At 51.4% G+C, this 57671-nt stretch carries 57 protein-coding genes (1 of these 57 running past the window's edge); 28 read left to right on the top strand and 29 right to left on the bottom strand.

What is annotated here, in order from left to right:
- Together dsbD and ACO0LM_RS20665 are read left to right on the top strand one after the other, a co-directional pair.
- Positions 1-1592, top strand: partial view of a protein-disulfide reductase DsbD gene (dsbD, locus tag ACO0LM_RS20670; protein ID WP_423039487.1) — the 3' portion only. 325 nt of this gene lie to the left of the window's left edge; 1592 of the gene's 1917 nt are visible here — the last part of the coding sequence; its start codon lies beyond the left edge, outside the window; it ends in the stop codon at positions 1590-1592.
- Between the two features lie 26 nt (positions 1593-1618).
- Positions 1619-2518, top strand: coding sequence for an NAD(P)/FAD-dependent oxidoreductase (locus tag ACO0LM_RS20665; RefSeq protein WP_423039485.1), 900 nt, complete (start codon positions 1619-1621; stop codon positions 2516-2518).
- Positions 2519-2682: 164 nt separating this feature from the next.
- Here the strand turns inward: ACO0LM_RS20665 and ACO0LM_RS20660 are convergent, their stop codons facing one another.
- Complete coding sequence (locus ACO0LM_RS20660; protein ID WP_186947439.1) at positions 2683-3351, bottom strand: GntR family transcriptional regulator; 669 nt, start codon at positions 3349-3351, stop codon at positions 2683-2685.
- 445 nt (positions 3352-3796) lie between these two features.
- On the opposite strand from ACO0LM_RS20660, the gene ACO0LM_RS20655 reads away from it, so the two are divergent.
- On the top strand, positions 3797-4564 hold the full coding sequence (locus tag ACO0LM_RS20655) for a helix-turn-helix domain-containing protein (RefSeq protein WP_423039483.1): 768 nt from the start codon (positions 3797-3799) through the stop codon (positions 4562-4564).
- Between the two features lie 23 nt (positions 4565-4587).
- On the opposite strand, the gene ACO0LM_RS20650 is transcribed toward ACO0LM_RS20655, so the two are convergent.
- Positions 4588-5526, bottom strand: a complete 939-nt coding sequence (locus ACO0LM_RS20650) for a 4-hydroxyproline epimerase (protein ID WP_423039481.1) — start codon at positions 5524-5526, stop codon at positions 4588-4590.
- A gap of 149 nt (positions 5527-5675) precedes the next feature.
- Positions 5676-6269 (bottom strand): hypothetical protein, encoded by a 594-nt coding sequence (locus tag ACO0LM_RS20645; protein WP_423039479.1) that lies wholly within the window; start codon positions 6267-6269, stop codon positions 5676-5678.
- Positions 6270-6757: 488 nt separating this feature from the next.
- Here ACO0LM_RS20645 and ACO0LM_RS20640 point away from each other — a divergent pair, with 488 nt between their 5' ends.
- From ACO0LM_RS20640 to ACO0LM_RS20620, 5 genes are all read left to right on the top strand, one after another.
- A complete protein-coding gene (locus ACO0LM_RS20640; RefSeq protein WP_423039477.1) occupies positions 6758-8800 on the top strand; it encodes a TonB family protein in 2043 nt (680 codons plus the stop codon).
- A gap of 162 nt (positions 8801-8962) precedes the next feature.
- Positions 8963-9169, top strand: a complete 207-nt coding sequence (locus tag ACO0LM_RS20635) for a hypothetical protein (protein WP_423039475.1) — start codon at positions 8963-8965, stop codon at positions 9167-9169.
- A gap of 106 nt (positions 9170-9275) precedes the next feature.
- On the top strand, positions 9276-10040 hold the full coding sequence (locus ACO0LM_RS20630; protein ID WP_423039473.1) for a prolipoprotein diacylglyceryl transferase family protein: 765 nt from the start codon (positions 9276-9278) through the stop codon (positions 10038-10040).
- 105 nt (positions 10041-10145) lie between these two features.
- The gene (locus ACO0LM_RS20625) at positions 10146-11624 is read left to right on the top strand and encodes a radical SAM protein (RefSeq protein ID WP_423039471.1); all 1479 of its coding nucleotides are present in this window, start codon (positions 10146-10148) and stop codon (positions 11622-11624) included.
- A 52-nt stretch (positions 11625-11676) separates the two neighbouring features.
- Positions 11677-12732: a rhomboid family intramembrane serine protease gene (locus tag ACO0LM_RS20620; protein ID WP_423039469.1), complete on the top strand. Its 1056-nt coding sequence runs from the start codon at positions 11677-11679 to the stop codon at positions 12730-12732.
- A gap of 15 nt (positions 12733-12747) precedes the next feature.
- Here ACO0LM_RS20620 and ACO0LM_RS20615 read toward each other — a convergent pair whose 3' ends face one another.
- Positions 12748-13992 carry a hypothetical protein gene (locus tag ACO0LM_RS20615; protein WP_423039467.1) on the bottom strand — a complete coding sequence of 415 codons (1245 nt, stop codon included), beginning with the start codon at positions 13990-13992 and terminating at the stop codon, positions 12748-12750.
- Positions 13993-14085: 93 nt separating this feature from the next.
- Here ACO0LM_RS20615 and ACO0LM_RS20610 point away from each other — a divergent pair, with 93 nt between their 5' ends.
- The gene (locus ACO0LM_RS20610) at positions 14086-14718 is read left to right on the top strand and encodes a tRNA-uridine aminocarboxypropyltransferase (protein ID WP_423039465.1); all 633 of its coding nucleotides are present in this window, start codon (positions 14086-14088) and stop codon (positions 14716-14718) included.
- Positions 14719-14763: 45 nt separating this feature from the next.
- Here the strand turns inward: ACO0LM_RS20610 and ACO0LM_RS20605 are convergent, their stop codons facing one another.
- The gene (locus ACO0LM_RS20605) at positions 14764-16746 is read right to left on the bottom strand and encodes an OPT family oligopeptide transporter (protein WP_423039463.1); all 1983 of its coding nucleotides are present in this window, start codon (positions 16744-16746) and stop codon (positions 14764-14766) included.
- On the opposite strand from ACO0LM_RS20605, the gene ACO0LM_RS20600 reads away from it, so the two are divergent.
- The gene (locus tag ACO0LM_RS20600) at positions 16745-16942 is read left to right on the top strand and encodes a hypothetical protein (RefSeq protein WP_423039461.1); all 198 of its coding nucleotides are present in this window, start codon (positions 16745-16747) and stop codon (positions 16940-16942) included. The genes ACO0LM_RS20605 and ACO0LM_RS20600 overlap by 2 nt on opposite strands.
- 134 nt (positions 16943-17076) lie before the next feature.
- Here the strand turns inward: ACO0LM_RS20600 and groL are convergent, their stop codons facing one another.
- Complete coding sequence (gene groL / locus ACO0LM_RS20595) at positions 17077-18729, bottom strand: chaperonin GroEL (protein ID WP_422985774.1); 1653 nt, start codon at positions 18727-18729, stop codon at positions 17077-17079.
- A 41-nt stretch (positions 18730-18770) separates the two neighbouring features.
- Positions 18771-19061, bottom strand: coding sequence for a co-chaperone GroES (gene groES, locus ACO0LM_RS20590; protein WP_110257032.1), 291 nt, complete (start codon positions 19059-19061; stop codon positions 18771-18773).
- Positions 19062-19584: 523 nt separating this feature from the next.
- Here groES and ACO0LM_RS20585 point away from each other — a divergent pair.
- Positions 19585-20628: an ABC transporter substrate-binding protein gene (locus ACO0LM_RS20585; RefSeq protein WP_423039459.1), complete on the top strand. Its 1044-nt coding sequence runs from the start codon at positions 19585-19587 to the stop codon at positions 20626-20628.
- A 9-nt stretch (positions 20629-20637) separates the two neighbouring features.
- A complete protein-coding gene (locus tag ACO0LM_RS20580) occupies positions 20638-21945 on the top strand; it encodes a diguanylate cyclase (protein ID WP_423039457.1) in 1308 nt (435 codons plus the stop codon).
- Here the strand turns inward: ACO0LM_RS20580 and argP are convergent.
- Positions 21931-22833: an HTH-type transcriptional regulator ArgP gene (gene argP / locus ACO0LM_RS20575; RefSeq protein ID WP_423039455.1), complete on the bottom strand. Its 903-nt coding sequence runs from the start codon at positions 22831-22833 to the stop codon at positions 21931-21933. The two genes, ACO0LM_RS20580 and argP, sit on opposite strands and share 15 nt — an antisense overlap.
- 264 nt (positions 22834-23097) lie before the next feature.
- Here argP and ACO0LM_RS20570 point away from each other — a divergent pair, with 264 nt between their 5' ends.
- From ACO0LM_RS20570 to ACO0LM_RS20545, 6 genes are all read left to right on the top strand, one after another.
- Positions 23098-23703, top strand: coding sequence for a LysE/ArgO family amino acid transporter (locus ACO0LM_RS20570; RefSeq protein ID WP_423039453.1), 606 nt, complete (start codon positions 23098-23100; stop codon positions 23701-23703).
- Positions 23704-23792: 89 nt separating this feature from the next.
- Entirely contained in the window at positions 23793-24188 is a 396-nt protein-coding gene (locus ACO0LM_RS20565; RefSeq protein WP_423039451.1) for a hypothetical protein, read from the top strand.
- A 125-nt stretch (positions 24189-24313) separates the two neighbouring features.
- Entirely contained in the window at positions 24314-25744 is a 1431-nt protein-coding gene (locus tag ACO0LM_RS20560) for a TolC family protein (RefSeq protein ID WP_423039449.1), read from the top strand.
- A gap of 23 nt (positions 25745-25767) precedes the next feature.
- Positions 25768-27180: a multicopper oxidase family protein gene (locus ACO0LM_RS20555; RefSeq protein WP_423039447.1), complete on the top strand. Its 1413-nt coding sequence runs from the start codon at positions 25768-25770 to the stop codon at positions 27178-27180.
- A gap of 105 nt (positions 27181-27285) precedes the next feature.
- Entirely contained in the window at positions 27286-27963 is a 678-nt protein-coding gene (locus ACO0LM_RS20550; protein ID WP_423039445.1) for a hypothetical protein, read from the top strand.
- 287 nt (positions 27964-28250) lie between these two features.
- Positions 28251-28763, top strand: a complete 513-nt coding sequence (locus ACO0LM_RS20545) for a hypothetical protein (protein ID WP_423039443.1) — start codon at positions 28251-28253, stop codon at positions 28761-28763.
- 111 nt (positions 28764-28874) lie between these two features.
- On the opposite strand, the gene gluQRS is transcribed toward ACO0LM_RS20545, so the two are convergent.
- Complete coding sequence (gene gluQRS, locus ACO0LM_RS20540; RefSeq protein WP_423039441.1) at positions 28875-29759, bottom strand: tRNA glutamyl-Q(34) synthetase GluQRS; 885 nt, start codon at positions 29757-29759, stop codon at positions 28875-28877.
- Between the two features lie 9 nt (positions 29760-29768).
- Complete coding sequence (locus ACO0LM_RS20535) at positions 29769-30686, bottom strand: LysR family transcriptional regulator (protein ID WP_423039439.1); 918 nt, start codon at positions 30684-30686, stop codon at positions 29769-29771.
- 118 nt (positions 30687-30804) lie between these two features.
- Between ACO0LM_RS20535 and ACO0LM_RS20530 the strand changes: the two genes are divergently transcribed.
- Both ACO0LM_RS20530 and ACO0LM_RS20525 read left to right on the top strand, forming a co-directional pair.
- On the top strand, positions 30805-31506 hold the full coding sequence (locus tag ACO0LM_RS20530) for a pirin family protein (protein ID WP_422985800.1): 702 nt from the start codon (positions 30805-30807) through the stop codon (positions 31504-31506).
- Positions 31507-31583: 77 nt separating this feature from the next.
- Positions 31584-32153, top strand: a complete 570-nt coding sequence (locus ACO0LM_RS20525) for an NAD(P)H-dependent oxidoreductase (protein WP_423039437.1) — start codon at positions 31584-31586, stop codon at positions 32151-32153.
- A 71-nt stretch (positions 32154-32224) separates the two neighbouring features.
- Here ACO0LM_RS20525 and ACO0LM_RS20520 read toward each other — a convergent pair whose 3' ends face one another.
- From ACO0LM_RS20520 to ACO0LM_RS20465, 12 genes are all read right to left on the bottom strand, one after another.
- Positions 32225-32629 carry a VOC family protein gene (locus ACO0LM_RS20520; RefSeq protein ID WP_423039435.1) on the bottom strand — a complete coding sequence of 135 codons (405 nt, stop codon included), beginning with the start codon at positions 32627-32629 and terminating at the stop codon, positions 32225-32227.
- Positions 32630-32640: 11 nt separating this feature from the next.
- A complete protein-coding gene (locus ACO0LM_RS20515; protein WP_423039433.1) occupies positions 32641-32985 on the bottom strand; it encodes a YciI family protein in 345 nt (114 codons plus the stop codon).
- A 27-nt stretch (positions 32986-33012) separates the two neighbouring features.
- Complete coding sequence (locus ACO0LM_RS20510) at positions 33013-33435, bottom strand: VOC family protein (protein ID WP_423039431.1); 423 nt, start codon at positions 33433-33435, stop codon at positions 33013-33015.
- A 103-nt stretch (positions 33436-33538) separates the two neighbouring features.
- Complete coding sequence (locus ACO0LM_RS20505; protein WP_423039429.1) at positions 33539-34810, bottom strand: RNA polymerase sigma factor; 1272 nt, start codon at positions 34808-34810, stop codon at positions 33539-33541.
- A gap of 151 nt (positions 34811-34961) precedes the next feature.
- On the bottom strand, positions 34962-35789 hold the full coding sequence (locus tag ACO0LM_RS20500; protein WP_423039427.1) for a DUF2145 domain-containing protein: 828 nt from the start codon (positions 35787-35789) through the stop codon (positions 34962-34964).
- The gene (locus tag ACO0LM_RS20495) at positions 35786-36229 is read right to left on the bottom strand and encodes a hypothetical protein (protein WP_423039425.1); all 444 of its coding nucleotides are present in this window, start codon (positions 36227-36229) and stop codon (positions 35786-35788) included. The genes ACO0LM_RS20500 and ACO0LM_RS20495 overlap by 4 nt, the downstream gene beginning before the upstream one ends.
- Before the next feature lie 192 nt (positions 36230-36421).
- Positions 36422-38482 carry a M13 family metallopeptidase gene (locus tag ACO0LM_RS20490; protein ID WP_423039423.1) on the bottom strand — a complete coding sequence of 687 codons (2061 nt, stop codon included), beginning with the start codon at positions 38480-38482 and terminating at the stop codon, positions 36422-36424.
- Positions 38483-38794: 312 nt separating this feature from the next.
- On the bottom strand, positions 38795-39700 hold the full coding sequence (locus tag ACO0LM_RS20485; RefSeq protein WP_422985818.1) for a sulfurtransferase: 906 nt from the start codon (positions 39698-39700) through the stop codon (positions 38795-38797).
- A gap of 48 nt (positions 39701-39748) precedes the next feature.
- A complete protein-coding gene (locus ACO0LM_RS20480) occupies positions 39749-40228 on the bottom strand; it encodes a GNAT family N-acetyltransferase (protein WP_423039421.1) in 480 nt (159 codons plus the stop codon).
- A gap of 408 nt (positions 40229-40636) precedes the next feature.
- Complete coding sequence (locus ACO0LM_RS20475) at positions 40637-41464, bottom strand: LytR/AlgR family response regulator transcription factor (protein ID WP_423039419.1); 828 nt, start codon at positions 41462-41464, stop codon at positions 40637-40639.
- Positions 41465-41488: 24 nt separating this feature from the next.
- On the bottom strand, positions 41489-42613 hold the full coding sequence (locus tag ACO0LM_RS20470; RefSeq protein WP_423039417.1) for a sensor histidine kinase: 1125 nt from the start codon (positions 42611-42613) through the stop codon (positions 41489-41491).
- 171 nt (positions 42614-42784) lie between these two features.
- Complete coding sequence (locus ACO0LM_RS20465; protein ID WP_423039415.1) at positions 42785-44026, bottom strand: CaiB/BaiF CoA transferase family protein; 1242 nt, start codon at positions 44024-44026, stop codon at positions 42785-42787.
- A 45-nt stretch (positions 44027-44071) separates the two neighbouring features.
- Here ACO0LM_RS20465 and ugpQ point away from each other — a divergent pair, with 45 nt between their 5' ends.
- Both ugpQ and ACO0LM_RS20455 read left to right on the top strand, forming a co-directional pair.
- Positions 44072-44818 (top strand): glycerophosphodiester phosphodiesterase, encoded by a 747-nt coding sequence (ugpQ, locus tag ACO0LM_RS20460; protein ID WP_423039413.1) that lies wholly within the window; start codon positions 44072-44074, stop codon positions 44816-44818.
- Positions 44819-44968: 150 nt separating this feature from the next.
- A complete protein-coding gene (locus ACO0LM_RS20455) occupies positions 44969-45292 on the top strand; it encodes a hypothetical protein (protein ID WP_423039411.1) in 324 nt (107 codons plus the stop codon).
- Positions 45293-45495: 203 nt separating this feature from the next.
- Here the strand turns inward: ACO0LM_RS20455 and ACO0LM_RS20450 are convergent, their stop codons facing one another.
- From ACO0LM_RS20450 to ACO0LM_RS20435, 4 genes are all read right to left on the bottom strand, one after another.
- Positions 45496-45837, bottom strand: coding sequence for a hypothetical protein (locus ACO0LM_RS20450; RefSeq protein ID WP_423039409.1), 342 nt, complete (start codon positions 45835-45837; stop codon positions 45496-45498).
- A 209-nt stretch (positions 45838-46046) separates the two neighbouring features.
- The gene (locus ACO0LM_RS20445; protein ID WP_423039407.1) at positions 46047-46754 is read right to left on the bottom strand and encodes a hypothetical protein; all 708 of its coding nucleotides are present in this window, start codon (positions 46752-46754) and stop codon (positions 46047-46049) included.
- A 356-nt stretch (positions 46755-47110) separates the two neighbouring features.
- Positions 47111-47752, bottom strand: coding sequence for a hypothetical protein (locus tag ACO0LM_RS20440; protein ID WP_423039405.1), 642 nt, complete (start codon positions 47750-47752; stop codon positions 47111-47113).
- 336 nt (positions 47753-48088) lie between these two features.
- The gene (locus ACO0LM_RS20435) at positions 48089-48868 is read right to left on the bottom strand and encodes a YrhB domain-containing protein (protein ID WP_423039403.1); all 780 of its coding nucleotides are present in this window, start codon (positions 48866-48868) and stop codon (positions 48089-48091) included.
- Between the two features lie 236 nt (positions 48869-49104).
- On the opposite strand from ACO0LM_RS20435, the gene ACO0LM_RS20430 reads away from it, so the two are divergent.
- Positions 49105-49275, top strand: coding sequence for a hypothetical protein (locus tag ACO0LM_RS20430; protein ID WP_423039401.1), 171 nt, complete (start codon positions 49105-49107; stop codon positions 49273-49275).
- A 143-nt stretch (positions 49276-49418) separates the two neighbouring features.
- Here the strand turns inward: ACO0LM_RS20430 and ACO0LM_RS20425 are convergent, their stop codons facing one another.
- On the bottom strand, positions 49419-49787 hold the full coding sequence (locus ACO0LM_RS20425; RefSeq protein ID WP_423039399.1) for a VOC family protein: 369 nt from the start codon (positions 49785-49787) through the stop codon (positions 49419-49421).
- 1126 nt (positions 49788-50913) lie between these two features.
- On the opposite strand from ACO0LM_RS20425, the gene alaS reads away from it, so the two are divergent.
- From alaS to ACO0LM_RS20405, 4 genes are all read left to right on the top strand, one after another.
- A complete protein-coding gene (alaS, locus tag ACO0LM_RS20420) occupies positions 50914-53526 on the top strand; it encodes an alanine--tRNA ligase (protein WP_423039397.1) in 2613 nt (870 codons plus the stop codon).
- The gene (locus tag ACO0LM_RS20415; protein WP_423039395.1) at positions 53505-54041 is read left to right on the top strand and encodes a GNAT family N-acetyltransferase; all 537 of its coding nucleotides are present in this window, start codon (positions 53505-53507) and stop codon (positions 54039-54041) included. Before alaS ends, ACO0LM_RS20415 begins: the two co-directional genes overlap by 22 nt.
- Before the next feature lie 101 nt (positions 54042-54142).
- Positions 54143-54658: an NUDIX domain-containing protein gene (locus ACO0LM_RS20410; RefSeq protein ID WP_423039393.1), complete on the top strand. Its 516-nt coding sequence runs from the start codon at positions 54143-54145 to the stop codon at positions 54656-54658.
- 397 nt (positions 54659-55055) lie between these two features.
- The gene (locus ACO0LM_RS20405; RefSeq protein ID WP_186947484.1) at positions 55056-55283 is read left to right on the top strand and encodes a sulfurtransferase TusA family protein; all 228 of its coding nucleotides are present in this window, start codon (positions 55056-55058) and stop codon (positions 55281-55283) included.
- A 425-nt stretch (positions 55284-55708) separates the two neighbouring features.
- Here the strand turns inward: ACO0LM_RS20405 and ACO0LM_RS20400 are convergent, their stop codons facing one another.
- The gene (locus ACO0LM_RS20400; RefSeq protein ID WP_423039391.1) at positions 55709-56602 is read right to left on the bottom strand and encodes a LysR family transcriptional regulator; all 894 of its coding nucleotides are present in this window, start codon (positions 56600-56602) and stop codon (positions 55709-55711) included.
- 52 nt (positions 56603-56654) lie between these two features.
- Here ACO0LM_RS20400 and ACO0LM_RS20395 point away from each other — a divergent pair, with 52 nt between their 5' ends.
- Entirely contained in the window at positions 56655-57377 is a 723-nt protein-coding gene (locus ACO0LM_RS20395; RefSeq protein ID WP_423039389.1) for an RraA family protein, read from the top strand.
- 58 nt (positions 57378-57435) lie between these two features.
- On the opposite strand, the gene ACO0LM_RS20390 is transcribed toward ACO0LM_RS20395, so the two are convergent.
- Positions 57436-57671, bottom strand: a 236-nt coding sequence (locus ACO0LM_RS20390; protein WP_423039387.1) for a hypothetical protein, incomplete at its 5' end; no start/stop codon positions are given.

The raw sequence follows: 57671 nt of genomic DNA, 5'->3' as shown, positions 1-57671 counted from the left end.
TACCCATCACCAAAGCGGCACAGGTGTTTACGCTGAAGGTAGGTTATCAGGGTTGTGCCGATGCCGGCCTGTGCTATCCGCCGGCAGAACAACACTATCGGGTTGATACCTCGGTTCCCGGTAAATTATTGCTCCAGCCTGTAGAGCAGGCCGCACCTGTGGTAGCAGCTACGCCAGCAGCTATGCCAGCAGCGTCGTCAACATCAGTTGCGCCAATTGCAGCCGCTGCCCCAGCCCCAGCCCCAGCCGCCAGCGAATCTGGCCACAAGGAAGACGATAGCTCACTGGCTCAGCGCACCTTGCAAAGTGGCAGCCTGTGGCGCATAGGCATGGCATTCCTGGTATTTGGTTTGCTGCTGTCATTTACTCCTTGTGTACTGCCCATGGTGCCGATTTTGTCATCGATTATTGTGGGTGAAGGCAATGTCTCGCGTGGCCGTGGTTTTGTGCTGGCGCTGGCGTATTGCCTGGGCATGGCGCTGGTGTATACCTTGCTGGGCGTGGCTGCCGGCCTGGCTGGTGAAGGCCTGGCAGGGGCTTTGCAAAAGCCCTGGGTATTGCTGACCTTTGGTGCCTTACTACTTGGTCTGGCGCTGTCCATGTTTGATGTCTATCAATTGCAATTGCCTGGTGGCCTGCAAAGCCGTTTGAGCCAGGCCAGTGGTAATTTCAGCGGCGGCAAGTTCCTTGGCGTGTTTGTGATGGGCGCATTGTCGGCATTGATTGTTGGCCCTTGCGTGGCCGGGCCGCTGGCCGGGGCCTTGCTGTACATCAGCCAGACCCGTAATGTATTGATCGGTGCCTGGGCGCTGTTTTCCATGGCGGTTGGCATGAGCGTGCCATTGCTGTTGACAGGTATCTCTGCCGGCAGCCTGTTGCCACGTGCCGGTGCCTGGATGAACCAGGTCAAGAAACTGTTCGGTCTGTTGTTGATTGCCGTTGCTATCTGGATGGTCAGCCCGGTTTTCCCGGTGAAGATCATGATGGCGGTGTGGGGTGGCTTTGCCATTCTGTGCGCAGTTTTTTTGCATGTGTTTGACGCATTGCCTGCGGGCGCAGCATTGCGTGCGTATGTCGCAAAGGCATTGGGCATTACTTTCCTGTTCCTGGGTTTGTTTGAACTGATCGGTGCCGCCAGCGATGGCAAGGATGTATTGCAACCTTTGGCCCATTTGCGCGGAGTAGCGAATGCTGCGCAGATGGCGGATGCGGGTTCATCGGGAAATCATGCGGAAAATAAATTTACCCGCATCAAAAGCATTGCAGAACTGGACGCCGCTTTGGCTGCAACCAAGACACCTGTGATACTGGATTTTTATGCCGACTGGTGTGTGTCCTGCAAAGAGATGGAACGTTTCACCTTCTCTGAACCCAAGGTCAGCGAACAACTGAAACAGGTACGCCTGCTGCAAGTGGATGTGACTGCCAACAGCGATATGGAAAAAGCGCTGATGAAACGTTTTTCCTTGTTTGGCCCGCCAGGCATCATCCTGTTTGACCGCAGCGGCAAGGAAGTGCCTGACAGTCGCATCATCGGCTACCTGGAACCTGAACGCTTCGTGCAACATTTGTCGCGCCATTTTGCGCTGTAAAATTATCTCATTCCAGATTGCGTAGCATGACCACTACATCTATACCAAAGCACGCTCATGTATTAATTCTTGGCTCTGGCCCCGCAGGCTATTCTGCTGCCGTGTATGCAGCCCGTGCCAACCTGAAACCGGTGCTGATCACCGGTGTCGAGCAAGGCGGCCAACTGATGACGACCACGGACGTGGAAAACTGGCCTGCCGATCCCATGGGCGTGCAAGGCCCGGAACTGATGCAGCGTTTTCTGCAACATGCAGAACGCTTCAATACCGAAATCATTTTTGATTACATCCACACTGCCAAGCTGGATGAAAAACCGATACGCCTGATTGGTGACCAGGCCCAATACACCTGTGATTCACTGATTATCGCCACCGGCGCATCTGCCTGTGCTACCTGTGATGGTTTTTTCTATCGCGGTAAAGAAGTGGCCGTCGTTGGTGGTGGCAATACGGCGGTGGAAGAAGCCCTGTACCTGTCGAACATCGCCAGCAAGGTGACGGTGATTCATCGTCGTGACAAGTTCCGTGCTGAAGCCATCCTGATCGACCGTCTGATGGCTAAAGTGGCCGAAGGCAAGATTGAAGTCAAATGGAACCACACACTGGATGAAGTGGTAGGTGATGAATCTGGTGTGACCGGTATCAAGGTCAAGGCAGCCGATGGCACGGTGACACCCATCACCGTGCATGGCGTTTTCATCGCGATTGGTCACAAGCCCAACACCAGCATTTTTGAAGGCCAGCTGGAAATGCATAACGGCTACATCAAGACACGCACCGGTACCGAAGGCATGGCAACCGCCACCAATGTGCCTGGTGTGTTTGCTGCCGGTGATGTGCAGGATCATGTATATCGCCAGGCGATCACCAGCGCCGGCACAGGTTGCATGGCAGCGCTGGATGCGCAACGCTTTTTGGAATCTTAGAACCTGTTCACGATCTGTAGCGAGCGGGCGTCAGCGGGAGTAAGGGTAACAAAAACGCAGCGCAAAAAGCGGAATGTACTCTAAAGTACATGAGCATTTTGAGCAGCGCATGAGCCCCGCGTGGTCTCTGATTGCGCACGCGCAGTAAGATCGTGAACAGGTTCTTAACCGATGACCTTGCGGGCGAAGGATTCCAGATAATCCATCAGGCCGTCAGCCGCCTTGGCTGACTGTTCCTCATTGCCTTTTGCAATCGCTTTGGCGACCAGCATATGGCAGCGCGCGCCTTCTTCGATATCGCCTTCGTGCTGGAAGGCATACCAGAAGCGGCGGCACTTGATGATCAACGGGACCACCGCAGACACTGCAGACGGGTTGCGGCAGGCTTCATGCACCACATGGTCCAGTGCTTGGTCAGCGGCCATGTAGTCATTCAAGTCATTGCGCTTGGCGGCAACCAGCATTTTGTCGGCGCATTCTATGATGTCTTTGCGATGTTGCGGCGTGGCGCGACGGGCGGCGCTGGCGGCGATCAGGCGTTCGATGACGCGGCGGGTTTCTATCAGCGTCATATGCTCGGCCGCCTCAATATCACTGATGATCAAGCCACGGCGCGGCATTTGCAAAATCAGGCCATTCGATGACATGCGCATCAGGGCTTCGCGCAATGGCGTGCGCCCCAGGCCGGTTCTTTCCACCAGTTCGGATTCCACCACCGGTGACCCCGGTTTCAGTTGCAGCGTGACGATCATACTTTCGATGGCGTCATAAGCCACGTCGGCTGCGCGCAGCTTGGGAGTGAAAGTCAGAATTTTTTCAGAAGTAGCAAGCATCAGATATCCATGTTCTGTATTTTGTATGGATTTTACCTATTTGAATACGAATTTTACCTTGTAAAAAAGGGTTGTTATCAAATTCTGCGTGTTTTCCTGTGTGAATTAACGATTTTTATCATATTGGAATATATCCATTTGCACGAATTTGCCATGCGTTGTGGAGATTTTCCCATAAATTATGTAGAAATCAGCATAATTATGCCTGGTGAGCCTGGCTGTAAGCTATGCTTCATTTTTTAAATATAATATTAATATATTTATGATTGAGGTGTTTCAAGTAGGTGTCAAATACCTTGGCAGCACTGCCAGGCTTTATAGTGGACGTCTTTTCTATTTTGGATTACACAAAACACATCATGGTGCCGGCCTTGCTGGTTAGTGTTGCTGGCAGTGCCAGCCAGGTGATTTTGGGTACATCCTGCTTTACTTGTGGAGTGATCAATTGACACTGCATGCATCTGCTTTTCCTGCACAGGAAAAACGCCAGCAATTGGCCAGCCAGTTGGCGAATGTATTTTTTTCTGAAGCCTTGTTCGATGTGCTGTCCGACATCGTGTTTTTTGTCAAAGACCTGGAAGGGCGCTATCTGGTGGTGAACCATACTCTGGTGCGGCGTTGCGGTATGCGTGACAAGCAAGCCTTGTTAGGCAAACGGGCAGAGCAACTGTTTCCCGCTTCACTGGCCGCCAGCTATGCAGCGCAAGATGCGCTGGTATTGGGCGGCAAAAAAGAAATTCATGACCAGTTGGAACTGCATTTGTATCCAAACCGTTCACCCGGCTGGTGCCTGACCCAAAAAATCCCGCTACGCGATGCACGTCACCAGATCGTTGGCATGACCGGCATTTCACGCGACCTGGCCATGCCGGATCAGCGCCACCCTGTTTATGCCAAAATTGCCGCCGCAGTCAAACATTTACATCAAAATTATACGCAGACGGTTGCCATGGCAGACCTGGTGCAGTTGACCGATTTGTCAGTGGCCCAGCTGGAACGTAATTTCCACAAGATATTTTCACTGACGCCACGCCAGATGATGGTCAAGATACGCCTGGATGCGGCATCCAGCATGTTGGCAGAATCAACGCTGAGCATCACCGATGTCGCCGTTGCTTGCGGCTATCAGGATCACAGCGCGTTTTCGCGTATCTTCAAGGCGACGGTAGGGATGACTCCCAGTGATTACCGGGATGTGGTGCATAGGGACTGATCAATTCAGCAGGTAGCATTGATTTAGCGTATGCCCCACACAAAAGGATCGCGTTCATCCAGCAGCAGGCTGGCTTCGGCATTGACAAAGGCACTGCCGCGCAGACTGGGTAACAGCTTGCCGTCAGACGCAATACGGTAAGACGCTTCAAACACGCTGCCGATGATGCTTTCCTGACGCCAGACCTGGCCCTCTGCCAGTTTGCCGTCCGCCGCCAGACAGGCCAGTTTGGCACTGGTGCCTGTGCCGCAAGGTGAACGGTCATAGGCCTTGCCGGGGCAAAGTACAAAGTTGCGGCTGTGATTTTCTGCAGAGGCAGGTGCGCCGAACAATTCTATGTGATCTATCAGCGCGCCACCGTCGCCGGTGATGTGATTGGCTTCCAGCGCCGTCCTGACACGCCAGCTAAAGTCGGTCAGCACATCGACATTGTCCAGCCGCAGGTCTTGTCCATGCTGATTGATGAGGAAAAACCAGTTACCGCCCCAGGCGATATCACCTGTGACCAGGCCATGGCCGGCCACATCCACCTGTACGGCTTGACGATAGCGATAGGCCGCTACATTGTGTACTGTCACGCTGTGGTCTGCATGCAGTTCTGCCTCGACAATGCCCACCGGTGTTTCTATGCGGTGCTTGCCTGTGTCTATCCTGCCCTGATGTGCCAGTGTGACAATGAAACCTATCATGCCGTGACCGCACATGCCAAGGTAAGCGACGTTATTGAAGAAGATGACCGCCGCAGTGCAGGAAGGGTCTTGCGGCGTGCAGGCCAGTGCGCCGACGATGACATCCGAACCGCGTGGTTCACACACAGTCGCCCGGCGATAATGATCAAACTGCTCGCGAAAGACCTGTAGACGTTCGGCCATGCTGCCTAGCCCCAGATCCGGTCCACCATCGACGATGATGCGGGTAGGTTCGCCGCCGGTATGAGAATCTATGACTATTATTTTCTTCATGTCGTTTTGCTGGGATAGTGGCGTAATAGTACCGAAATAGAGGATAAGCAGCCTTCAGCATAGTGTATGCAGGTCGCCATTGTCTTGACATGAAATCAAACCGGCTGTGACGAAATCAGCACAATACAAACACTGCAAACACTGGCGAATTAATCCGGCTTACCTGTATTCACCAGGTTTTTATAACGACCCACCTGCTCAGCCAGCATGCCATCGGCACCCGGTGCCATTTTGTCAAAGCCACCTGACATGTAACCGCCGACGCTATACGTCAGCACCAGCTTGCTGACGGCTTTGCTGGCATCTGCTGGCGCTTCTGTTGCGGCTCCTGCGATCGCTTTTGCGGGTTTAATGGCACTGAAATCCCAGGTCATGCTGCCCGCCAGGCCGGACCCTTGCATCGGGCCCAAAGCACCTGTCATGCGCAGGGTTTTGCCGGGGGCGACAAACACCACGCTCAAATGCTGCACACCGCCACCATTTGGCAGTTTTTCGCAAAAGCAGCCACCGGGACGCGCATCGATGCTCAGGTTTTTCGCATTCTGTGAATAAGTGTGAGATGGGTTCCACCACAGGCTTACCTGGTTTACCATCAGCTCATAGGCTTGTTCAGCGGGAACATTCAACTGTACTTCATGTCGTATCAGAAAGCCGTTGGGACTGACATTGACCACTTCTGCCTGGATAGGGGCTGTGACAAAAAATAATGCACAAAAAGCAAATATGACGGATTTGAAGTTCATAGCGGTTTCCTTTTGCGTATTTTGAATTTCTTGTTGAGTTTATTCTTGCGCTACTTCTGGCGCTTTTTCTTGATCACGGTGTTTTCGAACCAGTTCTGTAAGCATTGACGAAACGATAGCAACTTCAGCCATCCTAGTGGACTGTAACAATTGAAAACAGAGTGCCTTCCGCTTGCGCGACGACCATGGCTGCGTTGCAAATGCTCGCGATAGTTCACTATCGCTGTGCATAAGTGTTAACCTTGCCTTGCCCTGATCGCCGGGCAAGCGTCTTTCACTTCTGTTTCAAAGTTACAGTCCACTAGTGTGTAAAGAAGCCGTGTTTACCAGATGTGCATGCTAGCGTTGGTCAAAGAATATATCATCCTCAGCCCGGCTGACAGATGGTAAAGTAGGGGTCGTAAATTTGCCGTGCGATAATCCCGGCAGACTGAAGGAATTTTTATACTTGTTGCATGAATCTGTTTCCAAACAAAAATGAGCACACGATGCCTGAGGAGATCAAAAAACGCCTGACCGGCGGTTTGATCATCTCGCTATTGATACATGCATTTGTGCTCTCACTCCAATTTGGTTTGCCTGGCCTTGGCTTGCCCGAGCTGGAAGCCCCATGGAACAAGCGCAGGGCAGAAACGCCTGCCATCAGCATACAAATTGCCAATCCGGTAGCACCATCGGCCCCGGCCCCGGCTGACAAGCCGCCAGCCAGTCCGGTCAATCCTGTCAGTTCGCCTGCTGCTCCGGCATCGGTCGCACCGCCTTTACCTACGGTTCCATCAGTGACTCCACCGGTACCTGTGCCGCCAGTGACAGCGACCGAGCGCAATGAAAGCAAGCAGGCAGTCGCCGGCATACAACTGGTGGCACCGCAAAAAGCTGCACCAGTGCCAGCCCTTGTGCCGGCCAAAGCGGCTAACAAGCAGCGTGCCAGCAAGAAAAACACCACAGATGCAGCACCACCCATTGCAAAAACCCGCAAGGTACAGGCACCAGATGTACCGCGCCTGATCACCCAGGATGCCTTTCATGACGACAGCTTTGTCGTGGCCGTGCCCAATCCGGATGAAATCCCCAAAAAAGCGGAAGCTGAAACCGAACCCAAAAAACAGTTCGATGACATGACGCAGGAAGGCATAGACCAGGAGCAGGAACAGGAAAAAATTGCGCGGGCAGCCGAGCAAGAAAAGAAACGCAAACTGCGTGAAGAAAAAATGCGCAAGCAAGTTGAAGAACTGGCCCAGCAAAATGCAGCCGATGCGACCAGGCAGAACCAGCAACTGGCCAAACAACTGGATGAAGACAATCGCAAGCAGGCCGATGAAGCAACGCGTCAACAGGCTGCTGCACTGGCTTTGCAAAAACAGCTGGAAGCAGAAGAACAGAACCGCCGTGCGCAACAAGACGCTGCCCGTGCTGAAGAAGTAAAACTGGCAGAACAAAAACGCCAGGTCGAACAAAAGCAACAGGAAGAGCAGCGCCAGCAAATACAACTGGCCCAGGCCACGCAGGCAGATCAAGCAGCTAAGGCAGCCCAGCAGTTGCAAGCGCAAAAAGAACAACAACTGCGAGAACAGCAGCAGCGCGAACAGCAAGCCCGTGAACAACAACTGGCAATGGAAGCGCGCAAGCAGGAAGAACAGCGCCAGCAAGCAGCAGTGGCCAGACAAAAACAGGCGGATGAACAGCTAGCCAAAACCAAGGCCGAAGAACAACTGGCAAAACAGAGAACAGAAGAACTGGCCGCCCGTCAAAAAACCGAAGAACAGGCCCGCCAGCGTGCCGAACAGGTCGCCGCCGAACAGCGCGAGCGTGAACTGGCGCAAGCCGCCGCTGCCAAGCTGGCCGCTGCTAACGCTGCCGCAGCAGCAACTGCAGCCGCCAATGCCGCCGCCAATGCAGCCAACGCCGCAGCCGCGAATGCTGCCGCTACTGCCGCCGCCAATGCTGCCGCAGCCAACCAGAACCAGGGACAAAGCACAGGCCCCAACGCCAATGCCAGTGGCAGCAATCCTGGCGGCAGCACATCGAACGGTGACAAGGCTGGTGCCTTTGTCTTGCCGAAGAGCCTGCTTGGTAGTGACCTGGCCAACCGCGCCCGCGAACAGGCACGCGGCCTGGATCTGTTACGTGGATCACCACCCGCAGCCAGCAGCAATAGCGAAGACAAACCACGCCGCCGCAGCGTCTTTGGCAGCATGGACAAAGACGTGCCGGTGCAGCTGTACATCGATAGCTGGAAACAGAAAATCGAGCGCAATGGCAATTTAAACTATTCACAAGTATCCAAAGACCGTGCCCGTGGCGACCCGGTGGTAACGGTTTCCATACGCAGCGACGGCAGCATTGAAGACATCACCATCAACCGCTCCAGCGGACGTGCTGATATCGACGAGGCCGCCCGCAGAATCATCCGCCTGAACGCCAAATACGCCGCCTTCCCGCCCAATATCGCGGCCCGCTACGACGTCATAGAAATTCGTCGTATCTGGAATTTTGATGAGAAGTTGAGGATTATTGAAGAGTTGCGTTAGGCGCAGATAACAGCACATTTATCATCTATAAAGCGCTGACGTACTTGTCGGTATGCATGTCGAAATACCGGCACGCAGTGCCGTGCCATGTGTTTTCGTAGGTATTGGCAAGAAAATACGTTATGATGTAATTTTGGAAATGCTTCTGGTGTGAAGGTGGCAATGATGAAAAACATCTTTCGTGTTCTACTTATTCTTGTCTGTTTCGTACTTGTGGTCGGTTTTGGTGCCTGTGGCTTAATTGGCGTCACGGTGGGCTTGATTTCTATTAATTTGATGGCACTTGGCTTGGGTGTCGTCGGCTTGGCCATCTGCATTCTTTTATACAAATTGGCCGAGAAAATTTCTTCTTCAATGAAAAAAGACTAGGAATCAAATTAAGGTTTGGCATTTTTCTTTTCTCTGCTCACTCATTAATTCCTATGCAGATAAGCCTGCTAAGGTTTCCAGACATCTCGTCTGATTGATACGCACAATGAAGTTTTACGTATTTTCTGCGGACACCGCCCATGCAATCCATTTTGTTTTTGAATGGCTTGCCATCGCCATCGGTGTACAAGTTTATCGCCAGCAAAGGGTGGGGCAGCGGCAATCGGGTATGCTCTCTCCCGGACATTATGGAGTCATTATTGGCTGTATATCAGGTGCGGCAATTGGCAACAAGGCCGCATTCTGGATGGAATATCCGCAGCTTCTGAACGATGTTTCTTCCAACCTCAATAGCCTGGTTTCAGGGCAGTCTATCGTCGGTGGTTTGCTAGGTGGCTTGTTGGGCGTCGAAATTGCAAAAGCCATCCTCAGTCAAACGCAGTCGACAGGCGATAATTTTGTATTACCTTTGATGATTGGTACAGTCATTGGCCGTGTCGGTTGTTTGCTTGCAGGCCTGAATGATGGTACTTACGGAAATGCGACTTCGCTACCATGGGGTATAGATTTTGGTGACGGCATTGAACGACATCCAACTCAAATTTATGACATGCTTTTTGTCTTGGTATGGGGGGCTTATTTATTGCGATGTCGTCCGATTCTGCAAGCGCAGGCTGGACTTATGTTCAAGTTGTATTTAGCTGGTTATCTGATGTGGCGCTTGTTCGCCGACAGCATAAAGCCTGCGCCCTACTATTACTTTGCCTACCTTAGCGGCATACAACTATTGTGTGCCTTGGCACTGGTTATTTACCTGCCTTTGCTTGTGCGTCAGTTATCCAAGTTGAAGTTGATAAAAACAGCAGAGTAAGCATTGGACCAAATTTTTCGAATACAAACGCAGATATTGACAAGTATGGTCCAGTGTGAAGATTAAAAATCAACCAGGTACTGAATAATAAAGGAAGAAAACAAGATGTCCCGGAAAAGTCGACCTTACCTTTTTTATGACACGACAAGCTCTGTTTGTTCTACCTGTTTGCATCCGGTAGAAGCAAAAATTATCTTCAAGGACGCTAAGGTCTTTATGGATAAATGGTGTAGCGCACATGGAACTGAACGTGTCCTTGTCAGTGATGACGTTGAATACTACAGATTGTGTCGCGAAGTATTTGTGAAGCATCCCGAGATGCCAAAAATATTTAATACAAGCATGGAATATGGCTGCCCATACGATTGTGGCTTATGCCCCGATCACATGCAGCATTCTTGCCTGTCCGTAGTCGAAATCACAGACAATTGCAATTTGAATTGCCCTGTCTGTTATGCCGAGAGTGGTACACATCGCGAACAGCACAAAACGCTTGCTGAAATTGTTCTTATGCTGGATGCGGTCGTCGCCAACGAAGGCGAAGCAGACGTCATGCAATTGTCAGGTGGTGAGCCAACTTTGCATCCACAATTTTGGGAAATTCTTGACGAGGTAAAGAAGCGCCCGATCAAGCATGTAATGATCAACACCAATGGCATAGTTTTGGCACAAGATACGGCTTTTGTCGAAAGGCTTGCTACATATGCACCGGGTATTGAAGTGTACTTACAGTTTGATTCCTTTCGCGCAGAAGTGCATAAGGCACTTCGGGGTGCCGACTTGCGTCGCATACGGCAGCAGGCGTTAGAGAATTTAAATGCCTTAAACCTGTCGACCACCCTGGTCGTGACCTTAAAAAAAGGTTTAAATGATGACGAGATAGGTGACATCATCAACTTCGCCCTTACGCAGAAATGTGTACGCGGTGTCACCTTGCAACCGATACAGGATGCAGGACGTGTTGAGAACTATGATGCACGTCTGCATCGATTAACAGTATCGGAAATCCGTAGAAAAATATCAGAGCAATGCAGTGTATTTAGTCTGAAAGATATTGTGCCGGTACCCTGCAACCCGGACACTCTGGCAATGGCATATGCACTGAAAACTGAAGAGAAGACGGTCCCGTTGACGCGCTATCTTGATCCGCAGTCATTGGTTGAAGGGAGCGGAAATACTATCGTCTTTGAGCGGGATGAAAATTTAAAGAATGGAATGAAGGATCAGATATTTAAACTTTTCTCCACAAATCATTCTCCTGAGTCGCAGGCAAATTGCCTGTCTGAGTTGATGTGTTGCCTGCCATTGATTTCTGCGCCACAAAACCTCAGATATGACAACGTGTTCCGCGTATTGATAGTTCAATTCATGGATGCTTATTCACTTGATGTCCGCGCACTGAAAAAGTCATGCATACATTTTGCTCTACCCGATGGAAGGATGATTCCATTTGAGAGTTATAACTTACTATACAGAGAACCGAGCCACCTGCAAGAAATACGCAGCAGCATTAAACGGCAAAGTCTTGACAGGTTGCCTGGAAAATTGAAATTTAAGGTTATTCCGGTCGCAGATATAAGTTGAGCACATATTGCTTGTGGCCTGACAATAATTTCCGTTTTTTTGAAAATACACGATGCAAAAATTAAAACCGTATTCTTATACTTCAATCGCATTGATCGGCATCTGTGTTGTGGTTGCCCTGTTATCCAATCTGGGTGAGTCGGAAGAATTTTTGCGAACACTGTTTATTGCCGACCCTGATCATCCTGGTTTGTCTGACGTGTTGTCGGGACAGATTTGGCGCCTGATTACTCCCATATTTATCCACTTCAACGTGATGCATATTATTTTCAATATGTTGTGGGTGTGGGATTTGGGGCGTCGGATTGACAGGGAAAAAGGCGCAAGATTTTATATAGGCTTTGTAGCTGCTACGGCAGTGGTGTCCAATATCGCGCAGTATGTTGTTTCGCAAAGCCCGTTTTTTGGTGGCATGTCTGGTGTTGTGTATGGCTTGTTTGGCTATATGTGGATACGTGGGCGATTCGATAAAAGTTTTAATTCCGGCATGCGCAAGGAAACCGTGCACATGATGCTGGCCTGGCTGGTCCTGTGCTGGACCGGGTTATTAGGCCCCATTGCAAACTGGGCGCACCTGGCGGGCCTTCTGGTGGGGGTAGTCTGGGCTTATCTTGAAACCCGGTTGATTGATACGACGAAAGTGGCGAACGCGCCAGAGAATATCAATTTATCCAAAAAACAAAATCTGGTCTATCTGTCGTCTGCAGATATCTTAAAAATTGAAGCGCAAAGATCGTGGGTGAGAGAACACTATTTGCCTGATGCCAGGCAAAAATTTGATACCGTTGCCGGTAAGCTCAACATCATCGACGCGATATTGAATCAAAAGCCACTTGCTGCGCGGCCACAGCAGGAACAAGATTCGCTGGAAATTGTCTTTGCTGACGCACTGGTGCAAGAGACTGGTCTGGGATGGGCAACCATCGACGATGGAGATAGTCGAACGTTGGTGCTGGTGACTGCCGACGCACCCCTGATGATTTTCGGGCTGGTTCCTGCCGCCAGATTATTATCAGATAATGCAAAACCTGAGGTTGCAGGAGCATTTGCTATGACGCTTGAGTCCATACGCAAGATGATACAGGAGAGGGCAACACCAGTGCCCTGACTCCCACATCGTTGATCAGGGCAGGGCAGTTGGTTTTGCCAGATAGCTGGATGAATAAGTCTTGAACTGACCACCATCGGTATTGATATTGGTCTGGTTGACTTCACCGGGGCTGAACACGGCACCGATGCCGCCCACCGCCACCATCTCGCTGGTGTGCGTGAGGAAATAGCGCACGCGGTTATCTCGCCATTTCAAGGCTGATCCAAACTGGCTGGAGGGTGCGCCCAGTGGTGTCTGCCACCACAAGACCGGCAATTGCAGCCCCTGGTAATAGGTTTTGGCCAGCGCAAAATGTTCCTTGAAATTGGGTGAAGTGATATTTGCTTCATCCCAGTACCAGGGGGTATCCAGGCGTGTGCAATACGAAACCTGTGGGGTATTTTCAAAACAGCCGGCGTCCCGGTCCAGGGTTTGCATGACGATAAAATCAGCTTTGTCTGCCCCCAGTTTCTGCATATACGACAAGGCCGTGGTGTGCAGGTCACCAAACAGCGCGGGCGGGAAACCGACATAGGCATTCGGCGCATATTTCCTGGCGATTTGCATCAGGCACTGGGCGATGCCGGTCACGCTGTTTTGCAGCGTGCTGCAATCAGCATCAATATTCACCAGCGCAAATACGGTCGATGGGTCCGCATTATTGGATGCCCTTTGGGTATAACCCCAGAAATCAGGCTCAAAATTCACCAGCGCGGGTTTGCCATAAGTCTTCAATTGCTGGAATAGCAGGCGCACATTGTTCCAGTAATTTTTCATGAAGGTGGTATTGCTCAGGCCGCTCAGGTTACCGTCCCCATTGCTGGCCATCTGATACAGCGTGAACATGGGCACTGCCCCCAAGGCATCGGCATTTTTGGCGACGATCTGCACGTAGGCACCGGAAGGGCTGTTCCAGGTCGGCCAGGAACCGTCGCCCACGCCCACCAGGTATTGATCATAAATGTCGGGGGTAATGGCCTGTTTCTGGATATCGGCCAGCTCTGTCGTACCTAGCCCCACCAGGAAGCGTGAAGGCTTGCCCAGTTTGACTACCAGGGCTGCTGCTTTTTTCTCTAGCGTGACGACAGTAGTGCCAGTCGTTGTGCCAGTGGTGGTACCAGTCGTCGTACCCGTGGTCGTGCCTGTCGTTGTTCCTGTAGTGGTGGTAGTGCTTGTCGTTGCTGCCGTGGAACCACCGCCACCGCCGCAGGCACTGGTCACAAGCAGCAGGCCGGTGGCCAGTAAAAGAGGAATTTTCATAAAGAGGGTAGAAAGCATCAAGGTATCCGTTCATGATAGACGAAGCCATCACTGCCGGGCTTAAACCGCCCTGGGCTTGCCGATAAAATAACAATCCTTCACAATGTTGACATGCTGAATCCACCCACCAAACGTAGCCTCTGCCCGCAGTGCCGCAGACCTGTCACTGCCTGTATTTGCCAATGGGTAACAAGTATTGCCAATGTTCCAGGTGTGCTGATCTTGCAGCATCCTCTGGAAGTGAACAACGCCAAGGGCAGCGCTCGCCTGCTGCATCTTTGCTTGCAGATGGCTAATCTGGTGGAAGGGGAACAATTTGAAGAAACACATCTGCGATCCCTGCTGCATGCAGATAATAAACAGCCCATCCTGCTGTACCCATCGACCATGCAAAATGATGCCGATGACTTGCAATATGAAGCGCCAGAATTTTTATTGGATGGGCAGACGTTGGCGAATCTGAGGCTGGTGATACTCGACGCCACCTGGCGTAAAAGCCGCAAGATGCTGTACCTGAATCCACTACTGCAACAACTGCCACGCCTGAGCCTGCAAGACATGTCCGCCTCCCACTACCGCATACGCAAGGCGCATGCGCCAGATCAGTTATCGACGTTGGAGGCAGCCTGCTATGCTTTGATGCAGCTTGAGCAGGATGAAGAAAAATATCAGCCCTTGTTGCAGACCTTTGACGGGTTTGTGGGGCAGCAGATGGGGTTCAGACCGCTGCAGATAAATCCTTAAAGGTGGAGCCCCGCGAAAAACGGGGCCCAAAGTTTCAGGGCCGCATCAGATCAGCACATTGATAATCGCATTCCCTATACCTATCAATGCCGCACCAGAAATCAAACCAGCGCAGATGGGTTCACATCCCTCTACCCAGAAATCATGTCCCTTGGTACCGGCTTGCGTATGGCGGCGGCCCATCCACCAGAAGACGGCGGCACCTATCCACATGGCCAGGCAGGATTCTGGTGGCAGGATGACACCCAGGCCGATGGAGACGGCGGACAGCGGGAAGCGGCCCTTGGTGAAGATGCGCGCGACTTCGATGATGGTGGCAGCGACTGCCGCTACGATAATGGCAGTAATGGCAGAGGAAGGCAGGCTGCTGAAGCCTTTGGCGATCAGTTCTGCCACGCCTTTCCATTGCATCGCACCAGGGAAGGCAAATTTGTCGGACACGATGGTGGCGGTGGAGCGTATGCCATTTGCATCAGGCGGCAAGAACAGCAGGAAGTACAAGGGTACGCAAGCCAGCCCGCCAGAGAAGATACCGATGATATGGCCTATGGCTTGCTGTCTTGGTTTGGCACCCAGCATGTAACCGGGTTTGATGTCAGACAGCAGGTTGGATGCATTCGACGCTACTTCTGCCGTCATGCCGGCAGGGATCAGGTTGTTGGCCGGGTTGGCACTGTCAATCGCGCCCATGCTGAACTGGGTGATTTTTGACAGGGTGCTGGTGGGTGTCCAGGATGTCAGTGCCATTGCATTGGCGCAGATGATGGTGAGGATGAATACCAGCGGCAGGGTGATGATGGACATAAACCATGGCACGCCAAAGAAGGCATGCGTGGTCCAGGCCGCCAGTACACTGAAAATGGGGATGCCGATATAGGAAATGATGAGCGGTACTTCGATATGGTCCAGGATGTTGCTGCCCTTGTCGGCGACTTTATTCTTGTCTGCCTTTTTGAATATGCTGGTGAACAGTTCGGGCTTGGCAGCCAGGCTGATGAAGGATGCCACCACCATCATCGACACCGCCCACCACAAACCCCACTGGTTGACGATTTCGGTACGCGAGATAGGTACGATCTTGCCACTGGGTGCTATCCGTTCAATGATGTCGCCGCGCTGTATCATCCATGGCGCCAGGAACACGAAGTTGATGATGGTACCCAGCAAGACGCTGCTGGCGACACGTATGCCCATCAGGCCACCGACGCCCAGCATGGCGGCATCGAGGGTCAGGCGCAGGCCAAGTGCACGGAAATCGGTGCCAAGGATTTTGGGGATCAGCAAATCATATTTGACGGCGGCGGTGTAATAGTAGTGATCGATGCGTTCCTGGAAATGCCAGGCTTCGGTCATGCTGGTCCATTTATCCATGCGCAGGATTTTGAACTGGATCAGCTTCATCCAGCCATCGCTGGTGAGCATCTGGTATATCGCTGTCCACATGGCGGTAAAGGCCATCAGGCGTGCCTTGTACATGCCGCTGGCAGCTTCGCCGGTGTACACGGCATCCAACACCACGCCGCAGGCACGGCCTTCGGGGAAGGGCAGTTGGTCTTCATTGATGAAGCGACGCTTCATCGGGAAGGCAACCAGTACACCCAGGATGGAGCAGACGCTCATCCACACCACCAGGTGCCACCAGGTGACCACGGTACCGCTGATCAGCATATAGGCGGACAGCACGGTATTGAGCGGCATGGTCATGTAACCGGCCGCAGTGGCGATGGATTGCGTGCAGTTGTTTTCAAGGATGGTGAAATCCTTGGCGATACCCAGGTTGGCGAGTATCTTGAAAATCGCAAAGGCCAGAATGACGGATGTCAGGCCGACACCGATGGTGATACCGGTTTTGGCACCAATATATAAAGCGGTGGCCGACAAGATGCCACCCAGCAGAAAACCGGTGAATGCCGAGCGTATGGTTAGTTGTGCCATATCGCCACGGTAAATATTGGTGAACCACCACTCGTCCTTTTGGGCGCGAGTCCAGGTCCGGATCTGCTCGTCGCTTAATTGTTGCAGCGCCATGTTGTCTCCAAAACGGGTTGTCGGAATTGATATGCTTGAATATCAGCCGCTGGCAAGTGCTGCTTATTCACAAGATCATTGCAAATTTGAAACACTGGCTCTTCAATATGAAAATTTTCTTTCAGGTGCGGCAGTATCCAAGCCGCAGATGTTTTCTGTCAAGCGCCGAAAGAAAAAGTTTGTTGAATTGTTTTGAAGGGGGAAATTTGTTTGCCATTCAATCTACATCGTGGCGCTGGATAGGTAGATCAAAACTAATAACAAAAAGCCCCGCAACTTTCGTTGCGGGGCTTTTGAGCAATGCGACTCTGTGTGAGCAGCTAGCAGCTATTACATCATGCCGCCCATACCACCCATACCGCCCATGCCACCCATATCACCACCCATGCCGCCGCCTGCTTTGTCGTCAGGCAATTCAGCAACCAGTGCATCGGTAGTCAGGATCAGGCCGGCAACAGATGCTGCATTTTGCAATGCAGAGCGTGTTACTTTGGCTGGGTCCAGGATACCCATTTCTATCATGTCACCGTAGGTGTCATTGGCAGCGTTGAAGCCGTAGTTGCCTTTGCCATTGATGATGGCGTTCACAACAACGCTAGGTTCGCCACCGGCGTTAGCTACGATTTCACGCAAAGGTGCTTCGATTGCTTTCAGAACCAGTTTGATACCGGCTTCTTGATCCGCATTGTCACCTTTGATGTCGCCAGCAGCTTGACGTGCGCGCAGCAGGGCAACGCCACCGCCAGGAACAACGCCTTCTTCAACAGCAGCGCGAGTTGCATGCAGAGCATCTTCAACGCGGGCTTTTTTCTCTTTCATTTCAACTTCAGTTGCAGCACCAACCTTGATTACAGCAACGCCGCCTGCCAGTTTGGCAACGCGTTCTTGCAGTTTTTCACGGTCGTAGTCAGAAGTTGCTTCTTCGATTTGCGCGCGGATTTGTTTAACGCGTGCTTCGATACCAACAGCCTGGCCAGCGCCATCGATCACGGTCGTGTTTTCTTTACCGATTTCGATACGTTTAGCTTGGCCCAGATCAGCCAGCGTTGCTTTTTCCAGAGTCAGGCCAACTTCTTCAGCAATCACTTGACCACCGGTCAGGATAGCGATGTCTTCCAGCATGGCTTTGCGACGGTCGCCGAAGCCTGGTGCTTTAACAGCAGCAGTTTTCAGGATGCCACGGATGTTGTTGACAACCAGAGTTGCCAGCGCTTCGCCGTCTACATCTTCAGCGATGATCAGCAGTGGGCGACCGGATTTTGCAACTTGTTCCAGTATTGGCAGCAAGTCACGGATGTTCGAGATTTTTTTGTCGAACAACAGGACGAACGGGTTTTCCAGGATAACGGATTGTTTTTCTGGATTGTTGATGAAGTAGGGTGACAGATAGCCACGGTCAAACTGCATACCTTCAACGATGTCGAGTTCGTTGTCCAGGGATTTGCCGTCTTCAACAGTAATCACGCCTTCTTTGCCGACTTTGTCCATTGCTTTGGCAATGATGTCGCCGATGTTGGCATCAGAATTGGCAGAGATGGAACCAACTTGAGCGATTTCTTTGTTGGTTGTTGTTGGCTTGGACAGTGTTTTGATTTCAGCAACGATGGCTGTAACCGCTTTGTCGATACCGCGTTTCAAGTCAGTTGGGTTGAAGCCAGCTGCTACATATTTGAAACCTTCGCGAACGATGGCTTGTGCCAGAACAGTCGCAGTGGTTGTACCGTCACCAGCGTTGTCAGAAGTGCGGGAAGCCACTTCTTTCACCAGTTGTGCACCCATGTTTTCCAGCCTGTCTTTCAGTTCGATTTCTTTAGCAACCGAGACACCGTCTTTAGTTACTGTAGGTGCGCCGAAAGAGCGTTCCAGAACCACGTTACGGCCTTTAGGGCCCAGGGTGACTTTAACTGCGTTGGCCAGGATGTTGACACCATTGACGATTTTCGCACGGGCGTCATCACCAAAAATTACTTGTTTAGCTGCCATATTAATTCTCCGAATTCTTTAATTGATATCGTGGATGCCGATTACTTCTGTACGACCGCGAAGATATCTTCTTCACGCATCACCAGAACTTCGTTGCCGTCAACTTTGACAGCCTGACCAGAATATTTACCGAACAAAACGCGGTCGCCAACTTTAACGTCCAGGGCGCGCACAGTACCGTTGTCCAGCAATTTGCCAGGACCAACAGCCAGTACTTCACCTTGATCTGGCTTTTCAGCAGCAGCGTCAGGCAGAACGATACCGGATGCGGTTTTTGTTTCTTGATCCAGGCGTTTCACGATCAGGCGATCGTGCAGGGGACGAAGGTTCATACAAGCTCCTTTAAATTTGCGAGTAATTACTATTGGAATTCAATTAAGCTGGGGAGAGACTTGTTAGCACTCTCTCCCAACGAGTGCTAAGTATATGGGCGAGCTCCATGCTTTTCAAGACAGGAAAATGGACTAAATTAAAATTTCCTTAGAAATCATGCATTTATGATGTCAAAACCATGACTTTAGTTGCATTAAAGATAATTAATTTAATTCCATTATTGAAAATATTGCCACATGTGAAATGTGAGTTTTTGTAATACTGGTGCTTTTGTTGCAGTAAATCATCGAAAATACTGCCTATAAATTAAGCGAAATGTTTAGGCTACCGGTGCATGTGGCGGGCAAATCGCCTGGATAACTAAAACCGGTGCACATGCTTGATGCCTGTGGGGCAAATGAGCAGTGCGGCTGAATAAGCCTGGCAGACCGGGTGCGCGGAGGCAGTGAGATGTGGTGGTTACGGTTTTGTGCAGCGTTCTGCTGTGTCGTTGGGATGGGGTTGCCTGCTTCAGCATTGGCTATGTCGGTCACTTTCCTGAACCCCGGAAAATCAGATGAAATCTATTGGGTCACTGCGGCCAACAGTATGACTGCAGCCGCCGGTAGCCTGGGCATCAAGCTGGAAGTCTTGTATGCCGAGCGTGATCACCTTAAACCTTTGGAATTTGCAAGGCAGATTGCGGCCCGTCCGGCTGCAACACGTCCCGATTATGTGGTGCTGACGAATGATTATGGCATGGGGCCAGAAGTAGTGCGTATACTGGATGCAGCCAGTATCAAGACTTTCTTTGCCTATAGTGGTATTACCAAGCCGAGCGAACGGGACATAGTTGGACACCCGCGCCAGATCCATAAACACTGGTTAGGTAGCCTGGAACCTATGGCCGAAGAGGCCGGGTATGTTACCGCAGGCAAACTGATAGAACGCGGGCGTGCTGAAAAATGGATGGCCGCTGACGGCAAGTTGCATTTGCTGGCAATTGCCGGTGACCGTTCCACCACTACTTCATATAAACGTACTGAGGGCATGCGCCGGGCGGTGGCAGAAGCCAAAGATGTGGTGCTGGATCAGGTGGTGTATGGTGAATGGAGCAGGGTCAAGGCGCAGGAGCAAAGTGTGTGGCTGTACCAGCGTTATCCGCAGACGCGGCTGGTCTGGACGGGCAGCGACCTGATGGCATTTGGTGCGATGGAAAGCTGGCGTGCGCGTGGCGGCAAGCCGGGGTATGACGCCAGTTTCAGCGCCATCAATACCTCATCCGAGGCACTGGCGGCAGTGGAATCAGGGTCGCTGACAGCCTTGTCCGGCGGCCACTTCATTGCCGGGGCTTTTAGTCTGGTGATGTTGTATGACTATCATCATGGCAAGGATTTTATCAAGGAAGGACTGGAACTGGAACGTTCCATGTTTATTTTATTTACGCCAGAAGAGGCGCGCCGTTTCGAGGGCATGTTTGGCGACATGAATTTCTCACGTGTTGATTTCAAAAAATTCAGCAAGGTCTTAAACCCTGCGGTGAAAAAATATAACTTCAGTTTTCGCCAGTTATTGGAAAATAAGTAGCACATTCAAATGAACATCACACCCTTACAATCCATCGCCAGCTTGTTGATACGCCGTGTCTTCAAGTGGGTGATTTTGTGCGTGGTGGCGATCAGCGGCTTGCAGGCCTGGCTGAATTATCGGGCGATAGAACACAATTTCAACATGACGGTGAATGATGTCGCGCATGCGCATCTACCTTTGCTGTCAGTTGCCATCTGGGATATTGAGCCACAGACCATACAAAAACAGATCAAGCTGATACTCAAAAATACCTCGATCGCGTATGTGGTGATACGCGCCAATACCGGTCAGGAATTTATCGGTGGTGATGCCAGTCGCACGCCAAATGGCGAGCATATTATGTTTGATATTCCGTCACCTATGGACGCTGCAAAACCGGTTGGCACCGCCGAGTTTGTGGTTGACAGAAGCATGCTGAAAAATGAGCTGTGGCGCAGCCTGATTATCGTGGTACTGGGTGTGCTGGTGTTGTCGATTTTTATTTTTTTGGCGGTCGCTGCGATTTTACGGCGCGACCTGGAACGCCCCATGCGTCAACTGGCTGATTTCGTCAAAAACCTGCAGGCGAATAAAATTTCCACCAGGTTGGAATTAGAGCTTGAACCTGGCCATGTGTACAACGAAATTGATCTGGTCGTGGATGGCTTCCATACCATGCAGAGCAGCATAGAAAAGCACATCGCCAACCAGGATGCGCTGGTATCAGAGCGCACCAGGCAACTGGAAACTGCCATACAGACGCTGAAGCAATTATCCATCACCGATGGCCTGACAGGGTGTTATAACCGTCTGCTGTTCAATGAACGCATGCCGGCTGAAATACAAAGGGCAGTGCGTTATGGCCGTGATTTGTGTGTGGTGTTTTGCGACATTGATTTTTTCAAGAATGTGAATGACCAGTATGGCCATGCGGTCGGCGACAAGGTTCTGGTGAGCTTTGCGCAAAGTCTTGAAAAGGAATTGCGGGCCGAGGTGGACTGGGTAGTCCGTTATGGTGGCGAAGAATTCATGATCATATTGCCAGAAACCGGGTTGAAAGCCGCTATCGACGCCGCCACCCGCATTCGCGAACAGGTAGAACTGATGGTGATCAGCTTGGCCGATGGCTACAGCCTGCACATCACAGCCAGTTTTGGGGTGGCCGAACTGCGCGCGGGGGATACCGTTGAAACCCTGGTTCACCGTGCTGATCAATGGCTGTATTTTTCCAAATCACATGGGCGCAATCAGGTCCAGCCCAGGGATGGCAGGGATGACCGGGATGATCAGGGCATCGTTCCAGAAATCAATCCTGCTACCCTAAGCGAGCTGTAACAGTACGGTTCTTGCCTGCCGTATCAACAGTTCAGACATGCGCGTCAACCTGGGTGTCTGCACCTTCCAGCTGTGCCAGTACAGATTGACATCGACCGGATGTTCCGCCATCAGCCGGACCAGATTTTCCTGCCCCGGCAGGGTACGCAGCAGTATCTCCGGAATGACACCCCAGGCCAGCCCTAACAGAATGCCACGGTTGTATGGTGTGGTGGCAGGTAAAAAATGGGTGGGGCAGGCATTTTCTTGCAGGCCGAAATGTTCCAGCAATATTTGTGACTGCAATTTGTCTTTGCGATTGAAGGTCAGCACCGGTGCATGGCGCATGGCTTCACGCGTCATCCCATGTGGAAACCAGCGTTCACAATACGCCTGGCTGGCAACCGGCAGATAGCGCATGATGCCCAGTGGCGTCGCCTGGCAACCACGCATGGCTTGCGCTTCGGCAGAGATACAGCCGAGTACCATGCCGCTTTCCAGCAGATCGTGGGTATGGTCCTGATCATCGATCAGCACTTCGAGCAGGATGTTTTCTGCGATCAAAAATTCTGACATGGCAGGCAGAAACCAGCTGTCCAGGCTATCTGCATTGACGGCAATCGCAATGCTGATGGCAGCGCTTTGCTGCCCGGCGAATTCTGTTTGCAAATCCTGTTCGAGCTCGGCCACCCGGCGCAAGTGTTGCACCAGCCTTTGTCCGGCATGGGTGGCACGGCAGGGGCGGCTGCGCACCAACAAGGTGTTCCCCAATTCCATTTCCAATGCCTTGATGCGCTGGGAAATGGCCGAACTGGTCAGGTTCAGGGCTTGCGCCGCCTGTTCCAGACTGCCGTGGTCAATCACGCTGAGGAAGGCTTCGCATTGGCGGCTGTCGAGTCGGGGTTGCATTGGCTGTACTTTATTTACGGATTTTGGTGATTTTGACTAAAGACCTCTCAACACAGAGGCACAGAGGCACAGAGGTAAAGAGAAGGAAATCATTGTATTTGATGCCAATGCGTTAATTTTATTCAAGGAGTTTCAAATCAAGTTTTTAATTGAAGTTAAGAAATTTTAATGAATTCGTAAATATTTTAAATTTGCTTCATTTTAATGCCTTTCTTGCCCAAAATTCCAGCATGGAACAAACATGGAACAAACTGGAGCGAGAAAATGTTGACTTTTATACTCAAGGGCATGGGCATGAGTGCCGGGCTGATCATGGCAATTGGTTCACAAAATGCGCATGTCTTGCGCATGGGGCTGCGTCGTCAGCATGTGGGCTTGACGGTGATGATTTGTATTGCCTGTGAAATAGTGCTGATACTGGCAGGTGTGGCGGGCATAGGTGGCATGATCAATAGCCAGCCCTTCTTGCTGGCGCTGGCGCGCTGGGGTGGGGCGGCGTTTCTGGTCTGGTATGGCGTGCGTTCCCTGCGCGCAGCATTCCGTCAGCAAAGCCTGGTGACTGCAACTGGCGATATAAGTTTGACTGCAGGCAAGGCAGCCCTGGCTGTGTTGGGGGCGACCTTGCTCAATCCGCATACCTATCTGGATACGGTGGTCTTGCTGGGTGCCATCGGTGGGCAGCAGCCAGGTGATGGCAAATACTGGTTTGCCCTGGGCGCGGTCCTGAATGCCACGCTCTGGTTCGCTGCCCTGGGCTTTGGCGCACGCTTGCTGGCCCCGCTGTTTGCCCGTCCCCTTGCCTGGCAGGTGATGGATACCTTGATTGGTGTCATCATGCTCTTGCTGGCAGCGAATCTGGCGCTGGCCTGATGCTGTTTGGTGTCAGCTTGGGGTCAACTTGGTGTTCAACTTTGTAGGGCCCATTTGTTGAACACGCAGATTTGTGATAACTTCCGTGCATGAAATCCACCTGGCGTTATTTGATTGCATGCATGTTGCTGGTCTTGCTGCCCCTGCAAGGGTTTGCGGTCGCCAGCAGGATGGCGTGCGCCATGGATATGCCGGTCAGCCAGGCCCTGGCCAGCACCAGCACGGCTGACAATGAACATTGCCAGCCTCAGATAGCCAAACAGGCAGATGCCAAATCTGTCCATGACGGCGTTGGCAAGACCACCTCGGCCCACGGCAATTGCAAATCGTCTGCACCTTGTTGCATGGGCATTGCCCTGATGCCTGCTGCGCAGGGCATGGTTTTTACTCCCTTTCATAGCGATGCACAATCGCTGCCGGTATCCCTGCCTGCTTCCGTATCACCAGCCTTGCTGGAACGCCCTCCCAGGTTGACCCTGATCTGAACTTTGCTGACCGGCGCATCTGCGTGCCAGCGTCAGCCAGTGGGCTGTAACAGTTCACTATTGCTATCTACACCATCTCATACCACCCGTCATGACGGGTGAAACACGTTTTCTGCGAGGACTTCATGTCTCAATTTCATTGTCGCTATCGTATTCCAGTTCTGAGCGCGGCCATCTTGCTGCTTGGTGGCTGTGCCAGTTTTGATATCGACCAAAGTACACAACAAATCAACCAGCGCTATCCCGCTTATACCCAGGGGCAACTGGCGCTGGCCAGTAAGCCGGAACAGCAAAAAGACCGGCAAGACAAGGCTGCAATCCTCTTGCGTGATCCATTGTCACAAGACGCTGCCGTGCAAATCGCACTGTTGAACAGCCCGGCCCTGCAAGCCTTACTGGCGCAACACCAGGCCAATGGGGCGAATGTGGTACAGAGCGCACGTATTGCCAATCCCGTGTTCAATTTCGAGCGTAACCGGCAAGCTGGTGAGCTGGAAATTGGCCGCCTGCTCAGTGTCGGCCTGCTTGATCTGCTCAGCCTGCCGCAAAGACAGAGCATGGCCCGACACAGTCTGTGGCAGGCGCAAACGCGCTTAAGCCTGGATGTGATAGACCGTGTCAGCGAAGTGCGGGTCGCCTGGGTCAAGGCGGTGGCGGCACAGCAAAGCCTGGACTATGCCAGGCAGGTAGTGGATGCCGCCGATGCCAGTGCCGAACTGGCCGGGCGCATGCACAAGGCTGGCAATTTCAATACCCTGCAGGCCGCGCGTCAGCAGGCGTTTCAGGCAGATGCCGTGGCTCAGTTCAGCTTTGCCAGCCATAACAGCCTGGCCACGCGTGAAGAACTGGTACGCCTGCTGGGCTTGAATGACGCCCAGGGAAAAGCCCTCAAGCTGCCACAGCGCTTGCCCGATCTACCAGCCACACCGCTGGCAGCAGAAGCGATAGGCCCGCAAGCCACCAAAAACCGTCTCGACATCCAACTGGCCAGACAGGAACTGGATGCCGCCGCAGCCCGCCAGGGCCTGAACCTGGTCAATAGCTTTACTGATATAGAACTGGGTGTCAGGCGCAATACTGTCTTTGATGCAGCCGGGCATAGCGAGATCAAGCGCGGTGTCGAAGTCAGCCTCAGTCTGCCCTTATTTGATTGGGGCGACGCCCAAAGAACGGCAATGAATGCGAATACCCTGGCGGCCAGTTATCGCCTGCAAGATACGGTCAACAATGCGGGTTCACATTTGCGTGTCAGTTATTCTGCCTATCGCAGCCTGTACGATATCGCCCGACAATACCGGGACGACATTCTGCCACTGCGCAAGCGCATTTCTGCAGAAAACCAGTTGCGCTACAACGGCATGTTCATCAGCGTTTTTGAATTGCTGGCCGATACCCGTGAGCAGATCAATAGCGTGCTGGCGGCCATCAACGCGGAACAACAATTCTGGCTGGCAGATGCCGCCTTGCAGGCAGAACTGCTGGGCCGCCCCTCTACCCCCTCAACTGGCACACTGAACCCCATATCATCATCTGCCCCGCCAGACGCTGCGCATTGATGCCCCGGCGAGAAGGAAATAAAATGAATTCAAGAAGAGATTTTTTCAAATTCGCTGGCATCGCCGGTGGTGCTTTGGCGGCGACAGCCGTCAGCAAGGTGGCGCTGGCAAGCTTGCCTGAAGCCGTTACCCAAACCAGCGCGGACACCATGCCGCCGCTGCAACCAAAAAATGGCCGCCCCTATAATCCGGTGGTGACCCTGAATGGGTGGACCCTGCCGTGGCGCATGAACCATGGCGTCAAGGAATTCCATCTGGTGGCCGAAGCTGTCGTGCGTGAAATGGCACCCGGCATGATCGCCAATCTGTGGGGGTATAACGGCCAAAGCCCTGGCCCGACGATAGAAGTGGTGGAGGGTGATCGCGTACGTATTTTTGTCACCAACCGTTTGCCAGAACATACCAGCATGCACTGGCACGGCCAGCGCCTGCCGAATGGCATGGATGGCGTATCCGGCCTGACCCAGCCATCAATACAACCTGGCAAGACTTTTGTGTATGAATTTGTGGCACGTCGTCCCGGCACTTTCATGTATCACCCGCACGCCGACGAAATGACGCAAATGGCCATGGGCATGATGGGTTCATGGATCACCCATCCCAAAGGCAAGCATCCGCAGATTGACGAAGTTGACCGGGACTTCATCTTTTTGCTGAGCGCCTATGACATAGAACCCGGCGCATTCAAACCAAATATCGTGACCATGACAGACTTCAATTTATGGTCGTGGAATAGCCGCATCTTCCCTGGCATTGATACCCTGAATGTACGCAAGAACGACAGGGTCAGAATACGTGTCGGCAACCTGACCATGACCAATCACCCCATCCATATTCATGGCCATGAATTCACGGTGACGGGCACGGATGGCGGCCCGGTACCCAGGACAGCACGCTGGCCAGAAGTGACGACCGATATTGCCGTCGGCCAGATGCGTCAGCTTGAATTTATTGCAGATGAAGAAGGTGACTGGTCCCTGCATTGCCACAAGAGCCATCACACCATGAATGCCATGGGGCATACCGTACCGACAATGATAGGTATCGATCATAAAGACGTGGCCGACAAGATCAACAAGCTCATTCCAGCGTATATGACCATGGGGGACAAGGGCATGGCTGACATGGGCACAATGGAAATGCCATTGCCGGATAACACGATCCCCATGATGACAGGTGAGGGACCATTTGGTGGCCTGGAAATGGGCGGCATGTTCAGCGTGGTCAAGGTGCGCAAAGACCAGAAGCCGGGCGATTATAAAGACCCGGGGTGGTACCGGCATCCCAAAGGCACGGTGGCTTATGAATATGCGGGCCCCGTTGCAGAAGCCCCGCGCCAGCCGGCAGATGCACACGCCGGGATGAAACATGGCAAATCTGCCACGCCAGAAGTGGAAGTGCAGGTCAGGAAGCCGCAAGGCCATGGCGGACATTGAGGAAATGTGTTTTTCTGTCTGATTTGTGACGAAAAGTAAAAGAATGATAAAGCCGTTAGTCCCGGCTTTATTATTTTTGATGATACGTCCACCTGAGAAGAAAAAATGAAAACAATCCCCGCATTGTACAAAATCTGCTTGCTTCTTTTCTTTCCTCTTTTTCTGATGCTGTGCAGTCAGGCACATGCTGAACAAATTGACCTGGATGATTGCAGTTTATTGATAGCCCAACCCCTGCGTGCCGACTTTCAGGATTGGATAAACAAAAACCGTAAACAGGCATCCAGCGGCAATGTCGACGCATTGAAAATGCTGGCGGAAGAAGCGAATAACCGCCTTGCCTGTTTTGAAGATCTGCTGATGGATAATTCAGAATGGACAATGACGTTCACCAGAAAAAATGGTAGTAGTGAAACCAGGTCGAATACCGGTATTGCCGATATTAAAAAATATGACTATGCCTATGCAGCACTCAAGGACGCTATCAACTACATGCATCAAGCAGGCAAGAAAGACCCGGCTTATCGTGGCTTGTCGGCGCAACTGGTACTGCGTTATGTGACTGCCTTGCCAGAACGTGTGGAAAGCGCCTATGAAGATGTCAGTGGCGCCAATCAGCTTGAATGTGTCATGAAGCGAAAATTTGCCAATCGTGATGCGCGCTACGTCTGTTCATCACATCGCACGACGATGGCCCAACTGGGCGTGAAATTACCGGCAGGCCGTCGTCCTGTACTGGATGCCAAAGGGCAGCAATGGGCGGAAGATTTCCCAGTAAAATAAATGCTGCGGACACAAGATAAATTCATTTTAATTTCGTTTTAATTTCATTTGTTAGCTAGCGTACAGACCAGAAAACTTATTCAGTGCAGGCTTTTTTATGCATGCAATGTTTGCGTGATGCGGTCAACAGATTGCGACTTCAAACGTTATAGGCATTAGTAGGCTGTAACAGTCCACTGAGTATCAACAAGTCAGTTTGCCTTGATGCTGCTGTCGCTTTAGCAAACTTATACAGAACTTATTTGATCAATAGAAATGAGTTCTTGTTTGACGAAATGGAAGACATCATGAAAAATACTTCAATAAAAAAGGCGCTGTTTTTTGCTGCTGCCAGTGCCGCATTATTGATGAGCAGTCATTCCCAGGCGCAGAACGTTGGTGTGTCTGTTCAATTTGGACAGCCCGGGTTTTACGGCCACGTTGATATCGGCAATTTCCCCCAGCCACAAGTGTATTATCGTGAACCCCGTATAGTGCGCAGGGTCGATGTGGTGCAGCCTCCGATGTATCTGGTTGTGCCACCTGGTCATAGAAATAAATGGGACAAGAACTGCTATCGCTACAATGCCTGCGATCGTCAGGTGTATTTCGTACAGGAAAATTGGTACAACACCCAGGTTGTGCCACGCTATCGCGATGGTTATTATCGCGAATATGACGACAGGCGTAATGACAGGCATGGCGACTACAGACGTGACGAAAGGCGCGACGACAGACGCGGCGACCGCCGTGATGAAGGCCGTCGTGGTGACGACCATGGACGTGGCTATGAACATGGCCGCGGGCATGACAGGGATTAAGCGTTAATTCAGTGTTGAATTCTGCGTTTAATTTCGGATTGAATTAAGCGCTGATCAGGTAAGCTAATCAAGGGCCGCGTTGCGGCCCTTGTCATTGACGGTAATCAGCATTTATTTCATCACTATTTTTTCTTTCCACGCCTGAATCGCTGCTTGCCAGAAAGTGGGAATATCCTCAACTGCCGAAGTCAGTTTCAAGCCCAGAAATTGCGCTGCCGGTAGCAGGGCTTCGTGCAAGACATCGTTGTCGCCACGATCAAACGCCAGCGCACCGGTTTGTTTCGACAGCTTTTCACCCAGGGCATTGGTGACTACTGGCACATGCAGATAAGCCGGGGTCGGCAAGTTCAGCAGGCCTTGCAAATAAATTTGCCTGGCAGTCGAATCAATCAGATCGGCACCGCGTACCACATGGGTAATCTGCTGGGCGGCGTCATCCACCACCACCGCTAGTTGGTAGGCCCAGAAACCGTCCGCCCGCTTCAGCACAAAATCACCAACTTCGTGACCCAGGTCTTGTGTCTGTGTTCCGCACAGGCGGTCTTCAAAGCCAATGATGTCATCCGGCACGCGCAGACGCCAGGCTCGGGCAATTTTTCCGGCAGCCAGGCCATGACGGCAGGTGCCGGGATAAATCTGGCTGGCAGCTTCGCCGAGACGCAGGCGCGAGTCGGCGATTTCCTTGCGGGAGCAGGCGCAGGGGTAGACCGCGTCGCCCAACTGTTGCAAGGCCGCTTCATACAGCGGCTGGCGCTGACTTTGCCAGGTGATCTCTCCATCCCACTGCATGCCGCTGCGTTGCAGCGACGTGATGATTTGCTGATCTGCAGCTTTGACGTTGCGGTCAAAATCCAGGTCTTCTATGCGCAGCAGCCACTGGCCATCGTGGGCTTTGGCATCCAGGTAACTGGCCATGGCGGCAACCAGGGAACCCATGTGCAGCGGGCCGGTGGGTGAAGGGGCAAATCGCCCTGTGTACACTTGTTTTGCTTGCATGAATGTTCTTCAATTACCGATCAACATGCGTTGCGCGATAGGGTCTTGCAACTTTTGTAAAAACCATCCTAGAGCCTTGCCTTTGTTGGCGCTGCGCCAGACCAGGCAATTTTCTTCCGGCGGACGGATGGCCTCGGTCTTTTTTTCTATCAGGGCACCGCTGCGCAAATGGGGCAAAGCCAGCCTGCGCGGCAAGTGCCCGCAACCCAGCCCTGCCAGTTGGGCCGCCAGTTTGGCTTGCAGGGTGGGGACGGTCAGCGTATCTTGTCCGCTTAACAAACCGGCCGTCATGGAAGGCAGGGTCAGGCCGGTGTCACCAACGGCAATCGCCCGGTGTGCCTGCAAAATGGCTGGCGTTAACAATCCTTCTGCCAGCGCCAGCGGATGTTGCGGGGCCACCGCAAATACCCAGTCCATACTACCCAGCGGGCGGGTTTGAAATTCACCACGCATGCGTATGGCATCTGGCCCATAGTAGGCGGCCCCTATGGCCAGGTCGGCGCGGCCAGATACCATGGCTTCCCAGACGCCGGACAAAATCTCATGACTGATACGGATGCGTGTGCCACAGTTTTGTTGTTCAAATTCCTTGATCAAGGGGATCATGTCATCGAATTGTATGATGCCATCAATGACGATGCGCAGTTCCGCCTCCCAGCCACTGGCGGCGCGTTTTACACGATTTTCCAGTTCTTGTGCGCTGTTCAGCAGGTGCCGCCCTTGTAATAGCAATTCTTCGCCTGCAATGGTCAATTTGGCACGATGGCCGCGCCTGTCAAAGAGCAGGACATCCAGGTCTTCTTCCAGCTTGCGTATGCTGTAGGTGATGGCGGACGGTACCTTGTCCAGTGCGGCAGCTGCCGCCGCAAAGCTGCCTTTACGATCTATCGCATCGAGGATTTGCAGGGCTTCCAGAGTGAGGTTCATGATTGTTCAAAAAATTTGAATGAGATGTAGAAAATTCTACCCTTATCTGATTGTTTTTGTTTGTATATAGTACGTTCATCGCCTGAAAACAATATTCAGGAATTTTGAAAGGACTTATATGATTACGCTTAGATCGTCACAAGAACGCGGCCATGCCGAGCACGGTTGGCTCAAATCGCATCACAGTTTTTCATTTGCTGAATATTATGACCCACAGCATATGGGTTTTGGTCCACTACGTGTCATCAATGATGACTGGATCGCCCCGGCGATGGGTTTTGGTACGCATCCACACCAGAACATGGAAATCATTACCTATGTGCTGGAAGGTGCGATTGCCCACAAAGACAGTATGGGTAATGGCAGTACGATACGTCCGGGTAATGTGCAATACATGAGTGCAGGTACCGGCGTGCGTCATTCGGAATTTAATCCGGCCAATACCGAACATACGCGTCTGCTGCAAATCTGGATACAGCCAGATCAAGTGGGCGGTGAACCACTGTACGGCGAAAAAGAATTCAGCCGTGAAGAAAAACAGGGCCGCTTGCGCCTGGTGGCATCGGGTGACGGTGCGGATGGCTCCATCAAAATCCGCCAGAACGCCAGTCTGCAGATAGGTTTGTTCGATGCAGGGCAAAGACAGGAAGTGGCACTGGCAGCAGACCGCCTGACCTATGTGCATGTGGCACGCGGTGAGTTGACCGTCAACGGTTTGAGCCTGAAGGAAGGCGACGCCGTAAAAATCCAGGATGAAGAAAAACTCATCCTGGAGCAGGGCAAGCAGGCAGAAGTGCTGGTATTTGATTTACCTCACTGATTGACAGCGGACACAGGCGCTACTCCAGCAGTAGCGCCTGTGTTCGCCTATTATTTTCCAACATTAGGAGTAAGAACATGACTAAAGTCGCCATTATTTATCATTCAGGTTACGGCCACACCACCAAGGCTGCTGAAGCGGTGCATGCGGGTGCTGCGGCAGCGGGTGCCGATGCAGAACTGATCAAGATTGATGCCGAAGGTAATATCACTGACGCGCAATGGGCCAGCCTGGCGGCAGCGAATGCCATCGTGTTTGGTTCACCTACCTACATGGGTAGCGTATCCTGGCAGTTCAAGAAATTTGCCGATGCGTCTTCCAAGCCCTGGTATAGCCAGGTCTGGAAAGACAAGATCGCTGCCGGCTTTACCAATTCTGCGTCGATGAATGGTGACAAACTGTCGACCCTGCATTACCTGTTCACGCTGTCGCAACAACATGCCATGATCTGGGTAGGCACAGGCCTGATGCCAGCAAACAGCAAGGCGGCACAGCGCAATGACATCAATTTCCTTGCCAGCTCCAGTGGTTTGATGACGCAATCCCCATCCGATTCTTCACCGGAAGAAGGCCCATTGCCTGGTGACCTGGAAACAGCGAAACTGTTTGGCAAGCGTATTGCTGAAGTGGCGAAGAAATTGGCTTAAGTCAATTTTAGCTTTTGTAGTGGCAATGAAAAAACCGGCTGCGTGCCGGTTTTTTTTGTTGTGGTGTACTGTTATTTGCATTCGCCTTCAGGCACCATATAAAACAATCCCCAACCGTGACCATCGAGGTCGTGAAAGCCACAGTCATACATGAAACCCTGGTCTTGCGGTTCTGTCGGGACGGTCGCACCGGCAGCTTTGGCCTTGGCGATCAAGCTGTCTACGTGTTCACGGCTGTCGCAAGGCAGGGCAATCAGGACTTCAGTTTTCTCTCTGGCGTCACTGACAGGTTTGGTGGTGAAGCTGGCAAAGAATTCTTCCACCAATAGCATGGCGTACAGGTTTTCACCCAATATCATGCAGACCCCCTTGTCATTGCTGAATTTCGGTTCAAAACTGTAACCCAGGCTGCTAAAGAATGCTTTGGAACGTGGCAAGTCCTTGACCGACATGTTGATATAGATTTGCTTATGCATACTCTTTTCCTTTAAATGGTTGCTGGCAAGTTCAAAGTCCGCACCGGGCGCACTTCTATGCTGCCATGCTGGGCCGGTGGGATTTTTGACGCCAGTTGTATGGCTTCATTCAGATCCCTGGCATCGATGAGATAGAAGCCGGCCAGCATTTCCTTGGTTTCGGCAAACGGGCCATCAGTCACAGACAATTGCCCGTTTCTTACCCTGACCGTGGTTGCTGTATGCACAGGGTGCAGGGGTTCGGCAGCCAGCATGTGGCCACTGTCCATCAAGTCCTGTGCATACCCCCCACATTTTTCATCTGGGCAGGCATTCCAATGCTCATTGTCGAGATAAACCAGACATAGGTATTTCATACGGTCTCCAGCAAGGATGAAACAAAATCAGATAGGCAGCAAAACGCCGTTGATATTCCAGGGTGTGCCATATTTATCCTCCAGCATGCCCCAGGATTTTGCCCAGAATGCGGGTTGTACAGGCATGGTGATTTTGCCGCCTTCTGCCAGCGCATTGAAGATCCGTGTGGCTTCTTCAGTCGTATCGTAATTCAGGCAGAACGTCACACCTTTGATACCTTCATATGGTATATGCTGCGGGCAATCACCAGCGTACAGCATTCCACCATCCGGCAATTCAAGCCGTGCATGCAAGATGCGGTGCGCGGATTCTGGCGGCATCATGGCTGCCATGGGGGATTCTGCGCCACTCATCATGACGGTGATTTTACCGCCCAGGGTTTGTTCGTAAAAATACATGGCTTCCTTGCAGTTGCCGTTAAAACTCAGATAAGCGATAGGATGTGGCATGATTATTAATTCCTTAATTAGTTGATTTCAAAAAGGGGCGTGAAAGCGTCTCCACATCAGATAGTCGATTGGCGAGACAGCAAATCGACATCAATCCAAAAAATTAATTTTTATTTTTTATTTCAGCCAGCTTGTTTTGCAAAAAACGACGCTCTGGTTCTTGCTTGCACAGGGTCAGGGCCTGCGCATAGGATAATCTTGCCTGCTGTAAATTACCGCTGCGTCGCTGCAAATCTGCCCTGGCGGCGTGGGCCAGGTGGTAGTTTTGCATTTCATTATTTTGTAGCAGACTTTCCACCAGTTGCAAGCCTGTTTTCAATCCGGCGCTGCACATGGACAGGGCAATCGCACGATTCAATTCGATGATGGGGCTGGCTTCGACACGCAGCAGGGCATCATATAAGCCGACTATCTGCGGCCAATCAGTATCGGCATAGCTGGCTGCTTCTGCATGCACGGCAGAAATGGCAGCCTGCAGGCTGTAAGCACCAAAGCGGCCTGAGCGCAAAGCCTGTTCCACCAGCACCGATCCTTCGGCGATCAAAGCCTGGTTCCACAATTGCCGGTCTTGCTGTTCCAGCGCGATCAGCTCACCCTGGGTATCGGTACGGGCAGGGCGGCGGGATTCATGCAAGAGCATCAGTGCCAGCAAGCCGCTGACTTCTGGTTCGGGCAATAATTCTTCCAGCAGTCTTGCCAGACGTATCGCTTCTGCGGCCAGGTCAGGACGCAGGGCCGATGCACCGGCAGAGCTGGAGTAAGCTTCATTGAAGACCAGGTAAATCACCCGCAACACGCTGTGCAGGCGCGCTGGCAAGTCGGCTTTTTCTGGCACCTGGTAGGGAATATTCGCATCACGGATTTTTGCCTTGGCGCGCACGATGCGTTGCGCCAGCGTCGGTGCCGGGGTCAGGAAGGCGTGGGCGATTTCTTCGGTCGTCAGGCCGCACACTTCACGCAATGTCAGGGCGACCTGGGCATCTGCTGCCAGTGCCGGGTGGCAGCAGGTAAAGATCAGGCGCAGCCTGTCGTCTTCCATGATTTCTGCTTCACCGGGCAGGGTGCTTTCATCCGCCAGTGCTTCTACCGTATTGATATGCTGGTCCAGCGGATCAAAACGTCTTTGCCGCCGAATACTGTCGATAGCCTTGTAGCGTCCTGCCGATACCAGCCAGGTGTGCGGGTGATCGGGCATACCTTTTTGTGGCCATTGTTCCAGTGCGGCCTTGAAGGCTTCATGCAGGGCTTCTTCTGCCAGGTCGAAATCACCCAGCAAATGCACCAGCGTCGCGAAGACGCGCCGGCTGTCGCGCCGGTATATATCCTGAACGCGTTGTTTGAACTGTTCGTGCTGGGGATTGCTGCTTGCCGTCATCACCTGGATCACCCATGGCTGTGAGTATCAAGCCAGACCGAGGCAAGCACAGGGCTATGCGACAGTGGTGGAATGCACTCGTCCGGGTGGTCAGAAGTGTAACACTATCGGAAGGGAGCATGTCACCTGACACGCTCCCATGAGATGACTGCTACAAACCAAATACCAGTTTTTCTGTTTTCGGGTCTTTGGCCATCATGAATCTGACGATAGATTCAACGGTCACGGTATCGATCTGACCCGCCATGCGACGATCGAAGGGGTGATCGTCAAAGCTCACATTGGCCCTGAACAGGCGTGCCCCCAGCCGGGTGGCGGCGGAGATTTGCAAGGTATCTGGCTGGTAGGCTGCTGCTTTCAGCCAGGCCTGGGCCTGACTGCGGGTTTCTATCTGCATGTCCGTGGCCTGGGCCGCAGCAATAACTTCCAGCGCCCATTGATTGGAATTCTGGTAAGTCGTTGAAAACGGATAAGACAACATATTGTAGCGGGCCGCGTGCAAGCCCTTGGCACGACCATTGGCCATGACAAGTTTGAGGCTTTGCTGCAGTTCCGGGCCAGGGATGAGAATCAGGGTTTCAAAGGCGAACATGTCGTCCAGGAAGAAATTGCCCAGGCCTTCACGAAACAGGTCAGAATTGGCGGTGCCACACTGGTTCAGTTCATGCATGACTGACCAGGTGCCATCGGGCATATGCTGTATCAGCCCCAGATGGGAATAGCGCAGCTTGTATTTGGATAAATCTTGGCCAACCCGGGCGATGATGGCGATTTCTGCCTTGCTGTCATCCAGCCTGAGTTTGGTCTTTTGCGCCAGTTCCAGTGCCTTCATGGCCTTTCTGGGGTCAAGCGCACTGTCTTCACAAGGGCGTCCGGCAAAGGACGGCAGGCTGAATGCCAGGCAGGCCAGCAGCAGGCAAACCCTGATCCAGGTGCTGCCACCTGTCTGTAGCCGTCTCAGTACCGGGCGCTGCATCATTGCACCTTGTTGTGATGCATGAGCGCACTGCCGACTTCATTCGGTATGAATGCCAGGGCCTGACCGGCGCTGACCAGCAGATAGCCGGTAGTGGTGGCGCTGACTTCTATCACTGCACCACTCACCAGGGCGGCTTTTTCTATGCCCTTGCCAGACAGCTTGACGGTCGCGCTGGCTGCTTGGGTTGAACCTTTCAATACCACGGTGACACCATCGGCAGCTGCTTTTACGCTATCAACGACCACCACGCCAGAACCCACCACCATCGACATGCTGCCCAGCATGACGATGCCAACGCCTGCGGACAGGGCTTCGGAACCATTCGATGGGCCACATGACAGGCAATCACCGGCCTGCGCCTGGGTGACAAACAGGCTGGATGTCACCAGGGAAGTAATCAGGACTGTAGTGCGGGCAAATCTTTGCAATCGTGTTGACACGGTATCTCCTTCGTTGATGTAAGACCTCACTGTATGATGAGACCATAAAAGTGCAAGAAATTTGTCATTAGTAGCAAATAGTTACAGAAAAGGTAGCGAAATACGATGCCTTTTCGAGTGCCGACATGGCAAATGCACAAAGGGCCGGAAAACGCCGGCCCTTTGCTTGTGTCATCAGGACACCTGGTTGATTTACCAGATGGCGACGCGTTTTTCTGGTGTCAGGTACATCTTGTCACCAGGCTTGACATCAAAGGATGTATAGAAATCAGGGTGATTGACCATGCTGCCGTTGACGCGGAATTCTCCAGGTGAATGGGGATCGGTCTTGACCAGGGTAACCGCACGCTGTTCGCTTGATTTGTTGCGTCTGGCCTGTGCCAGGCCCATGAACAGGCGCTGTTCTGCCGTCCAGCCATCGATCACCGGTGCCGGTTTGCCTTCCAGCGACAGTTTATAGGCACGCAGGGCCATGACAATACCGGCATTGTCGGCAATGTTTTCACCCAGCGTCAGCTCACCATTGAGGAAATAGCCAGACACCGGGCTGTAGCCATTGTATTGATTGACCAGCGCCCTGGTTTTGTTCTTGAATTTTTCCTTGTCTTCGGCGGTCCACCAGTTACGCAGATTGCCATCGCCATCGTACTGTGAACCCTGGTCATCAAAGGCATGGCTGATTTCATGGCCAATGGAAATACCCAGTGCGCCATAATTGAAGGCATCTTCGGCATTCACATCAAACAGCGGCGATTGCAGGCGCGCCGCCGGGAACACGATTTCATTCATCTCCGGACTGTAATAGGCATTTACTGTTTGTGGCGTCATATGCCATTCTTCGCGGTCGATCGGTTTGCCCAGCTTTGCCACTTCTCTTTCGTGGGCGAAGGCACGCGCACGCATCAGGTTACCAACCAGGTCATCGCTGCGGATAGTCAGTTTGGAATAATCCAGCCATTTGTTGGGGTAGCCGATCTTGACACTGATCTTGGATAATTTGATCTGTGCCTGCTTTTTGGTTTCCTCGCTCATCCAGTCCAGCGTACCTATGCTTTGTTTAAACGCCGCCAGGAAATAGCGCACCATTTTTTCAGTACGTTGTTTGACTTCAGGAGAAGAGTATTTTTCTACATAGGCCTTGCCCACTGCTTCGCCCAGCACCTGGTCGACCAATGCCACACCGCGTTTGTCGCGGGTACGGTTTTCCTGGATACCAGCAATCAGTGCACCTTTGAAGGCAAAATCTGAATTCACAAAATCGGATGACAGGAAAGGTGCGTACCCGTTGACCAGATGCCAGGTGAAATACGATTTCCAGGCGTCGAGCGTGTTCGTGTTCAAACTCTCATTCAAGCCTTTGATATAACTTGGTTGTTGAACGATCAGCTCATTGATTTTGCCTGCCATGCCGGCCGCTTGCAGATAGGTTTGCCAGTCGTAAGCGGGCGTCAGCGCTGGCAAGTCATTGATGGCAAACTTGTTGTAGCTTTTGACCGGGTCACGGTTTTCGACTGCCGTCCACTGCGCTTTGGCAATTTCAGTTTCCAGCGCGACGATGTTTTTGGCCTGCTCGGCCGCATTTTTTTCACCCGCCAGTGTCAGCATTTTTTCTATATGCGCCTGGTATTTGTTGCGGATATCCGTCATTTTGGGATCATCCAGCTTCAGGTAATAATCACGGTTTGGCAAGCCAAGTCCACTCTGAGAAACGCCCACCACATATTGACTGGAATTTTTATTGTCCTGATGAATGCCAACGCGCAGCGGCGTCGTCACACCGATTTGGTGGAAGTGAGCGATCAGTGTCGGTATCGATTTTTTGTCTGACAGCGTGGCGATGTTGACCAATTCGGTTTTCAGTGACTGTATGCCGAGTGCATTCAGTTTTTTCTCATCCATGAAACTGTTATACAGGTCACCGATTTTCTGCTGGTCGGTGCCAGGCGCTGTATTGCCGTCTTTTGCCGCACCTTCGACAATGCTGCGCAATTGCTGCTGTACATCTTCACGAGCCTGCATGAAGGTGCCCCAGTCTGATTTGTCGGACGGTATTTCATTCGCCTTCAGCCAGCCGCCTTGTGCATAGCGGTAAAAATCATCCTGTGCGCGCGTCGCTTTGTCCATGTTTTCTGGCTTGATGCCAGAGCCCAGGGCGGCGGTCTTGATTACCGCACTGCCAGGCGCCGAATCGGCAGCCTGGCAGATGGGTGCCAGCAAGGCAAGTGTGAGGGTGCTGAGAAGAAGACGTTTCATATTGTTCCCTGTATATCGGACTTACGAAAAAATGCCCCAGCTGCGTTGCAGCTCCTCGCCGTACTAAAGTACTGTCTTCGTCGCTGGCGCCTTGCTGGGACAATTTTTCGTAAGTCCTATTTATGTTCTATGTAGACCGTAAGCGGCTAGTTATGCCGGGTGAGAAGCCATTGTTTCTGGCAACAGGTCTTTGACCTGTCAGCAGAACCTTAGTTCCAGCTTGGTTTTAATATGCAAAGCAAAAAGCGCATTGCTGAATTGATCAGAAACGCGCTTTCTATTGTAGAGGCTAGCTGGTCGTTGCTGGCGGGATTATCCGGCAGTGGCTTCTGCTGAAATGGTCGGGTCACTGGCACCAGTCGATTCTTTCTTGCAATGCGGGCAAGATTTGCCAGATATATACCACGGGGACAATTGCTCACGCGGCGTGACGACGGCGCGACAGGCAAAGCATTGTTTGGTATCGGTGGCTTCCAGTTGTGGATTGAGTGCAGTGCGGTAGTCAAACACAAAGCAATCGCCATGGTAATGATCACCACCGACTTCTTCAAAGTACTTGAGTATGCCGCCTTCCAACTGATACACGCTGTCAAAGCCAACATTCTGCATATGGATGGCGGCTTTTTCACAGCGTATGCCCCCGGTACAGAAAGTCACCACAGTCTTGTCGTTCAGGGCATCGCGGTTGGCTTCGATGACAGCCGGGAATTCGGTGAACTTGGCAATGCGGTAATCGATCGTATTGTCAAAGCTGCCAACGTCCACTTCAAAATCATTGCGGGTATCGACCATCACCACGGGTTTGCCATGGTCGTCATGGCCCTGGTCCAGCCAGCGTTTCAGCGTGTGGGCATCGACGGCGGGCGCGCGGCCTTCTTCCGGCTTGATCAACGGCATACGCATGGTGATAATTTCTGCCTTCAGCTTGACCAGTATCTTGGTGAAAGGCTGGTGGTCAGAAAAACTTTCCTTGGCAACCACGTCTGCAAAACGCGGGTCTTGGTGCAGCCAATCCATATACGCATCAATTTCATGGCGCAAACCGGCCAGGAACATATTGATGCCCTCTGGCGTCAGCAGTATCGTGCCCTTCAGATTGAGTTCCTTGCATTTGTCCAGAAACACCTGGCGTTTTTCAGCGGTGTCATTGAAAGTGATGAACTTGTAGGCAGAAATATTGACGTAAGGTTTATCGGGTGTTTGTATTACAGCGGGCATGATGAAATTCAGTAAGTCATTGATTTGGCAGCATTATAAGCGATTTAATCAGGCTTTTGCGGTCCACAGCATCTCGACATGGGGAATATCGTCTTCCAGATAGATGTCGGAAACCGTCTCAAAACCAAAGCTGCCATAGAATTTTTCCAGGTAAGCCTGGGCACCTATGCGGATGCTGGCTGCCGGGTAAAGCCTATGCAAAGCCTTGATGCCATTTGCAATTAAAGCTTTGCCAACACCGGTGCCGCGCCAGTCCTTGGTGCTGATGACGCGTCCCAGCGAGGTTTCGGTAAAGGCAATGCCGGCGGGCACGATGCGCAAGTAAGCGGCTACTTCGTCTTCTGGTGTCCAGGCAGTCAGGTGATGCGATAGTGGGTCCTTGCCATCCACATCCTGATACACGCAGTTTTGTTCAATGATAAACACGCCAGCGCGCGCCTGATAAATTGCATGCAATTGCAGATTGCTTAATTCGGCAAAGCTGACACATTGCCATTGCAAATCGTTTAAGTCTTTAGTCATACTCATCAATATTTTTTCTGGGGTTCTTTCACTGCTGTCTGGAATAATGTCCTTGACAAACAATAACGAGTAAATTCCCTCCCTTTCAAGGGGATGGTTAGGGTGGGGATGGGTTTCGGTTGATTAACTACAAAATGTAATTACGTCGGAAACCCATCCCCATCCCAACCATTCCACCGCGCAGCTTGCAGGCTGCTTAGAAATTTGCGGCACAAAGCTGCGCTTTGCGAATTCCCACAAATTTCCCCTTGAAGGGGACGGAGCTTTAAGCACGACCATTGGCAAATAATATTCAATTGCAGAATTAAGTCTCCGACCTAGAAAAATCATTAAGACACGGTTCGTACTTGCTGTTCAAAACGAGTCAAGCACATTATTCCGGACAACATTGGGGGTTCTTTGAAAGTCGCTAGCTTACATCTGTCTGAACAAATGTGCATAGACTCTACTCACCTGTAGTTTGTCATCACTACCTTTGAGCTTCAGACTGATCTTGCCTGTTTCATCCTTGGTGGCGATCTGTATGTGCAAGGTATTGACCACGGTGCTGCGGTGGATTTGCCAAAAGATGCTGCTGTCCAGTTGCGGCAATAATTCGCGCAGGCTGCTGCGTATCAGGGATGAATGTTCTTTGGTGACGACATTGATGTATTTGTCCGTGGCTTCAAAATACAGTACGTCATCGACCGGTATCATGCGGATCTGGTTGCCGACGGCAGCGCGGATAATGCGCAGGCGTTCTGGTGTTGCCTGGTTGCCAGTGTTAGTACCAACTGACAGTGCCTGTCCTGGCACCAGGTGGCGTAATTGTTCCAGCACCCGTTCCAGCTCATTCGGCCTTTGTGCCCCGTCATCCAGTCTGGCTTGCAATCTTTGTACGGTCTTTGCCAGGCGTTCTTCGCTGACTGGTTTCAGGACGTAATCGGATGCCGAATGTTCAAAGGCTTGTATCGCATATTCATCATAGGCCGTCACATACACGATCAGGGGGAAGGCTTTGTTATCTGGCCATTCTTCGGCCAGCTCCTGCGCCACTTCCAGCCCGGTCTTGCCAGGCATCTTGATGTCCAGGAACAGGATGTCAGGCTGTTTGTCCAGGGCTTCCTGCACAGCATGTACGCCATTCTCGACGAGTGCACACAATTCCAGTTCAGGCCAGAGTTTTTCCAGCATCTTTTGCAGGGTCAGCGAAAGTATCGGTTCGTCTTCGGCGATCAGGGCGCGTTTGGCTGTTGTCGTCATTGGTAGGTACTCACATTCAATCAGTTAAAGAGGTATGGTGAGATGGGCAATTGCGCCCTCGGGTTGATTGGCTTGCAGGCTGAGGCTGGCTTGTGGCCCATACAGGGCTTGCAGGCGATCGCGGATATTGGCATTGCCGATATGCTGGTCTGCATTGCTGGTGTTCTTATTGTCATCATAATTAAAGGGCAGACCCAGGCCGGTATCAATGATTTTCAGATGTAACTGCATGCCCTGTTTTTCGGCGACGACGTGGATGCTGCCGCCTTCCATTTTAGGTTCCAGACCATGCTTGATGGCGTTTTCCACCAGGGGTTGCAGCAGCATGGGGGCGATGGCGGTCTGCTGCAAATCATCGGGCAAATCCAGGGTGTAATGCAGGCGCTTGCCCATGCGTATGGCCAGCAATTCCAGATAGGCTTGCATGAGGGTAAATTCATGCTTCAGCGTGGTTTGTTCTGCCCGCGAAGAACTCAGGGTGGTACGCAAATACACGATCAGTTGCGCCAGCATGTGTTGCGCGCGTGGCGGGTCGATAGCGATCAAGCCCTGCAGATTGGCCAGAGTGTTGAACAGCATATGCGGCTCTATCTGGGCTTGCAGCAATTGCAGTTGTGCCTGCATGGCCTGTTTTTCTGTGGCGGCGTTCTTGGCTTTTTCTGCTTCGGCAGCAGCCACCAGTTCCGACATCCTGATGCGGCTCCAGAATGACCAGGCCGCCACGATGCTGACAATACTGGTCAGGGTGAAAAAACTGCTGACATACGACCATTCGAAATGCATGACATGCTTGATCGGGTAGCTGAAAACCAAGGCAGCCAGGCTGGTGCCAGCGACGAAAGCGATCGGTGCCACCACCAGGCACATGACATAGAAGCCTATGTGATGCGGTTGCCCATCACCCCAGATCAGGCGTTTCGTCAGCTTGATCAGGCTGTAAGCAGAAAAACCGATGAACATGGAAAAAATAATATTGTCCAGCAGGCCGCCGCCGGCGCGCATTACATAAGTGACGGCAAAGCCGCAAGTCACATTGATGACCATCAGACGGGGCAGGTCTGACAAAAACTGCCGTGCAGCCATCCGCAAAAACGGTAACAGGCGTGAACCCAGATAAGCTTGCAACTGATGTAAAACGGTGTTGTTCATAGTGTGGCTGACGGTGGATTTGCCAGTCTGCAGAGTACACTGGCCATGCTGGCAAAGACATCATAACAGGACGAAGCCCGGGCTTTTTGTCGCCAGCCCGGCCAAAACGGTCGCCAGCCGCAGCCTGCCTTGTACTTGACCAAGCCTAGCCAGGCATGCGGATGGCCCTGTTTATATGATTTTTCGGTTTTTTAAGTCTTTTAGCCTTGCTTCGCTGTAGCCCAGCAAGCCACTGAGTATGTCATCGGTATGCTGACCCAGCAAAGGTGGTGCACTGGCGTAACGGGGCGGGGTGGCCGACATTTTCATCGGGCTGGCCACCAGTTTCACCTGGCCGGCAGTAGGGTGGGGCAGATTGAATTGCATCTCGCGTGCCTGTACCTGCGGGTTTTCAAATACTTCATCCAGAGTATTGATGGGGCCGCAAGGCACGCCTGCATCTTCCAGCAGGCTGATCCACTCCTGTTTGGTCTTGCGTTTCACCATGTCGGCCAATATGGGAACCAGCACATCCCTGTGCTCTACGCGTTTTGGATTGGTGCTGAAACGCGGGTCGTCTGCCAATTCTGGCTGGCCACCTGCCTGTACAAACTTTTTATACTGCCCATCATTGCCTGCAGCGACGATGATGTGGCCATCGGTCGTTGCAAAGGTCTGGTAAGGCACGATATTCGGGTGCGCATTACCCCAGCGTTTTGGCGCGCTGTCGCTGGCCAGGTAATTCATGTTCATATTCGCCAGCATGGCAACTTGCACATCCAGCAAGGCCATGTCTATGTATTGGCCTTCACCGGTTCTGTCCCTGTGCGTCAGTGCCGCCATGACGGCGATGGTGGAATACATACCCGTCATCAGGTCGGCAATCGCCACCCCGGCTTTTTGCGGACCACCACCGGGCAAGTCATCGCGCTCACCCGTCAGCGACATGAAGCCGCCCATGCCCTGCACGATAAAATCATAACCGGCGCGGTGGGCATAGGGGCCATTCTGGCCAAAGCCGGTGATAGAGCAATACACCAGGTCGGGCTTGATCAATTTCAATGACTCATAATCGAGGCCATATTTTTTCAATTGGCCGACCTTGTAGTTTTCCAGCACCACATCGGATTTGGCAGCCAGTTCACGAATGATCTGCTGACCCTGTTCGGTCGCCATATCAACGGTAATGGCTTGCTTGCCGCGATTGGCTGCCAGGTAATAGGCGGCCTCTGTCGTATTGTTGCCTTCAGCATCGCGCAGGTAAGGCGGGCCCCAGGTGCGGGTGTCGTCGCCACTGCCGGGTTTTTCTACCTTGATGACTTCTGCCCCCAGGTCTGCCAGGTTTTGCGCACACCAGGGGCCAGCCAGTACCCGCGTCAAATCCAGCACGCGGATATGGCCCAGGGCAGTTTTTTGTAGCGACGATGTAGGCATCTTCGATTATCCTGTGAATTATTATGTTTGTGCGAGGAGAGCAATATGTGGCCCTATCCTAAAGTCATCGCCCACCGTGGTGGCGGAATACTGGCACCAGAAAATACCCTGGCAGCAATGCGTTGCGGATGGGAACACGGTTTTGCCGCCGTGGAATTTGATGTCATGTTATCAAAGGATGGCATCCCTGTGCTGATGCATGACCCCGAATTTGGCAGAACCGTACCCGGCAGTGGCCGCGTGGCTGGCACCCTGGCTGCAGATTTGCAAAAAATGGATGCCGGCAAATGGTTTGCCGACAGCTTCAAAGGCGAACCCGTGCCCCTGTATGCAGATGTCGTACGCTTTTGCCGCCGGCATGGCATCTGGATGAATGTGGAAATCAAACCTACTCCGGGTGTGGAAGAAGAAACCGGCAGGGTGGTGGTAGAACAGACGCAAGCCCTGTTCGCCGATGTGGCCGTGATCGATGCGGTACATTTGCCGCTGTTTTCTTCGTTTTCTTTCAGCGCCCTGATGGCCGCCAAACATGCCGCCCCCACCATCCCGCGTGGCTTTTTGATGGACAAAGTCACGCCAGACTGGAAAGCCGGCCTGCAAGAGCTGGCAGCCCGCGCCCTGCACACCAATCACAAATACCTGACGCCAGAAACCACGAAAGAAATCAAGGATGCCGGTTATGGCGTGTTTTGCTATACCGTCAACACCCCAGAACGGGCAACAGAAATCCTGCATTGGGGAGTGGATGCGTTTTGCACCGACAGAATAGATTTGATACCGGCTGACTTCTAAAATTTCCTGATGGAAATAGTGTGGTTACGAGTGCTTACACTGATTACATTTTTCTTGTCATCAAAAAAAATCCCCGCATCGTTATTGGACCATGGGCTGCCTGCTCATTCACAATAAAACTGACCGCAAAAATTTTTAAAGGGAAAAACCATGAAATCCATCCAACTTGCTGCCGCACTGGTCGCCACGCTGATCGCCGGTTCTGTCTTCGCACAAACCAATACCCCGAATGTCGATAAACGCCAGGAAGTGCAACAAAAGCGCGTTGCCAAAGGCATCGAAAGTGGCACATTGACCGCAAAAGAAGCGACCAACCTGGAAAAACGCGAAACCAAAATTGAAGCCGACAAGCAGGCCGCCAAAGCCGACGGCGTAGTCACCGGAGCCGAACGCGCCAAACTGGAAAAAGAAGAAAACCGCGCCAGCAGGAAAATTCGTATCAAAAAACACAACGCAAGTGCGACAACAAATTAAGCTTTGGTCATACGTGCTGCTGTAAAAGCAAAGCCAAAAGCACAACCGCCAGTCCATGCTGGCGGTTTTTGTTTGTAGGGAAATTAATTAGGACTTACGCAGGTCAGGTTTTGTAGGCGGGAGAGGTCGCCAAGGGGAATTTCATGCCGATTGTGGTGACGTGACCAGGCTAGCAAGCCACGCGGGAGCGGGTGCTAAGGGGTTTAAGATGTAAATCGATCAGTTTTTTCTTGATCGTTGAAATGATGAAGTAAAAGGTAGTCGTCCCAACCATACTCCCCCTCGCAAACAACAATTATTCCTTGCGAAATAGCCGATCGTGGTTCACTAGTTAAACCAAGCACGGCATCGATTTTTTTCCAAAGATTCTTTACATTAGAAGTAACAAAATTAAAATTGTCACATTCTGAATTTGATTCGACTGTGAATGTTATTTTCCATACTTCAGGGCAAGAGGAAACCATCTCCTCCAAAATATCAACGATAGGCAACGCAGAAATTTCCGGTAAAAGATCCGATTGAAGTTGCACACATATTGTTTTCATATTTCCCTCATCAATCACCACATTTGTTTTTTTCGGAGGCCAAGGCCCTTTCCATTTTCCATTTTTTCCACCTCTATCACGACCTCTTCGGGTATCCCCTTCTTCATGTTTCCCTTCAGCCCGTGTAGATACTGTAGTCGTCTTGAAAAAAGCCGTACTGTCTAGACGACTAGATGAAGTCGAGTTAATTAGACAGAAGCTTGAATGGTTTAATCACGCAAAATAGGCATCAGCTCAGGATTTATTTGCAGTATCTGTTCAACTGTTGGTGGCTCATATGAATAAATCAACAATACCCCATTTTCAAATTCCCGGCATTCAGCTACCTTGCCGGCAAGGCGATTCACAATCTCTCCCGGAGTCAGTTGAAATGCTTTATGGCATAGTTCACGATCCCAATAATTGACTGGCCAAATACGGCAAACGCCCTGCCTTGAATCGATAAAATCCGGATTGCGGTAAATTTCTCCAGTATCAAAATTTCGCGAGCCAATATCGGATGAGAAAATCCTATCTTCGGTTAGCTCTCCAACATAAGGCTTAAACGCCTGTATATAGGTAGGAAATACTTCAGAAAATAAGTATTTCCAATTCTGATCCACTTTCTTTACATAAAAACCTACTGTCATCGTGTCATCATACGATGATTCATCGGGCGGCTCATCCCTGCGATTTCTGTTAAAAAATCCAATTCCAAAATTTTTTATTGGCGAAGCTTTCAGCTGTTTGGTATACGACACTCCTGTAGATATCTGCCCCTGGTAATTGGGAAGAGATTTCATTGGTACCCCATCTAAACCCCACGGTTGAGGTAATTTACATAAAACTTCATAGGCAGACTGATACACAGTTTCCAAAACTTCTTGTTTTGAGAATCGTCGCCTAAATTGAATTGTCAGGGTATTAAAACTAGCCATATTATTTCCTTACTCTAACTTGAATAGCTGTGTTTCTATTATCACGCTCCAACTTAAGCGCCGTCGAAATAGCTCTTTTCTCAGTAGGTGTCTCATAAATTAATGTGAAGCCTGAATTCTGGCGAAAAGCTTCTTCTTGACGATTTACGTCGACTCTAGATTTTCACCCTTCGTTCATCGAATCAGCCCGCGTAGGTGCGATTAGTGCAACGTAATCGCACGCATGTCGGAGCTGAAAAATGTCAATATCTAACTTGGAAGAGTGCGAGCTAACTCGCCGGACTCAAGCGGCTGATGCGGAAAACCACATGTCCTCTGGCGTTGGACGCAAGCAGGTGCTATCCCGTTAGTTCGACCTAAGCAACTGCACTGAACCACTTTTCCATGGCCCTTAATGCATCATCATTCGATGGAATGAATGCATGGCTTGCCGGAACTGGCGTCGCTTGCGTCTGTGACGATGGTATTGCTTCATCCGCTGCGACCATTCCGTCATGCGGAAAACCAACTCCAAAGAAGAAACCGAAAGCGCCCAGCCACGGCCATGTTCCATAGATGTACGCGGTTGGCATATCTGGCAAGGGAATGCTGTTCATCAGGTCGTCGTTAGCGGCAAACTGGCCGCATTCGCCTGTCAGTGCACGGTAGATTTTCCAGTCACGCAATCTGCGGGCAAGTCTCATGGCGCGTATTGGCGACGCGAGCAGGACGACACGTTTTGGCTGTGACTGGTGCATGCTCAATTGTGTGCTGATACTTCTGAGCAGTACACCACCAAAAGAGTAAGCTACCGCATGGTACTCGCCCGCACGCGCTACCGTGGATAAAAATTCAGTCAGATTCTTTTTTATTTCATCAAGGGGTAGAGATGATGCACGGTAATCAAAACACGAAACCGAGTACCCTCGCTGTTCAAAATAGCGGACAAACTTGCCGCGCATGTAGCGTTTGCCGCCAACGCCATCGATAAAGACAATCTGGCGGCTACTGCTGTTCATGAAAATACTCCAATAAGACTGAAAATACGCTTTGCTGCAACATTATGGGCACCGATGCCGACTGCGTAGCTTCGATCTGATGCAGCATAATTGTACGCTCATCAGCTCGCGTGCGATTGGTTGTAACGTAGTCGCACGCACGTAGAGTCTGTAAAAAAATATTATTAGTCATTGCAAGGTCATGCGTGCGAATACGCAGGCTATTCGCACCTACGCGGGCTATCAAAACGAGATAACGGGCAGGCGAAGCTTGTTGCGGATTCTAAGCAATGGCACATAGCAGTTTAATGTGTTTTGGCGGACTGGGTAGATATAGCCGTTGGCTTGTAGAGATATTTAGTCACCGTATGTAATTTCTGCTATAAATCCTGCCTTTAATAACACAGATACCAAGTCACGTGCTGACGCGACGGAGGAGGTATTTATAAATGATGCGTTTCCGGCCAGGCAGTCATCAATGGCTTTTTTTGCAACCCCTAGCCCCAATGACGAATGTTGACGGATAGCGCGTATAGCTGAAATCGTTAGTGCGCCTTGTTTCCAGTCAAAAAGCCTGATTTGAGCGTTGGCCTTTGCGTCTGTATTACCTGAATAACGAAATGCAGCTAGCATTTCTTCAATAGGGCGGAAATAGCTGACGTGGCGTGCAGGAGTTCCATTTCGAGGGACGAAGATAGGTGGATTTCCAACTAACATGTCGCTAAAATCGCCTGTTCGTATATAGCCTGTCGATTGATAGAGAAAAATCCAGCCCTCATCAAACTCCTGGGGTTTTGTGGCTATTAGCTTAGGGTTGGCATTTGCGAAAGGACCATTTTCCAGGAAAGCAAGAGCGACTTGCTCGGCAATTTCTGAAGATTGTATAAATACTGTTAGTTCCTTCAAAAGATATGCATCAATTGTTTCGTCCGATAGCCCACCATTCACCCAGTCAGGAATAGGAAGCACCTGCTTAAGAGATAGATCAAAAGCGATTCTAAAATATTTTATGGCGGTAAAGCCGAGGCCCCGGTCATCAGGGTATTCGCTTCTGATGTATTTCAATAACACCGAAGGCTTTTCGCCTGATGTTCTGCGTTTTCTCAATTCGTCAATTATGTCGGGATTGAAAATCATTTTGTAATATTTTCTTGTTTTTTAAATTTGCATCTATTTGATCTAATACAACTTAATCTCAAGCACTAATGGTGTGATTCTGTGCGGGATATCGAGACGAAGTAGTTCAAGAGACAATGCGTCAAGGTCCTGATGTTTTGTACCGTTAGTGAACTGAGATTCAGACGCATATTCCCAATAAAACTCCCTAGGCAGGATAATGTGTGCGATGCTGCTGTAGAGAAAGGGCTGGCCCCATGGCCCACTGTCGCGGATATGGTCAGTTGCAAGAAATTCTTCTGTCGGTACGCCCGCTGACCAGTAGTGCACCGAAACTGCCAGGCTATCGAATGTTGTCCATGCACACCAACTATCGCTATTATCTTGATTCCATGTACCTGGTCCAAGCAACCTCGTACAAGCTTTGAAGAACACTTCCCATTGTTGGTCTGTCATAAGCCGATAAATGTAAGGTAGTTTTTAATTTTTTGATTCGGCAAATAGGTAGGGCGTATTCGCATGCGGTGCCCGTACCATCTTGATCCCCACCCAAACAGGCACCTCTGATAGCTCAGGCCGTAGTACGATAGGCACGGCTTGATATCGCCACCGAATTACCATCGGGGTCTTTGACATTCGCAAAAGAATACCCGTTGGCCTGATGCGTGCTGCCAAAGGCCAGGCCACGTTGCGCGCATTGCTCTTTAAAGCCATCAACATCCTTGACGCTAAACATCAGCTTCACACCAACCTGGCCAAGCTTAACGGTCCTGGCTGCTTGATGAATCAGGATACTGGCACCAGAGGCAGGAGAATTAAGCTCGATCAAACCCTCAACTATTTCCCCGGTGGTTTCAAAGTCAAAGAACTTGCGATAAAACTCGGCCGTAGCCGACGGGTTTTTCGCATAAATCAAAATGGTGTTTAAAACTGCTGGCATGGCGCTCCCTGCAAAATCTGGTTGAAATGTCGAAACTTAGTCGCCTGGACTGGTTACAGCCATTTGATAAGTGTTGGATCGCAACTGTATCAAGGAAAGCTATTTTTTTCAGGGGTATTTAGCGCTTAGGGACATTTAGCGTAACGTAATCGCACGCATGTACAGTCTGTAAAAATATCAATAAGCAAGATCATGCGTGCGAATACGCAGGGCTATTCGCACCTACGCGGGCTATTCGCACCTACGCGGGCTATTCGCACCTACGCGGGCTGTTGCCACACAATTTTAACGAAGCAATATCAGCTGCGGGCGTTGACTAAATGGCGGCTACTGGCGAGCACCGTTCCCTCTCGGGCATTAGCAATTATTACGGGGAGCCCTGTTTCCAGCTGTTTGTTCCTTTCACCTCACCTGTGAATGTATCAAGGACCCAAACGATTCCAGGCGGAGTCGATGTACGGAATTGATACCGTCCACATTGAGCGTGGTAGACGAGTGCCACGCCGATGATCACTGCTGCCACGAGGATGCAATATCCCGTAAATCTATCTTTATTCAATTAGTGCTCCTTTGAGAAAAGGTGATTGGTACGTTTAAATTGATGATTTTAAGTTCAAATCAACCGCAAACATCCGGCCGCCGGCCTAGTCTAGGGGGGAATGTACAACAAAACATAAATGCATTGTCACTTCTAGATGGGCTGCTTCTGGTCGGTTGCCGTCGATTTAATCAGGACGTGGAATTGGTAAACTTTGGTTTGCTGAGTTTAAGTTTAACCCTTGGTTTACCAATTTCCGTTACCCTGTCTGCCTCGCCAGCTGGTCCATAATAAGCTTCTTTGTTGGTGGTTTTTGGTTTTTGCAAAAAAGATAATCATATTTATGCATATTCCTGTACTTGCCAGCCATACTGATGACGATAAAACAACGCCAGGCCTTAAAAAACACTTTTTGATTACCTCCTTTTAGCTCTGTGTCTCGGTGCCTCTGTGTTGAGAGGTCTTTCGTTTTTAAATAAATTTTTCAATAACCCAAGACTTCCACAACTAGCCCCCACAGATATCTAGCGGAATTTATACCGTATAATCAGAAATTACCCCTATTTTTCAGCTTTGAACTATCACTCTATGAACTCGTCAGAAATCCGCGATAAATTCCTCAGCTTTTTCGAATCCAAGGGCCATACGCGTGTGCGCTCTTCCAGTCTGATCCCCGGCAATGACCCGACCTTGCTGTTTACCAACTCTGGTATGGTGCAGTTCAAGGATGTGTTCCTGGGCCAGGACAAACGTGCCTACACCCGGGCCACGACAGCGCAACGCAGTGTCCGTGCCGGTGGCAAGCACAATGATCTGGAAAACGTCGGTTATACCGCACGTCACCACACTTTCTTTGAAATGCTGGGCAATTTCTCTTTCGGCGATTATTTCAAGAAAGATGCGATTCACTACGCCTGGGAATTGTTGACGGCTGTCTATGGTTTGCCAAAAGACAAGCTGACAGTTACTGTCTATCAGGAAGATGACGAAGCCTACGATATCTGGAAAAACGAAATCGGCGTGCCGGTAGAGCGCATTATCCGCATTGGCGACAACAAGGGTGCGCGTTACGCATCCGACAATTTCTGGCAAATGGCTGACACAGGTCCTTGCGGCCCTTGTACCGAGATTTTCTATGACCACGGCGCGGAAATCTGGGGTGGCCCTCCGGGCTCGCCAGATGAAGATGGCGACCGTTTCATTGAAATCTGGAACCTGGTGTTCATGCAATTCAACAAGGATGAAGCGGGTGTTCTGCATCCTTTACCTAAACCATGCGTGGATACGGGTATGGGCCTGGAACGTTTGTCTGCAGTCTTGCAGCATGTGCATTCCAATTATGAAATCGATACCTTCCAGAACCTGATCAAGGCTGCTGCACGCGAAACCGGCTGTACGGATTTGGAAAATAATTCCCTGCGCGTGATTGCGGATCATATCCGCTGCGCTGGCTTTTTGATCGTTGACGGCATCATCCCTGGCAATGAAGGCCGTGGCTATGTGCTGCGCCGTATTACCCGCCGTGCCTTGCGTCATGGCCACAAGCTGGGTCAAAGCCAGCCTTTCTTCTACAAGCTGGTGCCTGATCTGGTTAAGGAAATGGGTGTTGCTTATCCTGAGTTGGCTGAAGCGGCTGAACGTGTTGCCCAGGTTTTGAAGCAGGAAGAAGAACGTTTTGGTGAAACGCTGGAACACGGTATGAAGATACTGGAAGCGGCACTGGCAAAAGATGGCAAAAGCCTGGATGGCGAAACAGCTTTCACCTTGTACGACACGTATGGTTTCCCGCTGGACCTGACAGCAGACATTTGCCGCGAGCGCAAAGTCGCTCTGGACGAAGCTGGTTTTGAAGTGGCGATGGAAGCGCAAAGGAAGAAAGCGCGTGAAGGCGGCAAATTCAAGATGGCTGCGGCAATTGAATACTGCGGCGATAAAACCAAATTCGTCGGCTACGACCAATTGCAGCATGAAGCCAAGGTCATCGCTTTGTATGTCGATGGCAGTGCCGTCAATGAAATCAAGGCTGGCCAGCATGCGATCGTGGTACTTGATACCACGCCTTTCTATGCTGAATCTGGCGGGCAGGCGGGCGATTCTGGTGTCTTGGTGACAGCGGATGGTACGGTGTTTGAAGTCAGCGATACGCTGAAGGTGCAAGCCGATGTGTTTGGCCACCATGGTGTGTTGAAATCTGGCAGCCTTCGCATTGCGCAAGGCGTGAAAGCGGAAGTGGCGACAGAAATCCGCGCACAAACCATGCGTAATCACTCTGCCACGCATTTGATGCACAAGGCCCTGCGTGAAGTATTGGGCAGCCATGTTTCGCAAAAAGGCTCACTGGTGGATGTAGAAAAAACCCGCTTTGACTTTAGCCACAATGCGCCGATGACAACTGATGAAATCCGTCAGGTAGAAACCATCGTCAACCGTGAAATTCTGGCGAATGCCGCTACCCAGGCACAAGTCATGGGCTATGACGATGCTGTCAAGCATGGTGCGATGGCACTGTTCGGTGAAAAATATGGCGATGAAGTACGTGTACTCGACATCGGTTCTTCGCGCGAGCTGTGCGGTGGTACCCACGTGTCCCGTACTGGCGATATCGGCCTGTTCAAGATTGTGGCTGAAGGCGGCGTTGCTGCCGGTATCCGCCGTGTAGAAGCGGTGACGGGCGAAGTTGCGCTGACGCTGGTACAAAACCTGAACAGCCGCATCAATGAAGCAGCAGCAGCCCTGAAAACCCAGCCAGAAGAACTGACGCTGCGTATTGGACAAGTGCAGGATCACGTCAAGGCGCTGGAAAAAGAACTGGCTACGCTGAAATCCAAAATGGCTTCCAGCCAGGGCGATGAACTGGTGAACCAGGCAGTGGATGTCAAAGGCATCAAGGTGCTGGCAGCAACGCTGGAAGGCGCTGATGTGACCGCCCTGCGTGAAACCATGGACAAGCTCAAAGACAAGCTGAAAACCGCCGCCATCGTGCTGGCTGCCGTCAATGATGGCAAGGTCAGCCTGATTGCCGGTGTGACAGCGGATAGCACATCCAAAGTCAAAGCCGGTGACCTGGTCAACTTTGTGGCCCAGCAAGTCGGTGGCAAAGGTGGTGGCCGCCCTGACATGGCACAAGCTGGTGGTACGGATGCCAGTGGTCTGGCAAAAGCACTGGCTGGTGTCAGCGAATGGGTCAGCGCCAAGTTATGATACACGTACGTCGCGCTGAAGTATCAGATGCGGCCCAGTTGCAAAGGGTGTTCGCCAGTACCGGCACCTATGCCGGTACTTTGCAACTGCCACATCCTTCATTAGAGATGTGGCAGGAGCGACTGGAAAAGACCGACCCCAAAGACACCCGCCTGGTCGCCATCTACGATGGCGTGGTGGTTGGTTCAGCCAGCCTGCATCTGGAAAAAGCTCAAAGGCGTCAGCATGTAGGCAGTGTGGGCATGGGCGTGGCAGATGCGTTTTCCGGGCGTGGCATAGGCACTGCATTGTTGACCGAGCTATTGCATATTTCTGATAACTGGCTCAACCTGCTGCGCGTGGAATTAACCGTGTTTTGTGATAACGCCGCAGCCATACATCTGTACCAGAAATTTGGTTTCGACATGGAAGGTACCATGCGTGCCCACGCCTTTCGCAACGGCGAATTTGTCGATAGTTATGCCATGGCGCGCTTGCATCCTCGCCAGGCGATGGTGCCGCTGAAACAAACATAAACCGGCTGCTGCCAGGGAATCGGCGGCCTGTGCCAGTGTTGTGCCAGGTCGCCCACATACCCAGTGTCACAGCCACCTGCGAATGACAGTCTGAGGTTTATATGGAAATTAAATTCTGCCCCGTTTGTGCCATTTCACTCATACTGCGTCCGGATGAACAGGAGGCTGGCAAGATGCGCCTGGCTTGCCCGGATGGACACTGGACACACTGGGATAATCCCTTGCCCGTACTGGCGGCCCTGGTCGAAGTCGAAGGCCATATCCTGCTGGCCCGCAATGCCGCTTGGCCAGAAAAAACCTTTGCCCTGATCACTGGTTTCATGGAACGTGGCGAAACACCAGAGCAAGGCGTCGCCAGGGAACTCAAGGAAGAAACCAATCTCGATGCCGACCAGATCACCCTCATCGGCGTCTACGAATTCATCAAAAAAAACGAACTCATCATCGCCTATCACGTCAAGGCATCTGGCGAGATTCGCCTGTCACCAGAACTGCTTGAATACCGCCTGATCGCACCAGAAAAACTGCGGCCCTGGAATGCCGGCACCGGCCACGCCATGGCAGACTGGATGCGCTCGCGCGGCCTGGAACCGGTGTATATGGAATGGCAAAGCTAGGCAACACCAAGCAACACACCCGAACAGCGATTGTCGGGAAATACTTGTGCAAAAACCGCCATATGATTCTGTGCATTTGCACAATAAAGCGTTGCAGTACGACGCCAGTAATCGGAAAATTGATGTAATACTTACAAACATCTGTGGATTTTACAATTGTTTTGATCAAATACCTGAGTAAAGTAAGTCAGCAGTCAGTTTAATGACTAAGATGAAGGCGTAGGCTGTAGACAGAAAATTTTTTGTATCGCACTATTTTTGTGCGAGAACTTTAAAGATGTTGAACTCTTCTGTTGTTAGTCTGCTGCGTTGCACCATGTGAATGAAAATTCCGGTAGAATTGGTGCATCAATTGTCGGGCGAATTAGCTTATTCAATTTGTATTACTGGGAAAATCATGCAATTCAATAAAGAACTGGATGCACGCGGACTGAACTGTCCTCTTCCAATTTTAAAGACCAAGAAGGCACTGGCAGAAATGCTCACCGGTGAAGTCTTGCATGTCTTGGCGACCGATCCTGGATCTGTCCGCGACTTTAAGGCTTTTTCCAAGCAGACCGGCAATGAATTGCTGTCGCACATGGAAGGCAGTAAAGAGTTTGAATACTTCATCAAACGCAAGTAAGTTTGCTTTGGTCATATAAAATCAGACAGTTGAATACGCAATTTACTGGCGTATAAAAAATACCCTCAAGTTAATATTTGAGGGTATTTTTATTTGTATGCTTGAATTGCCGGGTCTCCAATCAATGTCAAACTGTTCTGTTGCTGGTTGAATTGACTATGCCAGATCGACTCATCTCCATTCGCTGGTGAATGCTGCCACGCAGTCGTACGATTTTTATGTGCTCCCAACTCTTTCTAATTCAGATAAAACTGTTTTAAACAGCGCCGCTGTTTACTATTTTCATCTGCCACAGTTTTGACGTCGTCTGCAAAACTCTCTGGTTATATGTACCAGACACATAGATATGACCAGTATCGAGAATCAGCGTGATAGTCATGAAAGTCTGTGAACTGACTTATCCATGTCCGGAAGAACATGCAGGCTCATTGCTGGCTATAGTTTGCGAGAATATCGAGAAACGAAGAGACCAGCTTGCTGTTTTCATCTGAGCGGGTGACCGCTACTACGGTAGTACTGGTCTGAATATTACGCACCGGGACGAACGCAACGTCACTTCGATTGTTTTCGGAAATCGAACGTCCGACCAGTGTCCCGCCCAGCCCCGCACCAACAAGCGAGAGTGCCGTGTAAATCTCGACAGCTCTGTATGCCACCACAGGTTCCGGCCCGGCCGTCTTGAGCAGTGCCACTATTTGCTGGCCAAAGGGGCTGATTGGATCTTTGGGATAGAGGATAAATGGAATCGTGGCCAGATCCGCTGCGGATAAGGATTTACGCCTTGCGAGCACATGGCTGATCGGCAGTGCCGCTACCAGAGGATCGTCGATTTTTACTGCATGGGTGAGATCGGCGGGTGTCTCGAAGTCACCTATAAAACGCGATATTCCGATATCTATCCGCCCCTGACGTAATTGTGCCGGCTGATATTCGGACAAAGCTTCGACCAGATCAAGTTGAACATGTGGGAACGATTCACGAAATTTCCGGATGGTGCGCGGCAAAATGGAAAATGTGGAGGAACGGGTGAAACCGATACCCAACCAGCCATGGCTGCCGGTAGCAATGCCTTGCGCCTCGTCTTCCAGGCGCGCAGTCTGCGCCAGCAATTCTTTGGCCCGAGGGTAAAAGAATTTGCCCAGGGCCGTGGGTTCCATCGGCCGTCGGGAGCGATCAAACAACTCGCCGCCCAACTGAGATTCAAGTTGTGCCAACTGCATGCTGATGGCTGTGGGCGCTACATGTAATCGCTCTGCGGCATGGGTCGCGCTTCCCGCCTCGACTATTTCGCAAAAATACCGGATTTGACGTAAGTTCATTTTTATTGAATTAAGAATCAATAATCGATGTTTGATATGTGAATCACTTTATATGAAACTCCCCTCAACATCAACACTTCAACCGGGGGTTCTCGTGAACCAGCATGTCAATCCAGAGACATTGACACAGGCAAGCAGCTTGTCTACGGCAGAGATTTCTGACGCATTGGATTATTTTTACCTTCCGGGTTGTGCGGCTGGCATTGTACCGATTGCTGGACCACAACGGATTTTCGGTACGGCATTCACTGTGCGTTTCGTTCCAATAGATACCGCAAAGCCGGGCACGGTGGGTGACTACCTTGATGATATTCCTCAAGGAGCTGTTGTAGTACTCGATAACGCCGGCCGGCTCGACTGCACGGTGTGGGGTGGGATCATGAGCCGGATTGCGGCGCATCGCGGCATTGCAGGAACAGTCATCAACGGTGTGTGTCGCGACACTGCCGAGGCAGATGACGCCGGGTATCCCTTGTATGGCGCGGGTCGTTTTATGCGCACTGGCAAGGATCGTGTGCAGGTCGATGCTATCGGTGAGGCAGTGATACTGGGAGGCGTGCGGGTTAATGCAGGCGATTTCGTCGTCGCTGACAAAGACGGCGTAGTGATCATTCCGGCGACGAGGGCAGAGGAAGTTCTGAAGCGTGCGGTGGCTATGCACAAAGTCGAATTGCAAATTGTGTATGCCGGATTGACGGGGATGAAGCTCTCAGACGCCCGTCTTCAGTTTGGATACCACACCCTGCAGCGCAACCCAGGACAGCAAGTGGGCTAAAGGCAGTAGATACCTGCGCTTTGCTCCTCGTCCATTCCCGTTCCTCCATACAAGATATTCACACCATGTACAAGATTGTTTCCCAAGACACACTCAACGCATTGCGCAATTTTGGCGCAGCGACGGTTTGCGAGGCACAAGGTGGCAAAGGTGCTTTTGACAACGGGTGTTCGTGCTGATTGAATATTGACCCACCCTGCTGATTGAATATTGACCCAGGGCCGGGCGCCGCATTTTCAGATGTCGGCTGTGGATAACTATACCAAACAGCGGGGTTGGAAGTTGTTCTTTTCT

The organism is Undibacterium sp. Di26W (genome assembly GCF_049340265.1).
Taxonomy (GTDB): Bacteria; Pseudomonadota; Gammaproteobacteria; order Burkholderiales; family Burkholderiaceae_D; genus Undibacterium.
Note: the sequence above shows the minus strand (reverse complement) of the source record. Positions and strands in the feature narration are given on the sequence as shown.

Coding starts and splice junctions, on each gene's coding strand:
- ACO0LM_RS20665 (WP_423039485.1), top strand. CDS start 1,619: ATGACCACTACATCTATACCAAAGCACGCTCATGTATTAATTCTTGGC.
- ACO0LM_RS20660 (WP_186947439.1), bottom strand. CDS start 3,351: ATGCTTGCTACTTCTGAAAAAATTCTGACTTTCACTCCCAAGCTGCGC.
- ACO0LM_RS20650 (WP_423039481.1), bottom strand. CDS start 5,526: ATGAAGAAAATAATAGTCATAGATTCTCATACCGGCGGCGAACCTACC.
- ACO0LM_RS20645 (WP_423039479.1), bottom strand. CDS start 6,269: ATGAACTTCAAATCCGTCATATTTGCTTTTTGTGCATTATTTTTTGTC.
- ACO0LM_RS20640 (WP_423039477.1), top strand. CDS start 6,758: ATGCCTGAGGAGATCAAAAAACGCCTGACCGGCGGTTTGATCATCTCG.
- ACO0LM_RS20635 (WP_423039475.1), top strand. CDS start 8,963: ATGATGAAAAACATCTTTCGTGTTCTACTTATTCTTGTCTGTTTCGTA.
- ACO0LM_RS20630 (WP_423039473.1), top strand. CDS start 9,276: ATGAAGTTTTACGTATTTTCTGCGGACACCGCCCATGCAATCCATTTT.
- ACO0LM_RS20625 (WP_423039471.1), top strand. CDS start 10,146: ATGTCCCGGAAAAGTCGACCTTACCTTTTTTATGACACGACAAGCTCT.
- ACO0LM_RS20620 (WP_423039469.1), top strand. CDS start 11,677: ATGCAAAAATTAAAACCGTATTCTTATACTTCAATCGCATTGATCGGC.
- ACO0LM_RS20615 (WP_423039467.1), bottom strand. CDS start 13,992: ATGCTTTCTACCCTCTTTATGAAAATTCCTCTTTTACTGGCCACCGGC.
- ACO0LM_RS20610 (WP_423039465.1), top strand. CDS start 14,086: ATGCTGAATCCACCCACCAAACGTAGCCTCTGCCCGCAGTGCCGCAGA.
- ACO0LM_RS20600 (WP_423039461.1), top strand. CDS start 16,745: ATGTTGTCTCCAAAACGGGTTGTCGGAATTGATATGCTTGAATATCAG.
- ACO0LM_RS20605 (WP_423039463.1), bottom strand. CDS start 16,746: ATGGCGCTGCAACAATTAAGCGACGAGCAGATCCGGACCTGGACTCGC.
- groL (WP_422985774.1), bottom strand. CDS start 18,729: ATGGCAGCTAAACAAGTAATTTTTGGTGATGACGCCCGTGCGAAAATC.
- groES (WP_110257032.1), bottom strand. CDS start 19,061: ATGAACCTTCGTCCCCTGCACGATCGCCTGATCGTGAAACGCCTGGAT.
- ACO0LM_RS20585 (WP_423039459.1), top strand. CDS start 19,585: ATGTCGGTCACTTTCCTGAACCCCGGAAAATCAGATGAAATCTATTGG.
- ACO0LM_RS20580 (WP_423039457.1), top strand. CDS start 20,638: ATGAACATCACACCCTTACAATCCATCGCCAGCTTGTTGATACGCCGT.
- argP (WP_423039455.1), bottom strand. CDS start 22,833: ATGCAACCCCGACTCGACAGCCGCCAATGCGAAGCCTTCCTCAGCGTG.
- ACO0LM_RS20570 (WP_423039453.1), top strand. CDS start 23,098: ATGTTGACTTTTATACTCAAGGGCATGGGCATGAGTGCCGGGCTGATC.
- ACO0LM_RS20565 (WP_423039451.1), top strand. CDS start 23,793: ATGAAATCCACCTGGCGTTATTTGATTGCATGCATGTTGCTGGTCTTG.
- ACO0LM_RS20560 (WP_423039449.1), top strand. CDS start 24,314: ATGTCTCAATTTCATTGTCGCTATCGTATTCCAGTTCTGAGCGCGGCC.
- ACO0LM_RS20555 (WP_423039447.1), top strand. CDS start 25,768: ATGAATTCAAGAAGAGATTTTTTCAAATTCGCTGGCATCGCCGGTGGT.
- ACO0LM_RS20550 (WP_423039445.1), top strand. CDS start 27,286: ATGAAAACAATCCCCGCATTGTACAAAATCTGCTTGCTTCTTTTCTTT.
- ACO0LM_RS20545 (WP_423039443.1), top strand. CDS start 28,251: ATGAAAAATACTTCAATAAAAAAGGCGCTGTTTTTTGCTGCTGCCAGT.
- gluQRS (WP_423039441.1), bottom strand. CDS start 29,759: ATGCAAGCAAAACAAGTGTACACAGGGCGATTTGCCCCTTCACCCACC.
- ACO0LM_RS20535 (WP_423039439.1), bottom strand. CDS start 30,686: ATGAACCTCACTCTGGAAGCCCTGCAAATCCTCGATGCGATAGATCGT.
- ACO0LM_RS20530 (WP_422985800.1), top strand. CDS start 30,805: ATGATTACGCTTAGATCGTCACAAGAACGCGGCCATGCCGAGCACGGT.
- ACO0LM_RS20525 (WP_423039437.1), top strand. CDS start 31,584: ATGACTAAAGTCGCCATTATTTATCATTCAGGTTACGGCCACACCACC.
- ACO0LM_RS20520 (WP_423039435.1), bottom strand. CDS start 32,629: ATGCATAAGCAAATCTATATCAACATGTCGGTCAAGGACTTGCCACGT.
- ACO0LM_RS20515 (WP_423039433.1), bottom strand. CDS start 32,985: ATGAAATACCTATGTCTGGTTTATCTCGACAATGAGCATTGGAATGCC.
- ACO0LM_RS20510 (WP_423039431.1), bottom strand. CDS start 33,435: ATGCCACATCCTATCGCTTATCTGAGTTTTAACGGCAACTGCAAGGAA.
- ACO0LM_RS20505 (WP_423039429.1), bottom strand. CDS start 34,810: ATGACGGCAAGCAGCAATCCCCAGCACGAACAGTTCAAACAACGCGTT.
- ACO0LM_RS20500 (WP_423039427.1), bottom strand. CDS start 35,789: ATGATGCAGCGCCCGGTACTGAGACGGCTACAGACAGGTGGCAGCACC.
- ACO0LM_RS20490 (WP_423039423.1), bottom strand. CDS start 38,482: ATGAAACGTCTTCTTCTCAGCACCCTCACACTTGCCTTGCTGGCACCC.
- ACO0LM_RS20485 (WP_422985818.1), bottom strand. CDS start 39,700: ATGCCCGCTGTAATACAAACACCCGATAAACCTTACGTCAATATTTCT.
- ACO0LM_RS20480 (WP_423039421.1), bottom strand. CDS start 40,228: ATGAGTATGACTAAAGACTTAAACGATTTGCAATGGCAATGTGTCAGC.
- ACO0LM_RS20475 (WP_423039419.1), bottom strand. CDS start 41,464: ATGACGACAACAGCCAAACGCGCCCTGATCGCCGAAGACGAACCGATA.
- ACO0LM_RS20470 (WP_423039417.1), bottom strand. CDS start 42,613: ATGAACAACACCGTTTTACATCAGTTGCAAGCTTATCTGGGTTCACGC.
- ACO0LM_RS20465 (WP_423039415.1), bottom strand. CDS start 44,026: ATGCCTACATCGTCGCTACAAAAAACTGCCCTGGGCCATATCCGCGTG.
- ugpQ (WP_423039413.1), top strand. CDS start 44,072: ATGTGGCCCTATCCTAAAGTCATCGCCCACCGTGGTGGCGGAATACTG.
- ACO0LM_RS20455 (WP_423039411.1), top strand. CDS start 44,969: ATGAAATCCATCCAACTTGCTGCCGCACTGGTCGCCACGCTGATCGCC.
- ACO0LM_RS20450 (WP_423039409.1), bottom strand. CDS start 45,837: ATGAAAACAATATGTGTGCAACTTCAATCGGATCTTTTACCGGAAATT.
- ACO0LM_RS20445 (WP_423039407.1), bottom strand. CDS start 46,754: ATGGCTAGTTTTAATACCCTGACAATTCAATTTAGGCGACGATTCTCA.
- ACO0LM_RS20440 (WP_423039405.1), bottom strand. CDS start 47,752: ATGAACAGCAGTAGCCGCCAGATTGTCTTTATCGATGGCGTTGGCGGC.
- ACO0LM_RS20435 (WP_423039403.1), bottom strand. CDS start 48,868: ATGATTTTCAATCCCGACATAATTGACGAATTGAGAAAACGCAGAACA.
- ACO0LM_RS20430 (WP_423039401.1), top strand. CDS start 49,105: ATGGCCCACTGTCGCGGATATGGTCAGTTGCAAGAAATTCTTCTGTCG.
- ACO0LM_RS20425 (WP_423039399.1), bottom strand. CDS start 49,787: ATGCCAGCAGTTTTAAACACCATTTTGATTTATGCGAAAAACCCGTCG.
- alaS (WP_423039397.1), top strand. CDS start 50,914: ATGAACTCGTCAGAAATCCGCGATAAATTCCTCAGCTTTTTCGAATCC.
- ACO0LM_RS20415 (WP_423039395.1), top strand. CDS start 53,505: ATGGGTCAGCGCCAAGTTATGATACACGTACGTCGCGCTGAAGTATCA.
- ACO0LM_RS20410 (WP_423039393.1), top strand. CDS start 54,143: ATGGAAATTAAATTCTGCCCCGTTTGTGCCATTTCACTCATACTGCGT.
- ACO0LM_RS20405 (WP_186947484.1), top strand. CDS start 55,056: ATGCAATTCAATAAAGAACTGGATGCACGCGGACTGAACTGTCCTCTT.
- ACO0LM_RS20400 (WP_423039391.1), bottom strand. CDS start 56,602: ATGAACTTACGTCAAATCCGGTATTTTTGCGAAATAGTCGAGGCGGGA.
- ACO0LM_RS20395 (WP_423039389.1), top strand. CDS start 56,655: ATGAAACTCCCCTCAACATCAACACTTCAACCGGGGGTTCTCGTGAAC.